At 38.0% G+C, this 57,671-nt stretch carries 53 protein-coding genes and 1 pseudogene (2 of these 54 only partly in view); 51 read left to right on the forward strand and 3 right to left on the reverse strand.

The window, feature by feature from the left end:
- The 27 genes and pseudogenes from ACESPQ_RS01090 to ACESPQ_RS01220 form a co-directional block, all read left to right on the forward strand.
- Nucleotides 1-355, forward strand: partial view of a glycosyltransferase gene (locus ACESPQ_RS01090; RefSeq protein ID WP_009269869.1) — the 3' portion only. The gene continues 599 nt to the left of window position 1, outside the view; only the last 355 of its 954 coding nucleotides appear in the window; the start codon falls outside the window, past its left edge; the stop codon is at nt 353-355.
- Between the two features lie 9 nt (nt 356-364).
- Entirely contained in the window at nt 365-1,465 is a 1,101-nt protein-coding gene (gene glf, locus ACESPQ_RS01095; protein ID WP_002606166.1) for a UDP-galactopyranose mutase, read from the forward strand.
- Entirely contained in the window at nt 1,458-2,915 is a 1,458-nt protein-coding gene (locus ACESPQ_RS01100) for a flippase (RefSeq protein ID WP_002606165.1), read from the forward strand. Before glf ends, ACESPQ_RS01100 begins: the two co-directional genes overlap by 8 nt.
- An 8-nt stretch (nt 2,916-2,923) precedes the next feature.
- The gene (locus ACESPQ_RS01105) at nt 2,924-4,633 is read left to right on the forward strand and encodes a hypothetical protein (protein WP_002606164.1); all 1,710 of its coding nucleotides are present in this window, start codon (nt 2,924-2,926) and stop codon (nt 4,631-4,633) included.
- 10 nt (nt 4,634-4,643) lie between these two features.
- Nucleotides 4,644-5,672, forward strand: a complete 1,029-nt coding sequence (rfbB, locus tag ACESPQ_RS01110) for a dTDP-glucose 4,6-dehydratase (protein ID WP_002606163.1) — start codon at nt 4,644-4,646, stop codon at nt 5,670-5,672.
- A 1-nt stretch (nt 5,673) separates the two neighbouring features.
- Nucleotides 5,674-6,567: a glucose-1-phosphate thymidylyltransferase RfbA gene (gene rfbA / locus ACESPQ_RS01115; RefSeq protein ID WP_109769851.1), complete on the forward strand. Its 894-nt coding sequence runs from the start codon at nt 5,674-5,676 to the stop codon at nt 6,565-6,567.
- A gap of 4 nt (nt 6,568-6,571) precedes the next feature.
- Nucleotides 6,572-7,966: an NDP-hexose 2,3-dehydratase family protein gene (locus tag ACESPQ_RS01120; RefSeq protein WP_109769850.1), complete on the forward strand. Its 1,395-nt coding sequence runs from the start codon at nt 6,572-6,574 to the stop codon at nt 7,964-7,966.
- 1 nt (nt 7,967) lies between these two features.
- The gene (locus tag ACESPQ_RS01125) at nt 7,968-9,002 is read left to right on the forward strand and encodes a Gfo/Idh/MocA family protein (protein WP_109769849.1); all 1,035 of its coding nucleotides are present in this window, start codon (nt 7,968-7,970) and stop codon (nt 9,000-9,002) included.
- A complete protein-coding gene (gene rffA / locus ACESPQ_RS01130) occupies nt 8,989-10,131 on the forward strand; it encodes a dTDP-4-amino-4,6-dideoxygalactose transaminase (protein ID WP_109769848.1) in 1,143 nt (380 codons plus the stop codon). The genes ACESPQ_RS01125 and rffA overlap by 14 nt, the downstream gene beginning before the upstream one ends.
- A gap of 1 nt (nt 10,132) precedes the next feature.
- Nucleotides 10,133-11,317 carry an ATP-grasp domain-containing protein gene (locus tag ACESPQ_RS01135; protein WP_109769847.1) on the forward strand — a complete coding sequence of 395 codons (1,185 nt, stop codon included), beginning with the start codon at nt 10,133-10,135 and terminating at the stop codon, nt 11,315-11,317.
- A gap of 8 nt (nt 11,318-11,325) precedes the next feature.
- Complete coding sequence (locus ACESPQ_RS01140; protein WP_109769846.1) at nt 11,326-12,327, forward strand: glycosyltransferase family 2 protein; 1,002 nt, start codon at nt 11,326-11,328, stop codon at nt 12,325-12,327.
- A gap of 131 nt (nt 12,328-12,458) precedes the next feature.
- Complete coding sequence (locus tag ACESPQ_RS01145) at nt 12,459-14,774, forward strand: NlpC/P60 family protein (RefSeq protein WP_373143787.1); 2,316 nt, start codon at nt 12,459-12,461, stop codon at nt 14,772-14,774.
- A 17-nt stretch (nt 14,775-14,791) separates the two neighbouring features.
- The gene (locus ACESPQ_RS01150) at nt 14,792-16,777 is read left to right on the forward strand and encodes a hypothetical protein (protein WP_109769844.1); all 1,986 of its coding nucleotides are present in this window, start codon (nt 14,792-14,794) and stop codon (nt 16,775-16,777) included.
- 20 nt (nt 16,778-16,797) lie between these two features.
- A complete protein-coding gene (locus ACESPQ_RS01155; RefSeq protein WP_109769843.1) occupies nt 16,798-17,154 on the forward strand; it encodes a hypothetical protein in 357 nt (118 codons plus the stop codon).
- Nucleotides 17,147-17,485 carry an EamA family transporter gene (locus ACESPQ_RS01160; protein ID WP_109769842.1) on the forward strand — a complete coding sequence of 113 codons (339 nt, stop codon included), beginning with the start codon at nt 17,147-17,149 and terminating at the stop codon, nt 17,483-17,485. The genes ACESPQ_RS01155 and ACESPQ_RS01160 overlap by 8 nt, the downstream gene beginning before the upstream one ends.
- Nucleotides 17,486-18,840: 1,355 nt before the next feature.
- A pseudogene (locus ACESPQ_RS01165) lies at nt 18,841-19,206 on the forward strand (transposase); the annotation flags it as partial.
- A gap of 537 nt (nt 19,207-19,743) precedes the next feature.
- Nucleotides 19,744-21,255, forward strand: a complete 1,512-nt coding sequence (locus ACESPQ_RS01170) for an LCP family protein (protein WP_109769841.1) — start codon at nt 19,744-19,746, stop codon at nt 21,253-21,255.
- Nucleotides 21,256-21,528: 273 nt separating this feature from the next.
- Nucleotides 21,529-22,401: a hypothetical protein gene (locus tag ACESPQ_RS01175; RefSeq protein ID WP_257270759.1), complete on the forward strand. Its 873-nt coding sequence runs from the start codon at nt 21,529-21,531 to the stop codon at nt 22,399-22,401.
- 194 nt (nt 22,402-22,595) lie between these two features.
- Nucleotides 22,596-23,366, forward strand: a complete 771-nt coding sequence (locus ACESPQ_RS01180) for an RCC1 domain-containing protein (protein ID WP_257334224.1) — start codon at nt 22,596-22,598, stop codon at nt 23,364-23,366.
- Between the two features lies 1 nt (nt 23,367).
- Entirely contained in the window at nt 23,368-23,955 is a 588-nt protein-coding gene (locus ACESPQ_RS01185; protein WP_109769840.1) for a hypothetical protein, read from the forward strand.
- Between the two features lie 15 nt (nt 23,956-23,970).
- Entirely contained in the window at nt 23,971-24,294 is a 324-nt protein-coding gene (locus ACESPQ_RS01190; RefSeq protein WP_008816504.1) for a hypothetical protein, read from the forward strand.
- Between the two features lie 495 nt (nt 24,295-24,789).
- Complete coding sequence (locus tag ACESPQ_RS01195; protein WP_257270757.1) at nt 24,790-25,089, forward strand: hypothetical protein; 300 nt, start codon at nt 24,790-24,792, stop codon at nt 25,087-25,089.
- Nucleotides 25,090-25,237: 148 nt separating this feature from the next.
- A complete protein-coding gene (locus ACESPQ_RS01200) occupies nt 25,238-25,549 on the forward strand; it encodes a hypothetical protein (protein ID WP_257270756.1) in 312 nt (103 codons plus the stop codon).
- Nucleotides 25,550-25,980: 431 nt separating this feature from the next.
- Nucleotides 25,981-27,633 (forward strand): hypothetical protein, encoded by a 1,653-nt coding sequence (locus ACESPQ_RS01205; protein ID WP_109769839.1) that lies wholly within the window; start codon nt 25,981-25,983, stop codon nt 27,631-27,633.
- A gap of 36 nt (nt 27,634-27,669) precedes the next feature.
- The gene (locus tag ACESPQ_RS01210; RefSeq protein ID WP_257327792.1) at nt 27,670-28,494 is read left to right on the forward strand and encodes a hypothetical protein; all 825 of its coding nucleotides are present in this window, start codon (nt 27,670-27,672) and stop codon (nt 28,492-28,494) included.
- Complete coding sequence (locus ACESPQ_RS01215) at nt 28,491-29,618, forward strand: hypothetical protein (protein WP_257270754.1); 1,128 nt, start codon at nt 28,491-28,493, stop codon at nt 29,616-29,618. The genes ACESPQ_RS01210 and ACESPQ_RS01215 overlap by 4 nt, the downstream gene beginning before the upstream one ends.
- Nucleotides 29,615-30,070 carry a hypothetical protein gene (locus ACESPQ_RS01220; protein ID WP_002606137.1) on the forward strand — a complete coding sequence of 152 codons (456 nt, stop codon included), beginning with the start codon at nt 29,615-29,617 and terminating at the stop codon, nt 30,068-30,070. Before ACESPQ_RS01215 ends, ACESPQ_RS01220 begins: the two co-directional genes overlap by 4 nt.
- Nucleotides 30,071-30,291: 221 nt before the next feature.
- Here the strand turns inward: ACESPQ_RS01220 and ACESPQ_RS01225 are convergent, their stop codons facing one another.
- Together ACESPQ_RS01225 and ACESPQ_RS01230 are read right to left on the reverse strand one after the other, a co-directional pair.
- On the reverse strand, nt 30,292-30,729 hold the full coding sequence (locus ACESPQ_RS01225; protein WP_373143788.1) for a LytTR family DNA-binding domain-containing protein: 438 nt from the start codon (nt 30,727-30,729) through the stop codon (nt 30,292-30,294).
- A 407-nt stretch (nt 30,730-31,136) separates the two neighbouring features.
- Nucleotides 31,137-32,120 carry a hypothetical protein gene (locus tag ACESPQ_RS01230; RefSeq protein ID WP_002606135.1) on the reverse strand — a complete coding sequence of 328 codons (984 nt, stop codon included), beginning with the start codon at nt 32,118-32,120 and terminating at the stop codon, nt 31,137-31,139.
- Between the two features lie 267 nt (nt 32,121-32,387).
- Between ACESPQ_RS01230 and ACESPQ_RS01235 the strand changes: the two genes are divergently transcribed.
- The 3 genes from ACESPQ_RS01235 to ACESPQ_RS01245 all read left to right on the forward strand — a co-directional run bounded on the left by ACESPQ_RS01235 (nt 32,388) and on the right by ACESPQ_RS01245 (nt 35,305).
- The gene (locus ACESPQ_RS01235; protein ID WP_002606134.1) at nt 32,388-33,137 is read left to right on the forward strand and encodes a LytR/AlgR family response regulator transcription factor; all 750 of its coding nucleotides are present in this window, start codon (nt 32,388-32,390) and stop codon (nt 33,135-33,137) included.
- Nucleotides 33,128-34,465, forward strand: coding sequence for a sensor histidine kinase (locus tag ACESPQ_RS01240; protein WP_002606133.1), 1,338 nt, complete (start codon nt 33,128-33,130; stop codon nt 34,463-34,465). The genes ACESPQ_RS01235 and ACESPQ_RS01240 overlap by 10 nt, the downstream gene beginning before the upstream one ends.
- Nucleotides 34,466-34,597: 132 nt before the next feature.
- Entirely contained in the window at nt 34,598-35,305 is a 708-nt protein-coding gene (locus ACESPQ_RS01245; RefSeq protein WP_002606132.1) for a LytTR family DNA-binding domain-containing protein, read from the forward strand.
- Between the two features lie 6 nt (nt 35,306-35,311).
- Here ACESPQ_RS01245 and ACESPQ_RS01250 read toward each other — a convergent pair whose 3' ends face one another.
- A complete protein-coding gene (locus ACESPQ_RS01250; protein ID WP_373143789.1) occupies nt 35,312-37,474 on the reverse strand; it encodes a DUF4135 domain-containing protein in 2,163 nt (720 codons plus the stop codon).
- Between the two features lie 222 nt (nt 37,475-37,696).
- On the opposite strand from ACESPQ_RS01250, the gene ACESPQ_RS01255 reads away from it, so the two are divergent.
- The 21 genes from ACESPQ_RS01255 to ACESPQ_RS01355 all read left to right on the forward strand — a co-directional run.
- Nucleotides 37,697-39,307 carry a hypothetical protein gene (locus ACESPQ_RS01255; protein ID WP_373143790.1) on the forward strand — a complete coding sequence of 537 codons (1,611 nt, stop codon included), beginning with the start codon at nt 37,697-37,699 and terminating at the stop codon, nt 39,305-39,307.
- The gene (locus tag ACESPQ_RS01260) at nt 39,300-40,085 is read left to right on the forward strand and encodes a hypothetical protein (protein WP_257270749.1); all 786 of its coding nucleotides are present in this window, start codon (nt 39,300-39,302) and stop codon (nt 40,083-40,085) included. Before ACESPQ_RS01255 ends, ACESPQ_RS01260 begins: the two co-directional genes overlap by 8 nt.
- A complete protein-coding gene (locus tag ACESPQ_RS01265; RefSeq protein ID WP_373143791.1) occupies nt 40,082-41,410 on the forward strand; it encodes a hypothetical protein in 1,329 nt (442 codons plus the stop codon). Before ACESPQ_RS01260 ends, ACESPQ_RS01265 begins: the two co-directional genes overlap by 4 nt.
- Nucleotides 41,407-41,955, forward strand: a complete 549-nt coding sequence (locus ACESPQ_RS01270) for a Pvc16 family protein (RefSeq protein WP_002606127.1) — start codon at nt 41,407-41,409, stop codon at nt 41,953-41,955. The genes ACESPQ_RS01265 and ACESPQ_RS01270 overlap by 4 nt, the downstream gene beginning before the upstream one ends.
- Nucleotide 41,956: 1 nt before the next feature.
- Nucleotides 41,957-42,340, forward strand: a complete 384-nt coding sequence (locus ACESPQ_RS01275; RefSeq protein ID WP_002606126.1) for a DUF4280 domain-containing protein — start codon at nt 41,957-41,959, stop codon at nt 42,338-42,340.
- 23 nt (nt 42,341-42,363) lie between these two features.
- The gene (locus tag ACESPQ_RS01280) at nt 42,364-43,218 is read left to right on the forward strand and encodes a DUF4157 domain-containing protein (RefSeq protein ID WP_257352193.1); all 855 of its coding nucleotides are present in this window, start codon (nt 42,364-42,366) and stop codon (nt 43,216-43,218) included.
- Nucleotides 43,219-43,316: 98 nt separating this feature from the next.
- On the forward strand, nt 43,317-45,035 hold the full coding sequence (locus tag ACESPQ_RS01285) for a phage tail sheath family protein (protein WP_002606124.1): 1,719 nt from the start codon (nt 43,317-43,319) through the stop codon (nt 45,033-45,035).
- 1 nt (nt 45,036) lies between these two features.
- Complete coding sequence (locus ACESPQ_RS01290) at nt 45,037-46,446, forward strand: ADP-ribosyltransferase (protein WP_373143793.1); 1,410 nt, start codon at nt 45,037-45,039, stop codon at nt 46,444-46,446.
- Between the two features lie 19 nt (nt 46,447-46,465).
- The gene (locus ACESPQ_RS01295; RefSeq protein WP_109769831.1) at nt 46,466-46,897 is read left to right on the forward strand and encodes a phage tail protein; all 432 of its coding nucleotides are present in this window, start codon (nt 46,466-46,468) and stop codon (nt 46,895-46,897) included.
- Nucleotides 46,898-46,907: 10 nt separating this feature from the next.
- Nucleotides 46,908-47,270 (forward strand): phage tail assembly protein, encoded by a 363-nt coding sequence (locus ACESPQ_RS01300; protein ID WP_373143794.1) that lies wholly within the window; start codon nt 46,908-46,910, stop codon nt 47,268-47,270.
- 2 nt (nt 47,271-47,272) lie between these two features.
- On the forward strand, nt 47,273-47,446 hold the full coding sequence (locus ACESPQ_RS01305; RefSeq protein ID WP_306461013.1) for a DUF6760 family protein: 174 nt from the start codon (nt 47,273-47,275) through the stop codon (nt 47,444-47,446).
- 63 nt (nt 47,447-47,509) lie between these two features.
- Nucleotides 47,510-47,923 carry a phage tail protein gene (locus ACESPQ_RS01310; RefSeq protein WP_008728147.1) on the forward strand — a complete coding sequence of 138 codons (414 nt, stop codon included), beginning with the start codon at nt 47,510-47,512 and terminating at the stop codon, nt 47,921-47,923.
- Entirely contained in the window at nt 47,910-48,686 is a 777-nt protein-coding gene (locus ACESPQ_RS01315) for a hypothetical protein (RefSeq protein ID WP_002606119.1), read from the forward strand. The genes ACESPQ_RS01310 and ACESPQ_RS01315 overlap by 14 nt, the downstream gene beginning before the upstream one ends.
- A 4-nt stretch (nt 48,687-48,690) precedes the next feature.
- Entirely contained in the window at nt 48,691-49,293 is a 603-nt protein-coding gene (locus ACESPQ_RS01320) for a hypothetical protein (protein WP_002606118.1), read from the forward strand.
- On the forward strand, nt 49,290-50,354 hold the full coding sequence (locus tag ACESPQ_RS01325) for a hypothetical protein (protein WP_002606117.1): 1,065 nt from the start codon (nt 49,290-49,292) through the stop codon (nt 50,352-50,354). Before ACESPQ_RS01320 ends, ACESPQ_RS01325 begins: the two co-directional genes overlap by 4 nt.
- A gap of 4 nt (nt 50,355-50,358) precedes the next feature.
- Nucleotides 50,359-51,120 carry a phage baseplate assembly protein V gene (locus tag ACESPQ_RS01330; protein WP_257379043.1) on the forward strand — a complete coding sequence of 254 codons (762 nt, stop codon included), beginning with the start codon at nt 50,359-50,361 and terminating at the stop codon, nt 51,118-51,120.
- The gene (locus ACESPQ_RS01335) at nt 51,113-51,496 is read left to right on the forward strand and encodes a GPW/gp25 family protein (protein ID WP_257379042.1); all 384 of its coding nucleotides are present in this window, start codon (nt 51,113-51,115) and stop codon (nt 51,494-51,496) included. Before ACESPQ_RS01330 ends, ACESPQ_RS01335 begins: the two co-directional genes overlap by 8 nt.
- 53 nt (nt 51,497-51,549) lie before the next feature.
- Nucleotides 51,550-54,267, forward strand: a complete 2,718-nt coding sequence (locus ACESPQ_RS01340; RefSeq protein WP_373143796.1) for a hypothetical protein — start codon at nt 51,550-51,552, stop codon at nt 54,265-54,267.
- Nucleotides 54,268-54,427: 160 nt separating this feature from the next.
- Entirely contained in the window at nt 54,428-56,347 is a 1,920-nt protein-coding gene (locus ACESPQ_RS01345; RefSeq protein WP_373143797.1) for a hypothetical protein, read from the forward strand.
- A 21-nt stretch (nt 56,348-56,368) separates the two neighbouring features.
- On the forward strand, nt 56,369-57,364 hold the full coding sequence (locus tag ACESPQ_RS01350) for a phage tail protein (RefSeq protein WP_257334234.1): 996 nt from the start codon (nt 56,369-56,371) through the stop codon (nt 57,362-57,364).
- Between the two features lie 12 nt (nt 57,365-57,376).
- A protein-coding gene (locus tag ACESPQ_RS01355; RefSeq protein WP_008728156.1) for an ATP-binding protein crosses the window boundary here: on the forward strand, nt 57,377-57,671 show its beginning. 1,559 nt of this gene lie beyond the right edge of the window; only the first 295 of its 1,854 coding nucleotides appear in the window; it begins with the start codon at nt 57,377-57,379; its stop codon lies off the right edge, out of view.

Below are 57,671 nucleotides of genomic sequence, written 5' to 3' on the forward strand. Positions count from 1 at the left end.
TTTTTTACTCTTTGATGATAGTGACTACGCATATCGCTGTACAAAGATAACAAAGATATATTTTATGGTTAATGCAAAATTAAATAGGCAACTACCATTGCCCAATATAAGTGAACCAATTTATTGGAAACAATACTATATGTTGAGGAATTCATTTGTATTTGATATGAAATATGGGAAGAATTTCATTTTTAAACGATTACGCCCAATGTATTTTTGTTTGTTTTCATATTTAAGAGCAATTTCAAAATGGTCTTTGCCTAGAATTAGATATACCAAAAAAGCATATCATGATGCTAGGCATAATTTATTAGGAAAACAGGTTGAACCTGGAGAAAAGTTCGATGGAAAGTGAGTGAATTGAATGTATGATTATTTGATAGTAGGTGCAGGTCTATTTGGTTCTATTTTTGCATATGAAGCAAAAAAAAGGGGAAAAAATTGTCTTGTAATTGACAAAAGACCTCATATCGGCGGAAATATTTACACTAAAGAAGTGGAAGGTATTAATGTTCATGAATATGGGGCGCATATATTCCATACATCTAATCACGAGGTCTGGAAATATATTCAGCAATTTGCTACTTTTAATAGATATACCAACTCTCCTATTGCAAGGTATAGAGATGAAATTTACAATATGCCTTTTAATATGAATACGTTTAATAAGCTTTGGGGAGTAATTACCCCAGAGCAAGCGAAGAAAAAAATCGAACAGCAAATCAAAGAATCAGGTATTATAGAGCCTAAAAATCTAGAGGAGCAGGCTATATCATTAGTAGGAAGAGACATATACGAAAAATTAGTAAAAGGATATACACAAAAACAATGGGGAAGAAGATGTGATGAGCTTCCTTCTTTCATTATTAAAAGATTACCCGTGAGATTTACATACGATAATAATTATTTTAATGATTTGTATCAGGGCATACCGATTGGTGGATATACACCGATTATTGAAAAAATGCTTGAAGGAATTGATATACGATTGAATTGTGATTATTTTTCTAAAAGAAAAGAACTAGAAACGATTGCTAATAAAATCGTTTTCACTGGCATGATTGATCAATACTATGATTATTGCTTTGGCGAATTAGAATATCGTAGTCTTAGATTTGAAACAGAAATATTAGAAAGCGAGAATTATCAAGGTAATGCTGTGGTAAATTATAATGAATATGAAATACCATATACTAGAATTATAGAACACAAGCATTTTGAATATGGGAAGCAAGAAAAAACAGTAATAACAAGAGAGTATCCAGCAACTTGGAAAAAAGGTGATGAACCATATTACCCGATGAATGATGAAAAAAATAATTGTCTGTATGAAAAATATAAAGCACTTGCAGATAAAGAAAATAAAGTTATTTTTGGCGGAAGATTGGGAATGTACAAGTATTATGATATGCATCATATCATAAGTGAAGCCTTAGAGATGGTAGGAAAAGAGTTTAATGAATAAAATACAAACTGTCAAAAAGAATTTTATAATGAATTTCATTTTGACTGCGGCAAATTTTATATTTCCTATTGTAACATTTCCCTATGTTTCTAGAATTCTATTAGCTGAGGGAACTGGAAAAGTAGCATTTGCAGCATCTATTGCGAGTTACTTTTCTATGATTGCTGCCTTAGGGATTCCAACTTATGGCATACGTGCATGCGCAAGAATACGCGATGATAAAGATAAACTAAATAAAACAGTACAAGAGCTTCTTATAATTCATATGAGTGCGACTAGTTTAGCATTAATGTTTTATTTTATTAGTGTCTTTATAGTGCCAGAATTATATAAAGAGAAGACCTTAATGCTAATAAATTCTTTATCTATTATTTTAAATGTTTTTGGAGTTAATTGGTTATATCAAGCACTAGAGCAATATAGCTATATAACTTACCGCTCTATATTTTTTAAAATTATATCCATAATACTAATGTTTTTCTTTATCCATCAAAAAAGTGATTATATTATTTATGGTGGAATTGCGATTTTTGCAAATGCAGGATCTAACATATTAAATTTTATTAGATTACGCAAGTTAATTAATTTTAAAAAAGTCGAAAGTTATAGTTTTCTAGTGCATATAAGACCGATTTTGGTTTTCTTTGCTCAATCTGTTGCAATTACAGTCTATACAAATCTCGATACTGTCATGCTTGGTTTTATGCAATCTGATATAGAGGTCGGGTACTATAATGCTGCAATAAAAATTAAGACAATATTGCTAAGTTTAGTCACATCTTTAGGAACGGTTTTATTACCTAGATTATCTTATTGTATTCAAAAAAATGATAAGATACAGTTTCAAACCTTAATTTCTAAGAGTATTAGATTTGTTTTTATAATAGCATTACCACTAACTATTTTCTTTATTTTATTTGCAAAAGAAACACTGATTGTTTTATCTGGAAGAGATTTTATAGGCGCAACGCTGGCAATGCAAATAATTACTCCTACTATTCTTTTAATAGGATTATCTAACATCACAGGTATCCAAATATTAACACCTTTAGGGAAAGAAAAAATTGTTGTATACTCCGTTACATTTGGTGCAATCCTTGACTTAATTGTCAATTATATATGTATTCCTAGATTAGGAGCCGCTGGTGCATCTTTAGGCACACTGATTGCTGAATTTTCTGTTTTGGCTGTACAAATTATGTATACTTCAAAACAATTACATGAAGTTAAGTGTGGATTCAAAATTTTTAAAATAATTATTTCATGTTTATTTGCTTCAATACTTGTACTTTTCATCAATCTGTTTACCGATTTTACAGTCTTCTTCAGTTTATTTGTATATGCAATTTTGTTTTTTGGAAGTTATGTTATTTGCTTGATTCTATTGAAAGAAGAGTTTGTGGTTGACTATATATATAAAGGTTATTCAGCTTTAAAAACTAGGAGGTGAACTTTGTGATGAAAGAGTTTTTAATTTCTAAAAAAGGGATTTTTTGTATAAACTTAGTTCTCCTAATATTATTTGCTTTCTCAGGATGTATGAAGTATGAGGTTTCTGATGACTTTATCATGGAAATGGTGGTTTCTGGAGCTTATACAGGCTCACCTTCCTCATTTATTATGTTTATGCATCCTATGATTGGGATTGTTCTCTCTATGTTATATACATTTATCGCAACAATCAACTGGTATTTTATTTTTCAAATTGCGGTAATATTTACTTCATTATGCATTATATCGTATACGTTTTTGAAATATAAAAAAGATAATCTAAGCATATTGCTTTTTATGATATTTCTTTTGTTTTTTTCCAATGATCTATACTTATTGGTGCAATTCACAAAAACTGCGACGATCTCTCTATGTACAGGATGCATTCTTATTTTAAGCAATATTTTAGATAGCAAAACGATAAATAAAAAAGAAGTCGCTTTGGGGGTTTTCCTTTTTTGTGTTGGCTATATGATAAGAAATAAATGCATCTATATTGTTTTATTTTTTTCTGGACTACCAGTCTTATTTTATGGAATAAAGAAGAGGCTCAAATACATAGATTTCGTGAATTTGGTTAAAAAAGCAGGGAAAGTAATATTCCCATGTTTTCTTATTTTGATTGGATTAAGTCTTTTCAGTATAGGATTTGTTCAACGATATCCTGCGTTTAAAGCATACAAAACATATAGTGCATATCGATCTGATATTGTAGATTATTCTTACTACTCATATGAAGATAACCGAATAGAATTTGAAAAAAATGGAATTAGTGAAAATGATTTTTATACATTAGTTCATTGGAATTTCGGAGATATAGAATATTACGATTTAGATAAATTAAAAACGGTTAGCACTATTTTAAATGCCTATCGAGATAGCCAATATACGAGTATAAAAGGAACGATTGTCAATTTAATAAATCGCCAGTATAAATATTACGTAAGTGTTTGGGCACTAATCCTCATTTCATTGATTGGAATTTTTGCAATAAGAAATGGAATCTTTCAAGTCTTGGCTGTGAATTTCTTTGCTTTCTGTTTATTGTTTTTAAACATGTATCTAGGAAGACTAAACTATCGTGTTGAGTATTCTATCTTTTTAGCAGCCACAGCATTTTTGCTCTTTAGCATTCAAATATCTGAAAGTCGAATCGAAAAATTTAGCGATAAATTTCTAATCGCAGTTTTGATCGTTCTATGTGTATGTAGAATACCAGTGTATATACCAAGTTATGGAAAAAGTAGTTATGATGCATTGTTTATTTCATGGAATAATGATTTAGCAAAATATAATGCTTCTTTTGAAAAAGAAAAGGATATGAGTGTTATAAACGAAATTAAGCAGAATCCAAATAATTTTTATTATTTAGGTTTTTATTCCAATATTCAAACGTTATATTTGAATTACAATCCATGGAAAGGGATTCAAAAGTCAGAATTTAAGAATGCTGCTTTTTTTGCGGGAATTGATACATTCCATCCGGATTGGATGAAGCAATTGGAAAAACATAGTATAAATAACCCTATGGAACATTTATTAAAGGAAAATGTTTATTTTATAGAGAACAGACCGATAAATGAAATCTTGACTTTTATACAAGAACATTATAAAGTAAATGTGGAAATGACTTTGTATAAAAAAATAGGGTCATATTATATTTGGAAAATAAGGTAGGAGAATGAAAATGAAAATTTTGGTAACTGGCGGCGCAGGCTTTATTGGCGGGAATTTTATTCACTATATGGTGGATAAATATCCGGACGATGTGATAGTAAATCTTGATTTACTTACATATGCGGGTAATTTAGAAACATGTAAACCTGTTGAGGATAAAACAAATTATAAATTCTATAAGGGTGATATAGCCGATAGAGCTTTTGTTTTTGATTTATTTGAAAAAGAGAAATTTGATGTGGTTGTAAATTTTGCGGCAGAATCGCATGTTGATAGAAGTATAGAGGATCCAGAAAGTTTTGTTAGAACGAATGTAATGGGAACTACGACTTTATTAGACGCTTGTAATAAATATGGGATTCAACGTTATCATCAGGTTTCAACGGATGAAGTATATGGAGATCTGCCATTAGATAAACCAGATTTATTTTTTACGGAGGAAACTCCTTTGCATACATCAAGTCCATATAGTTCATCAAAAGCAGCGGCGGATTTGTTTGTTTTAGCTTACCATAGAACATATGGTTTACCAGTGACCATTAGTAGATGTTCCAATAATTATGGACCATATCATTTTCCAGAAAAATTAATTCCATTAATGATTTCTAGAGCTTTAGCTGAGGAATCGCTTCCTGTATATGGTACTGGAGAAAATGTAAGAGATTGGTTACATGTATATGATCATTGTGTGGCAATTGATTTAATTATAAGAAAAGGAGAAGCAGGTGAAGTTTACAATGTCGGTGGACATAATGAGCGAACAAATCTAGAAGTAGTTAAAACAATTTTGAAAGCATTGAATAAGCCGGAGTCTTTAATAAAGTATGTTGAAGATAGAAAAGGACATGATTTAAGATATGCAATTGATCCATATAAGTTAGAAACAGAACTAGGATGGAAACCAAAATATAATTTTGACACTGGTATACAACAAACAATTCAATGGTATTTGGATTATAAAGAGTGGTGGCAAAATATTCTTTCTGGAGAGTATCAAAATTATTTTAATAAAATGTATAAAGAAAAAGGGAGAGTGTAACATGAAGGGGATTATTTTAGCCGGAGGATCGGGAACTAGACTTTATCCATTAACACAAGTCATATCAAAACAGATACTGCCTGTATATGATAAACCGATGATTTACTATCCATTATCTACATTAATGCTTGCTGGAATCAGAGAAATATTAATTATTTCAACACCGCGAGATGTAGTAGTATTTGAAGAATTATTAGGGGATGGAAGCCAATTGGGATTAAGTATTGAATATGCAATACAAGAACAACCAAGAGGATTAGCTGAAGCATTTATAATTGGTGAAAAATTTATAGGAAATGATCGTGTTGCATTGATTTTAGGAGATAATATTTTTTACGGTCGTCATTTTACAGCAACGTTAAGTGAAGCTTTATCAAAAAAAGGTGCAACAATTTTTGGGTACTATGTAGATAATCCTAAAGAATATGGTGTAGTCACTTTTGATAAGGATTATAAAGTGTTGACACTGGAAGAAAAACCTGAAAAGCCTAAATCTCATTATGCAGTTCCTGGTTTGTATTTTTATGATAATGATGTTGTAGAGATTGCGAAAACTATAAAACCTTCAGCTAGAGGAGAACTGGAGATTACTTCCGTAAATAATGAATATTTACATCGTGGAAAGCTAAATATCAAAGTTCTTGGAAGAGGCTTTGCATGGCTAGATACGGGAAATCCCAACGCCTTACTTGAAGCATCTGAGTATGTTGGAGCAGTTCAGAAAAGAAGTGGTTTATATGTTTCCTGCATAGAAGAAATTGCATACATAAAAGGATTTATCGATAAAGTTCAATTGTTAAAATTGGCAGAGAAATTTGCGAAAACGGATTATGGAAAATATTTATTGAGACTTGCAGAAGAAGATGTCAATGAAGTAAGCGTAGTAAGGGGGTAATCGTGTGAAAAATACAATTATCCTTCTCTACGAATCTTGGCTAAATAAAACAGGAAATATTACTGGAAATGATGAAATAGATGAGTGGATTGAGCAACGAAATAACGATCTTGAGGTTCAGATAGAAAAAATATCTTTGAACGAGTGTAGTCCATGGTACTATGACGAAAAAGAAGGACAAATTAGAAATCAGAATTTATCATTTTTCACGGTAAAAGGATTCCAAAGAAAAAGAGAAAATGATGTCATATTAGAACAACCCGTTATTTTACAAAACGAAATAGGTTATTTAGGAATTATTTGTAAGGAAATCGATGGTGTATTGAATTTTTTGATGCAGGCAAAAATTGAACCTGGGAATATTAATAAAATACAATTGTCGCCTACAATTCAAGCAACAAAAAGTAATTTTACTCAAAAACATGGTGGTAGAAAACCGAATTATTTGGAATATTTCCTAAATGCGGTTGATCACGAAATCATCGTAGATCAAATTCAATCAGAGCAATCTTCACGTTTTTATAAGAAACGAAATCGAAATATTATCATAAAAGTACAGGATGAGATTTTGTTAAAACCAAATTTTAAATGGATGACATTAGGACAAATAAAGCGTTTAATGAAAAAAGACAATATTGTGAATATGGATACACGAACCGTATTGTCTTGTATTCCATATTATAATCACAGTTTTTCAACTAATGAATTAAAGGCAATGGAAGCAAAAGCAAATGATAAAAGTTTATTTAAATCGATTTTTACAATGCATGATGAGTATATGATTCCTAGAATATATCAACAAATAAACAATTCAAAAATGTTTGATGATGAAGAAGATGCATTGGTTTCTCTAGATCATCTTTCAACGTGGAAAAATACAGAGAAAGAAATGAAATGTGTTCATGAACATGATTTTAAAGTCATATTTTGTGACATTATGATTGAGGGAAGAGAAGTAACGAGATGGTGCCAGCCATTATTTGAGGCAACAGGGATTGCTTTATTTGGACTATTTGTTTGTAATGATGATGGTGTAAAGAAATTTTTAGTAAGGATAAAGAAGGAAATCGGCTGCTTTGATTCTTTGGAATTAGGACCAACTGTTCAATTAGAGCCATCGAAAATACAGAATAATCAGGATCAGATAGTAGATTTATTTATGAATAAAATGAATCATAATGTAGATATTATACATGATGTACTACTTTCAGAAGAAGGAGGTAGATTTTATCATGAGCAAAACCGAAACGTTATTATAGAAATAAATAAAAATGAGATACATGCTGTGGAAGAGGAAGGATATTTCTGGGTAAGCTATAGAACTTTAAATCAATTAGTTCAGGTTAATAATTGTTTAAACATACAACTTAGAAATTTAATATCATTATTAGAGGTGTAAAATGAAAAAAATTAGAATCGGAATTATATGTCCATCAGAAATCGCATTTCGTAGATTTTTACCTTCATTAGAAAAAGAAGAGCATTTCACATATGTAGGTGTTGCAATTGCATCAAAAGAAGAGTGGGATGGAGATGTTGCAGACACTGTAATTGAAAATGAATGGAAAAAAGGAAAGACTTTTGTAGATAACTATGGCGGGAAGATCTTCGAGAGTTATTCTTCCTTAATTATGTCAAATGAAGTTGATGCAATCTATCTACCACTGCCTCCTGCATTACACTATAAATGGGCAAAGAAAGCATTAGAAAATGATAAGCATGTATTTGTTGAAAAACCTTCAACGACAAATTATCAAGATAGTTTAAACTTGGTCAAATTAGCAGAAGAAAGAAAACTTGTATTGCACGAAAATTATATGTTCCAATATCATTCACAAATTTCAGAAATAAAGAAAGAAATTGAAAATGGAAAAATTGGTAAAGTGCATTCATATCATGCTAGATTTGGTTTTCCTAGAAGGGATAAAAATGATTTTAGATACAATAAAGAATTAGGGGGAGGCGCTTTATTGGATGCTGGAGGATATGTAATAAAACTTGCAACAAAGTTACTCGGAGAAGATATTACATTGGAGTCATGTATCATGAATTCCTATGAGGATTTTGATGTAGATCTATATGGAAGTTATATGTTTAGAAATAGTAAAAATGAGGTATTTATTGGAGAATATGGAATGGACTGTGAATACCAATGTATGCTATCCATATGGGGAAGTAGAGGAATTATGCAAACGGATCGTATTTTTACAGCCCCTGACAATTTGAAACCAAGTTTGAAAATAATTCGAAGTGGAGAAGTTAAAACTATTGAATTAAGCTGTGACTCTCATTTTAAAAAGTCCATATGTCAATTTTATAATGCTATAAATGACACTGCTGTAAGAGAAAAAATCTATAATGAAATACTTTTACAAGCTCAATTAGTTCAAAAGGTTAGAGATATTTCAGGAGGGATAGGAAATGATAAAATTTAATAAACCATCAATTACGGAATTAGAAATTAATAAAGTAGTTGATTGCTTGAACGGGAATAGCATATTATCAGGAGATGGAAAGTATACAACAGAAGTATATGAACATTTTAAAAAGAGATTTCATATTGATAATATGCTGTTGACAACTTCAGGGACTACTGCATTAGAGATGGCTTCTATTTTAATTGATTTAGAACCAGGGGATGAAGTAATTACGCCTTCTTTTACTTTTTCTTCTACGGTAAATGCATTTCTATTAAGAGGGGCAAACCCTGTATTTTGTGATATTCGAGAAGATACATTTAATATTGATGAAAATTTAATTGAGGACCTAATAACATCAAAAACAAAAGCAATCTATGCTGTTGACTATGCAGGTTTTCCATGTGAGATGGATAAGATCAATGAAATTGCAAATCGCCATGGTCTTTTCGTGATTGAGGATGCTGCTCAGGCGGTAGGATCTACATACAAAGGTAGATATGCAGGAACATTAACCGAATTTGGATGTTTTAGTTTTCACGAAACCAAAAATTATGTCATGGGTGAAGGTGGCGCAATTGTTGTTAATGAAGATAAATATATGGAGCGTGCTGAAATCATCCGTGAAAAAGGTACAAATCGAAGAAATGTATTACGCGGATTAGTAGATAAATATACATGGCATGACATCGGTTCTTCTTTTTTACCAAGTGATTTATTAGCAGCTATTTTGTCAGCCCAAATGGAACGCTATGATGAAATTCTAGAAAAAAGAATGAATGTATGGAATACATATTATAACGGACTAGAATGCTTAGAAAAGGAAGGCTTATTGAGAAGACCAGTATTGCCAGAAGGTATCGAGCATAATGCGCATATGTTCTGCATTGTATTGCCAGATGAGGATACAAGAACAAAGCTAATCAATTCTTTAAAAGAAAAGGGTATTTCAAGTTATATTTGTTATGTACCTTTGCATTCTTCACCATATGGACAAAAATTAGGGTATACACCAGAAATGTTACCAGTTACTGAAGATTTAGGAAAGAGAATATTAAGATTACCTCTGTATGTAGACATGTCTATTGAAGAAGCACAATTTGTAGTAAATGTAATTAAGACAATTCTCAAGAAAGAAGGCATATAAAATGAAGAAAATTATTATTCTTGGTGCAGGAATATATCAAGTACCACTAATTAAATGTGCTAAAAGACTAGGTTATTATTCCATCGTATGTAGCATTGAAGGAGATTATCCTGGATTCGCTTATGCAGATAAAGTTTATTATATTAATACGACTGATAAAAAAGCGGTATTAAAGGTGGCGCAGGAAGAAAAAGTAGATGGAATAGTAACTGCTGGAACTGACGTTGCGGTTAATACTATCGGGTATGTATGCGATAAATTGGGGCTTAAAGGACTATCTTCTGCAAGTGCAGAAATGGTTACCGATAAAAGTTTGATGAAAAAAGCTTTTAATGAAGGGGGAGTAAGTACTGCAAAATATCTTGAAATAAAATCTAAAGATGATTTAATTACATCGTTCTCTGATTTGACTTTTCCATTGATTATAAAAGCAGTAGATCTTTCTGGAAGTAGAGGGATCGTTGTTGTTGAAACGAAAGAAAAAGCATTATCAGCTTTTGATGAAGTAATGGAAGCTACACATAAAGATTACTGTATTATAGAGGAGTTCATCGTTGGAGAGGAATTTGGTGCTCAGGCGTTTATGTACGATGGAAAAATGCAATTTGTATTACCACATGGGGACTATGTTTTTCAAGCAGATACAGGGATTCCTATTGGACATTATGCCCCATATAATATGGGGGATGATATAGTAAAACAAGCTATTGAAATCACTGAAAAGGCAGCACGAGCATTAAAGATTGATAATGCTGCAATGAACTGTGATTATATCTTAAAAGATGGTAAAGTATACGTTATTGAGATTGGAGCGCGATCAGGTGCTACGTGCTTAGCGGAGTTAGTAAGCATTTATTATGGACTTGATTATTATGAAATTATTTTAAAAGCAGCTATGGATGAAAAACCTGATTTTTCTAAAGTAAGAGTTTCAAGTGGTACACCAAATGCAAGTATGCTTCTTTATAAAGAGCAAGATGGAATCATAAAGAGCCAAGATAAAAATATTACCGATCAAAAGAATGTTGTAGATGTATCTTTTGATTATAAAATTGGAGATACTATTCATGCGTTTAAAAATGGTACACATAGAATTGGACAACTCATTGTAAAGGGAGATACCCTTGAAGAATGTGAAAAGTTATTACATACCTGTATGGATGAAATAACTATCGAAGTGGAGTAAACTTTAAGATGATAAATTCAAATAATTTTTATTCTATTGTAATACCTTGTTACAATTCAAGCAAAAGTATAAAGAAGGTTATATCATCAACAATCAACGAACTGGATAAAATTGGTATAAAAAAATATGAATTTGTGCTTGTAAATGATTGTTCCCCTGATGGTCGACAGACAATCAGCGTTTTGAAAGAATTGGCAAAGAAATATAAATTTATTAAAGTGATTGACTTAGCCAAAAATGCTGGGCAGCATAATGCGACCATGGAAGGATTGCGATATACTGTTGGGGATTTTGTAATTAGTATGGATGATGATTTGCAAACAGATCCATCGCAAATTGTACTGTTGCTAGAGACGATGGAAGAACAAGATTATGATATTATATATGGATTTTATCCTAAAAAGAAGCATAATGTATTTCGTAATTTACTAAGTAAATTAAACTATATATCTGTACGGTTTTTAATTGGAAAACCAAAAGGTCTGGAGACAAGTAGTTTTTGGGTAATAAAAAAATTTGTACGAAATTATGTAATCCAGTATCATAACGCATTTCCTTATTTACAAGGGTTGTTTTTAAGAACAACGGACAACATCGGTTGCATACCAATCCAACATAAAAAACGTGAATTTGGAGAGTCAAATTATACGTTTAAAAAGCTTTTTAAACTTTGGGGAAATATATTAGGGTTTTCTATAAAACCATTAAGACTTGCTATGTATATTGGATCTACAATTGCATGTCTAAGTGTTTTGGCAATTATTTGTATAATTATTTCTAAAGTTTTAAATCCACAAATTACTGCTGGTTGGCCATCTATGATGGTGGTACTTTGTTTTTTTTCTGGATTAATTCTATTTTTCTTAGGTTTGATTGGTGAGTATATTGGAAGAATTTATTTAGCAATCAATGCCGATCCACCATGTATTGTGCGAAATGTATATAATGCGGAAAGCTTAGACATAAAAAGTGAAAGTTTTAGATATAAAGACTCTGAATTACTTAGATAATAAAATATATCTGTTATACAAGTAAATTAATTATTTTGCATCTAATCAGCGCATTAAACGATATAAAAATAGATTTTTGAAATACGAAAAAGTATACTCAAGGTTGTTAATTGAAAGGAGAGGTGAAATATATGAAAGTAAAAGAAAAGCAAAACTTGATGAAAAAGTTATTCATCTTTATTTTTATCAGCGTCTCTTTTTATATATGTCTTTTTAACAAACCAGAATATAGCATTGTTGCAAAAGAAAATAATGGATTTGTAACAATAGAATCAAATACATATTATTATCAGAATGGTATAAAGAAAAAAGGATTGGTTCAAATAAACGGTTCGAAATATTATTTTGATAAAAAGACTGGAATCATGAAAAAAGGCTATCATGTGATCGATGGAAAAAAATATTTATTTGATGAAAAAACTGGTAAAATGCTCACAGGTATTAGAACTGTAAATAAAGGAACAGTCAATGAGACAAAATATAAGTTTATGCCAGAAGGAGATGTGTTTAAAAAAGGTCTGTATAAAGAACCAAAAAGTGGTAGCTATTATTTCTTTAATAAAACAACAGGTGCAGCACATAAAGGGAATTTAGTTGATGAATACGGAAGAAGATTTGTATTTGATAGTAAAACAGGTGTGATGCTTACCGGAATGAGGTCTTTAAATGGTAATACTTATTATTATTTAGAGACAGGTGGAGTTTATAAAGGCGGAATTAAAACAGTAAATGGCAGCAAATATTATTTTGATAAAAAGACTGGAATTATGAAAAAAGGCTATCATGTGATCGATGGAAAAAAATATTTATTTGATGAAAAAACTGGTAAAATGCTTACAGGTATTAGAACTGTAAATAAAGGAACAGTCAATGAGACAAAATATAAGTTTATGCCAGAAGGAGACGTGTTTAAAAAAGGTCTGTATAAAGAACCAACAAGTGGTAGCTATTATTTCTTTAATAAAACAACAGGTGCAGCACATAAAGGAAATTTAGTTGATGAATACGGAAGAAGATTTGTATTTGATAGTAAAACAGGTGTGATGCTTACCGGAATGAGGTCTTTAAATGGTAATACTTATTATTATTTAGAGACAGGTGGAGTTTATAAAGGCGGAATTAAAACAGTAAATGGCAGCAAATATTATTTTGATAAAAAGACTGGAATTATGAAAAAAGGCTATCATGTGATCGATGGAAAAAAATATTTATTAGATGAAAAAACTGGTAAAATGCTTACAGGATTCCATGTTGTAAATAAGGGGACAGTGAATGAGACCAAGTATTATTTTCTTCAAAATGGAGATGTATTCCGTGGAGGTGTCATCAATGTAAATGGAAACCGCTATTATTTTGATGATACGACAGGTGCAGCGAGAAAAGGATATGTTAAAACAAAGAACAATAAACATTACTATGCGGATAAGAGTACAGCAGTCTTGTCAAATGGAATTATAAAAATTAATGATAGCACTGTTTATTATTTTACTGCAAGCGGAGTTTTAAAAACAGGGATTGTAACAGCGAATGGAGATCAATATTATTTTAATCCTAAGACTGGAAATATGTGTACTGGAATGTATACGATTGAAATAAATGGAATCGATAAGAAATATTGGTTTGATCGATCAACTGGAAAGGCAAAAACAGGAGTTGAGTACGTAGATTCTATAAATCGCAATTATTATTTTGATGTAAATACCCCTACTGGAGTACGTACAGGTCTTCAAGAATATAACAATCAAACGTATTACTTTGATGAATATGGAATAGGAAAAACAAAATTTCAAAGCCATAAAGACAATTTATATTATTTTGATGAAGAAACTTATATCATGAAAAAAAATCATGATATTAGAATTGAAGACTATGTAGGTACTGATGGCGAACTATCAGGAATTGTATTTCATGCGGGTTCTGATGGGAAGATTACTTTTCAGGCTACGGACGCATTAAATATGAGATCACAAATCATCTTTAACGGCCTTGAAAAATTAGGTGAACCTTATGCATATGTGGATGCTGACCCAGGATATAACTGTTCTAGTTTTGTTTATCATGTATATCAAGCAACAGGATTAGATAGATTTGGTACAGGTACTGCGAATTCGAATGATTGGAAGACATATTCCATGTCACCATATGTATATGATAACTATAAAATCTACGTGGATAGGAAACAGTTAAAACCAGGAGATTTAATTTTCTGGTCAAAAGAGAATTGCGGAGATGTAAAAGTAGATGAAGAGGGAAATTGCATTCATCGATGGAGTCGAAATGGAAAAAATTTCCATATACACCATGTGGGAATTTATTTAGGAAATGGGCAAGTAATTGAATCTTATGAGCCTTTTGGTACAGTGGTTATTCAGGATTTGAACATGATAACAGCTGAAGATAATCCTAATTATTATTTTAGCTATTTTGCAAATATTATTGATAAATAATGAATGGAGGCAGAATAATGAGTTTTATAAGATTTAAAAAATTCATTAGTGATTTAATAAGAGAAGATATTTTCTGGATATTTATTATAAATCTTATATTACTTATTCAATGTTTAATCTTAAATACTCCTTATAATGAAACTAATGATGATACAGGAATGAGAGCATTGGCTTCAGGTGCTTATGGAGATAGCGGAGGATATCTTGTTTTTATAAATATAATTATTGGAAAGGGATTGACGTTTCTATACAACGTATTTCCGAGTATAAACTGGTATACTTTGTTTGAAATTGCAGTAGTCATAACAAGCTTTATTCTTTTAGGGTTTCTACTAATTGATAAAATTGGAAAAAAATATGGTCTACCAGCTTATGTATTACTAATTGGGATGTTTTATTCTGAGTTTTTGTCAATTTTGCAGTTTACTCGTATTTCAATTTTAATTGGCATCATAGGATATCTGTATATATTTCATTATTTGTTATATAAAAAGAAAAAATGGTACATGTACATTGGATTTATTTGCGTTTGGATGTGTTTATTGATAAGACAAAGTTCTTTCAATATCGTAACATTGTACGCAGCTATGATTGGATTTTGCATTCTTATACTAAATAAGGATTTAAATTTTAGTAAGTTTAAAAATTATGTATTCTGTTTCACAGTGTTGTTTACTGTATCAATTGCATTTATCGCGATTGATACAGCAGCATACGCTTTTGATTCTGAGTGGAAAGACTATAAAGAGTTCACGAAATTACGATCGAAACTTGCGGACTATGGATTTCCATCTTATGAAGAAAATAAAGAAATATATGAAAGAATGGGAATTACTAGAAATGATTTTCAGCTATATGATTCAGGAATATTATTGTACGATGATACATTAAGTGTTGATTGTATGAAAGAACTTGCAAGAGTAAAAGATAAAGAACAGGTAATTATAGGAAAACGAGATCTTTTTATAACAATGCTCAATACCATAATTGTCGATTCGTATTTTGTTATATATCTAGGTGGTGCTATTCTTTTTTTCTTGATAAACAAAAGAAGTTCGTTTTGGATTTTATTTATTGGAAATTTTATAGCATACATATCTTTATTTATTTATTTTTATTACATAGGAAGAATTGTTACTAGAGTAATGGTTCCTACAACCTTTATGTTTATAGTGACTTCAATATTTTGTTATGATAAGAAATATATTAAGAATATACATATACCTAAGGTTGTGTGTATAACGAGTATTTTAGTTTTCTTTATAGGTTTTCATGCATATTTTGAAAAGAGTTTAACTTTAGCTAAATATAATGAAATAGAGGCAAATCAATTGTTTAACACAATGAAAGATAAGAGTAAGATATACTTTGCTGACTTTTCTTCTTATCGGTTTAACTATAAATATTTTGACGCTTATCACGAGTTTGGGAAGGATTATTTTTCCAATCAAATAAATACAGGTGGATGGTTATCAAGAACTCCTACTATAAATAGAGGCATGGACAAATTAGGGATTACGAATTTATCAGCTCTTTTAACAAAAAAGAATACATATCTTTATACTGGTTATAATGAGGATTTGTATAGAAACTTTTTAGAAACACATTATACGAATGAGCGAGTTTCATATTCTATAATCAATTTATTGGATTCATTTAAAATCGTAAAATATACAACACCATTGAATAGTATAAAAACTGTTGATTTCTTTACTTCAGAATTAATTAACTATGAAAGTTTTAATGATGAATATGATTATATAACGATACGCATTAAAACAAATACGGATTTAACTGGAAAAAGAGGATACCTTCATTATATAGATCAAGAAAATGAAAGAAGCTTTGTTATAGAAGGTGAATACATTGAAAACGGAAAAGAAGAATTTGAAATGAAAGCAATAATACCTAATATAGATGTAAATAGGGAAGGTAATTTTTATCCTGTGATTGAAATGAATGATGAAGAATTTGTTACCAGCAATAAAGAAGTTTTTAACTAAGTAGAAGGAAGTGGAAATAGATGAAAAAAATTAGGCTTTCAAACATTTTGAAAATTCAATCATTAATATTGCTTTATTCTTTAGTAAGCGTTCTTTCAAAATTAGCATCTATGCAATTAAAAGTTTATGGCTTATTTTCATATCAACTCATTTTTTTAATATTTATTATGGGAAGTTTATTAGTAATATATGCATTCTTCTGGCAAAAGATATTAAAAAATTTTGACTTGTCAATTGCATATGTGAACAAAGGGATGTTATTGTTTTGGTCATTACTTTGGTCCATACTTTTGTTCAGTGAAGAAATAACATTGTGGAATATTTTAGGAACGATTATTATTATTTTAGGAATATTGGTGGTATCGAAAGATGAGTAATTATTATGCATGGATTATGGTTGGATCGTCATTTTTAGCTGCATTTTCTCAAATTTTATTAAAAAAAAGTACTAAAAAAAGTTATAAGCATCCAATTTATGAATATTTAAACATATATGTTTTTTCAGGTTACGCGATTTTACTATCAACAATGATTATTAATATATACGCATATACTGGAATTGATTACAAGCTTGGACCTATTTTAACTTCTACAAGTTATATTTTTGTATTATTGCTAAGTAAATTGATGTTGAAAGAAAAGATAACAATTAGAAAATTAATTGGTATTAGTTCAATTATTTTGGGGATTATATTATTTAACCTTTAGCAAAATTGTTATTATCTCAATTATCGTGAATGTGAAATGAAATTATAGCTATGCTAAATGAAAAATCATTGATTAAGGTATTAGAATGTTGATTTAACATTTGATATAAGAACAACATCACCAATAGGAAGTCAATAAGAATAAAAGAAAAGGACCGTCTCTTATGAGATCATAATGCCATGGGAGACGGATATTTTACAGATGTCTTTTAGCAGTCGAAATACCATACACTACCTGAAGCAAAAAAATAGCAATAATATGCATGATAAGAGGTGGTGAAAAATGGAAAAAGAACAAAATTGAGAGACTCTCATAAAACAGTTGATCGATTTACATTGAATGATCAATTATTTCATAACATTAGCACTAATGGTAGATAGTTGTAGCATCACTGGAAGTGGTGCCTTTGTATGACAGGCAGTTACACACACAGAATTCATAATACTGATGCAAATTGAATAAGTATCTAATAGGAAGAATTGTTCTAAAATCATGAAGTGAAAATTATTCTACATGAGTTGAAGACTTATGGTGTTAAGGGTGCAGCCAAACGCAAATAGAAGCCCAGTGCGAATTTGTGAGGGAACGTGCGGAAGTGGTAGGAAGGCATGAATCTATCAGGGTGCAGTGGCGCTTACAAGTGGAAACCATGCGGAAAGAATAGGAAATCCTATGTGACTCGGAAAATACTGCAAGAACCGAAAAGACCTGTAAGTGTGAAAGCACATGGCATGTATACAAAGGAGGGGGTGGTGCCTCTGTGAAATCTGTATATTTTAATGGCTCTTTACCTATAAGGAAAAAGCGAAATGATAAAACAGATATACAGAATTCAGAAAGCGTAGTTTACGGTTTGATGCATGGTGAAAGCGATGAATATGGGAGGGCGCTCACTTCACGAACTTACAAGTATTATAATGATGGTGAAAATAGTAAAAACATAGTCCATAGGAGTAGGCTGTGCAGGAAGCAGCATTATAGAAAAAGGAGATAGTAAACGCAAATGAACGAATCATTAAAGTAAAAATTACTTAGCGTATATGGGTAAATTCTTAGTTATAGAAGGCTAGAAGAAGCTTAGTAAAGTGTCAAGAAGAATAAAGGAGCTGGAGGAATCGATAAGATAAGTATTCAAAAATTTGAAAAACATCAAGACCAGTATCTGAATGTGATTCTGTAAGAAAGAAAGGCGAAGACTTACAAACCAATATCTGCAAAAAGGGTATATATCAAAAAGAAGAATGGAAAGCTCGACCGTTGGGCATTCCGATAATAAAAGATAGAGAGGTACAACAAGCACTAATAATAATCCATTAAATTACGTACATACTTTATCACACACAACATGGAATTACAAATACCATATAGTATTTGCACCCAAATATAGAAGATTGGCGATATACGGGAAATATAAAAAAGAAATTGGAAAGACTTTAAGAACGATATGCGAAAGAAAGGCGGTAACGATAATAGAGGCAGATCTCATATCCATATGTTAGTGGAAAAATATAGCGTATCAGCGTTCATGGAAAACTAAAAGGATAAGTAGTCTAATGATATTCGACCGATTTGCAAATTTGAAATATAAATATGGAAATAGGCATTTTTGGACAAGAGTATTTTTCGCAGATACAGTAAAAGATAAACTCGCACATCAAATGAGTATGAAAGAATTCATTGACCCGTTTATGGGTGAAGAAGTAGTAAGAGAAGGCAAATAAAAGGCTCTTTAGAGCCAGCCAGAAAAGAGGGGGCGTTTGGGAGCCCTTCAGAGCGTGAATAGCGTCACTGGTAACAAGCCCTTATAGGGCTTACTCAAACCACTAGTTCAACTAGTGGTTATGATTTTGGACATGTGCTGATTTTAAACCGCTTGCAAATTATTCCTGCTTTTTTCTTCAAACAATTTGACAACAAAGAGGTGAAAATTTTAACGTTTTTTAAAGAAGTATTGATTTCAATCATTTTTAATTAGAATTTTTTTCCCTTAAATCATACGGCAAACAATAAATAGGGGAGGCTTCGCCTATCAAACTTCTTTTTTAGTTTGCCTTTATAACATCTATGACCAATCATTTGTGATGAAAGTAACATAGCAATGATCCATCCTTCAGCATCCTTTTTCAACCTTGGTAATTGTCTATTATCCAAGATTGAATGAAATTTGTGTAATATTAAGGAAATGTAATACAAATCGTATGGTCAAATAGTTGAAAAACCTTTATAATAGAACTGTTGATTAAAAAAGGAGGCTGTTTATGGCTAAGAGAATACATAAGACAAAGAAAACGCCTTTATTTAAAAATGTAGGTTTTTATTTTGTCCTTCTTTATGCATTACTAACTTTAGGTATGATTGTTCAGGTATTCACGGTAAATGTGATCCCTATGAAATATGCAATGATTGTATGTGTCATATTATTATTTCTGCTTTTAGGAATGTATTATCTCCAGTTTGGGAAAAAAGTAAATAAAGTAAATAAGGTATTGGGAAAAATATTGATTGTTATATTAGCGGTGTTCTTAGGCGTTGGTAACTGGTATTTATTTAAAACAGGATCAGCATTCTCCAGAATGACTGGGGATGATACGCAGACATCTATTGTATCTGTAGTAGTGATGAAAGAGAATAAAGCTGAAAGTATTGAAGATTTAAAAAATAGTAAATTTGGCTTAACAAAAACAGGAACTCAGGATATCATGAAAAAGGGACTTGCGGACATAAAGAAAGACGCAGGACAGGATATATCAACGGTTGATTATAAATCTTATAAGACTATTGCTGATGATCTATATGATGGGAAAATTGATGCTATCATTATGGATGAAGCCACAAGAAGCCTGTTTGAGGATAATCATTCTAAATTTGATTCAGAAACAAAGATTGTAAAAAGCTACAAATATAAGACTACAACTAAAGATATTAGTAAAAACGTAAATGTGACTTCTGAACCATTTAATGTTTACATTACTGGCATTGATACTTATGGGACAATATCAACAGTATCCAGATCTGACGTTAATATGATTGCAACAGTGAATCCTAAAACACATCAGATTTTGTTAACTAGCATTCCTCGTGACTATTATGTTCCTCAGCCATGTCAGGGAGGTCAGACAGATAAACTGACACATACTGGTATTTTTGGAGTTGACTGCACCATAGAAACAGTGGAAAATTATTTTGGTATCGATATTAACTATTATGTACGTGTAAATTTCTCAAGCGTTGAGAATATTGTTAATGCTTTAGGTGGTATCACGGTTAATAATCCAGTAGCATTTACAGCAAGTGATGGAACTTATTCTTATGAAGCAGGAGAAGTTTATATGGATGGTGCAAAAGCATTACGCTTTGCCCGCGAACGTTATAATTTAGGGGGCGGTGACCGCGATCGTGGTAAGAATCAGATGAGAGTTATTACCGGAATCATAAACAAAGCAATTTCACCATCAATTATTACAAATTATACGAGTATTTTGGATGCAGTCAGTGGTAGCTTCCAGACAAATATGAGTAACAGCGAAATGACATCTTTGATCAAAATGCAGATAAACGATATGAGTGGCTGGGATATTGAACAAATTTCCGTTAATGGAACCGGTAATGGCAGTGCATGGTCACCGGCAAACGGATTTAATTCCTGGGTGATGGAACCAAATGTCAATACAGTGAAACGTGCTGTTGAAGTTATAAAGAAAGTTGAGAACGGAGAAGATGTAAAAGCTCTTGCTCAACAGGTTATGGAAGAAAACACAGCCGATGAATAATATTTAAATAAAAAGTCAGGTTATTTTGCAGATTTTATTGCATCATAGACTGACTTTTTTTGCATACGGATACTTATAATCTAAATTTTTAAATATGATTTATTTTACGTGCTCTATAATTGCATGGATAAAGACGGTATACGTAATCGATTAGGATTAGATTCAGTATATTGGCTTTATAGCATCGAAAATATTATTGTAAAGCGTAATGACATATACAGAAGATTTCTAAAGGTATAATCGATTTTTCAATGAACAAATGATTTAATGCAAATGAAATTTAATTTTCATGGACAGGAATTTACAATTAAACGATTTGAATACGTTTCAGAATATCAAAATCAAAATTTGCTAGGTTTTGTATATGAAATAGAGCTATCTGACGCATCTACAGATTTATCTTTAATTAGCTATATTGTTGACGGAGAAGAGTATGTTGTGAATGGTCATATAGTTTCGAATATCAAGTTAAACTATGATCGTCAGCAATTGAATTTATTAAATGATTATACTTCAGGATTAACGGTTCATACCCTATCCTTAATAAATAATGTGTTTTGGGTCTGTACCTGCGGATTTTGTAATGCAGCAGAATCAGATATCTGTGAATCGTGCGGTTCCGAAAAACAAAAATTGATTGAATTAATGAATGAAGACTTGAAAAATAGGGCTTATAAGCAGCCAGATAAATTTCTAATAATGAATGAGCAACAGACGCTTGACGATATCCTTGAAAATTATGCAATAAAAATGGAAGATACTTACGGTTTAGATAAAAAGAAATTATTATCATGCATGGATGAGGATTTGTTAAAAATAAAGCATGAAAAGTTGATAACTGATAAAATTAATAAATTTCTGGAAGATGAAAAACTTACCTTATCTGTTGATTTAAGCTTTGAAGAGAATATAAGAAGGTATTGTGAAAAGATAATCGGCCCGCTGATAACGACAGAAATGGTTATACAGAAAGGAAATCTGAAAGAATGTGAGGCAGAGTATCGACAACTATGTGAATCCCAGATGCTTGCTGAAAGAGACAGGAAAAGGAAATTAGCCATCATGGCTGGAGCAGGCGTTCATATTCTGAGTGCTCTTCTTATCATACAGCAATGCAGCAAACATCACATGGCAATGAAAATATAACTGACACTGTTTCCGCTAAAAAAGAACAGAAAGCTAAAAAAGAACAGAAAAATGAAAAAGGGATAGTGAATACTAAAGAACACAATTCACCTCAAATCGACGCCGGTGTATACAGTACGATAGCTTAAAAAAAAGACGGTACCGTATTATCTACAGAGATTCACAAAGCTGAAGATAATCGTGGACAAAATAATGTGAAAGATTGGGAAAATATAATACAAATATCTTCCAACGAATATCATACAGTGGGTTTGAAAGATGACGGTTCTGTTGTTTCAACCTCAGTAAATACTTCTAACGATACAGGACAAGCAGAAGTAGATAGCTGGTCTGATATTGTTCAGGTATCAGCAGGGATGTGGCGTACCGTTGGGTTACGCAAAGACGGTACAGTAATTTCTACATTCATTGATGACATGTATGATTTTGGGCAAGGAGATGTAGATGATTGGACAGATATCATTCAGGTTTGTGCAGCATGGGATCATACTATAGGATTGAAATCGGATGGAACGGTTGTATCTACAAAAATCAATAATGAAAAATACGATTTTGGTGAAACGGATGTGGATGGTTGGACAGATATAATACAAATAGCGTCAGGCTCGAATCATACACTGGGGCTGAAAAAAGATGGCACTGTTGTTTCTGCAGGATATGAGAAAGATGGGCGTTGTTCCGTATCAGACTGGCGTGATATTATTGCAATATCAGCAGGTAGATTTCACAGTATAGGGCTCCGTAAGGATGGAACTGTAATAGCTACGGAGATTCTTGATAAAAAAGAGAATTTTGGTCAGACAGAAGTGCAGGAATGGAGCAATGTTGTACAGATTTCTGCCGGATGGCTTCACACTGTCGCTTTAACACAAGATGGACATATCTTATATACTGAAATTAATAAAAAAGCAGATGACAATGGTCAAACTGAAGTAGCTGAATGGAATTTAAATGGAGGGGATTAGAATGAATTATCAGGCTGATGTAAATGTACTTTCTTCACCAATATTAAAAATTGAGAAGAACATAATAGAAATGGATGATGCAATTATTCAAATTAAGAATGTTGCCAGTGTATCTCTGCGTTATCCGCCTAAGTATGGATATTCACCTTATGCAATAGGTATTTTCATAATTAGCTTTTATATTTTTTTCTATACAGTGACTGCTGCTGAAATAAAGTTTACCAGCTTTATGTTTTTGATTAGTGCGGCAATTTCAGGATATATGCTTTATCGCACTTGGGAAAAAAATAAGAATCTTGGGAAAAATATTATTATTTCTACGGGAAGTGGAATTAGTTTCTGGATCAATAGCAAAGATGATGAGTTCTCCTTAAAGGTTATCGATGTGATTAGAAATATCATGAATGGACATGCAATTGAAAATGAAATCATTATTAACCTTGAAAAGCTGGATATCACAAATCATGGGATTATAGTATATGCGGATCAATCTAAGACCTCATATTCCGATATCAGTGATTCGATCATAGGCAGCGATAATAAAGTGAGTATTTCGGATGCTGATGAATATCCGGAATTGAAAATATAAAGCGAGGAGTAACTTATGGGAAATTATACGAATTATTCGAATATATCGAATACAGTTATAGGGAATAATAACCAAATCAATATTCAGACCAATGAAATTAGTCCAGAGGCTTGGAATCTTTTAAAAAAGGAATTATGGGAATCTATTTCAAAAACGGAGAATTCACAAAATAAAGAAATACTGGAACATATATATGCATATGCTATACAAAAAGATAAAGCTGGCATAGTTCAGTATATTAAAAAGCATAGTTATACGATTGAAAAGGATATTCTTGTAGGAATTACATGTTCAGCATTGTATGAGTTTATAAAATGGTGTCTGGGAATTTATATGTAGTATTGAAGCACTTTGTTTGGCTATAACGGTAGAACAGGGAAATATAGAATCAATTATTCTTATTTCGGAGTGTTGTGAATCAGTAAAGGACAGTTTGCAAGTGTCTATAATTCAATGAAAAAAGCAGTTATAATACGCTGATTTTATAATTTTTCTTTCTTATGAAAAGTAAATACCATACTCGATATAATTATAGTGAGGTTAATAAGAGTAATGTCATCTAATCAGGATGAATTACTCTTTTTCCTTTTTTATTTACCAAACCACTTTGTAGAACAGAATCTCTAATTTGTATAAATAATAAAATTTGCCCTCATCATATTGGTGTTCTGATATCCTGAGGATGGAAGGAGGGGGTAGAATGGCGATTACAAAGGACCAATCCGGAACGTATGCTGCTGTTGATATTCATTATAATCGGACTGCCTATGAACCGCATCAGAATGTTATCAATTATCTCAATCATCTGCATTCATGGTGATTCACAAAAGCTTAATGGCTTATCTAGGCTGTGGTTATTCACGTGTTCTTGTTGGACCATTGGGAAATGATGAGTTGTCAGATTTCCTCAGTGTCACTCCACAGAACAAGTATGAAATTGCATATACTATGTATTTGAAAAAAACAAATACAACAGCTGATGCAAATTCCGTTATACTGGATGATATGTATTGCATGGGTACATATCAGGGATCAGAGAAAATGAGCAACTATCTTGTTTTCTGTGATGAGTGGCCTCAGGATGCTGATGTTCGTGAGACACTTTTGAGTTTTAAAATTCCGGAAGAAATGTAAGCTTAAGCATGATCCTGTTCAATATATTTTCGGATAGGATTATTTTGCACATGCGGGAATAATGCACACATGTAAAGAAACTGATTACGAAAAGCAGAGCTTTCTTCAATAAAAATCAGTATGTATGTAACATAAAGGAGAAGATAAAATGCAAGCACATCAAAAAAGCATGAAAGACGGAATACAGAATATTCTGTTTCCTGTGGAGCACATGAATATCACGCAGGGTAATAATGGATCATACTCACATCAGGGAGTTAATGCGCTTGATTTAGCAGGCTATAAAGGTGGATGCAGTCCTTTATATGCTCCCTTTGATGTAGTCTGTGTCGGCGTTGATGGACCGGATTTGGGAAATGCAGTATTCTGGCAGTCTCAGAATAAGGTTCGCTTTGCGGATGGAACAATGGACTATGCTACGATTATGATTATACACGACAACAATCTTGACGGTATCTAGTTGGTGTAAAATATAGCCAGGGCACACAGATAGCGAATGCGGGAACTGCAGGCAGAGCTACAGGAAATCATAATCATTTTGAAATTGCAAAGGGAAAATTTACACACAAATATGACCTGAATCAAAAAACCAAGGTGTATCATTTGCCGAATTCCATCAGTGCGGATAAATGCTGTTTCGTAGATAAAACAGATATAATAAATGGCAATAATATGAAGTGAAAACATCTTTAGTTCACAACCAAAAAGAGGAGCCGATTCTATCTTGGAACCGGTTCTTTTATAATAAGCAAATTGCAGTATTTGTTATTATATTCGCATGACACGTAGATCCGAAGTACCAAGATGCAGAAATATATTACAGTATGTACAGGATGAATCAGTTATGCGCATACTTATGATTCCTTATAAAGAAAAGGAGTGTAAAACACAATGGCAAATGATTTAATTTTAAAGGTTGAAAAGGATCATACAATTTCTATGGACAGTGGTGGTATTAGAGAGACATACAGCCTGAAAGAAGCCCCGGATGCATCCTCTACACTAGTGGTGACAGAGAAAAAGAATATACTTCACAAAATGGATTTGGACACCGTACTCAAGAATCTTGATAATTCTGTAGATTTGCTAAATGTTGCATATCATGCGGTGTATGGCTTTGATGTACAAACGCAGATATGGGATCTGCAGAAAACATTGATGGATTTAAACGATAAGGGAATCAATGTGATTGACGATTTCGCAAGACAGTCCTCTGCTGTTATTCATGATTTGATTGGTTTCTTTGACTGGCTGACTAAGGGTGCGGAAAAGGTTGCAATCAAGAAATTGGAACGCTTTTCTGTAATTGCAGGTACAATGAGCAGACAGGCGGAGCAGCTGGCAAAGGACTATCAGAAAATGGCGGGGGATACTTCAGAAACCTTAAAAAACACTATTGACGAAAACAATCGCCAGTATGCACATCAGGATCAGATACAGAAGGAGATGGCGGATTTTCAAAGTGAGCAGGAAGCGGCGGATATTGCCCAACAGGAAATTAAGAAACGTCTGACCAGGCTGCAGACCGAATATGAGAAGCTTAGCAAGGCAGAGCTGGATGCTGAAAAGCATCAGCGTACAATGGACATCATGGGCGCTGTATTCTCATTTCTTGGCAGTGCTGCTTCTGTAGCAGCTGATGTGGCAGGGAAATCAGGTTCTACAGAAAGCTCAACTGAGGATAAGGAAAAGCTTGACACTGCACAAAAAGAAGCAAATGCCGCAAAGGATAGACTCGAAAGTCTGAAGAAAGAGAAAGAGGAACTTGTTAAAGCTCTTGAAACAGCGGATAATGATGAAAAAAGGGAAAGCATCAGGTCTGACATCCGTGCTAAGGATATTGAAATTACGGAAGCAGAAAAGCAGGTTAACAAAAAATCAAGTGCGCTTAAGAGCATTAGTGCAGCTTTACATGGTGTTTCTTCACAAATTGCCGAGCAGTCACAGAAGGAAAGCAGCGTACAGGAAAACCGCAGCAAGAGATTAACGGAAATCAATGCTGAGCTGATCCGTTTGGAAGAGGAACAGACAAAGCAATTAGCCAATCTTGCCAAATATACAAATCGACTGAAGACGATGGTAATTGAAAAAAACAGTGTGGAAGCAGCTGTTCGTTCCCTGATAGTTGCTGTATCCTGTTTAAAAAATGTTGTTGTTGCTGTTATGGACATCGCTTTATTCTGGACATCTATGGAAAAATGCTGCAAGGCTCTTGCCACATCTGATTTAAAGGATACAATTCAAGATCTTCAGGAAATTGACAAAGAAGAACGCATTGAATTTTATTACACAGACAGTGTTATGATCCCGTTACTGACGTATATGGTACAGTGGGCAGCTGTAAAAAGCATTTCCACAGACTTTATCAATGGTGCTGAAAATACAAGATTCCGTTTAAACGAGACAATTACAAAAGCAGATAAGGCTGAAATGAGCAGAGAACAGCACTGGGATATGGCTTCTAAAACAGCTGGTAATGTTGCAAATAACCTGAATCGGCAGGTTGCAGAAAGCAATAAAAAAATCAGCACACTGAAAGGCTAGCTTATGGAAAATAAAGATAATAGCGCAGATAAAAACATGAAAAAGACGGATTCAGCTAATCTGCAGCTGACAAAAATCATGGAACAGATTTTACAAATGCTGCAAAAAAACTCCATTCATATGGATCTTAGTGATGAGGATATAGCCAGGCTGGAACGGCAGGAACAGAGCATTTTGGATTCTCTTGAGCAGATCAGAATCCAGGCCGATGAAAACCGAAATAGGGTCCATCGGTTATTCGATGAAAAAAAAGTGCTATGTGACCAATTGAACGCAAATCTATCTGCCCTGTATGTACATATGGAAATATTGAAACAGAAAAATCATGAGCAGGAGAGTATATATGAAGGCAGAAAGAATTTATATGATGCATATAATGCTTCCTATATAAGCAAACAAGAAGCATACAGCAAAGCACAGGAAAAACTCGAAAGTGCCAGAAGAAAAGCAGAGAAACAAAATGAGCTGTTAAAAAGATGGTTCTGGGTACCCGGATATGGAGCTTATCTGGCTTTTAACAAGCTGCTGAATGACCAGGAAGCAGACACAGATGCAGCCTATCGGGAATATTGTGCCTCCAAAGAAAGACTGGCAGCAATCAGTCGTGATTTGGAATCCGCAAAGTATGATTATCAATGTAGTCAAACAGAAAAAAATAATGTACAAAAGTCATATGATGATAAGGTAGATGAAATTAAAAAAGTACAGGGACAGCTTCACCAGATGAAAGAAGAAATGGTACACTGGGAGCTGATTCTCAGTGAAGTGAATGCATTGTATAACAAAATAAAAAATGCAAGTCTGGGACCTGATGAAATCATCGCAATGCAAGCCGAACTTATACAGCTTCAGCAATTATGAAGAAATTCATTCTATTCATTCTGATCATAGGCTGCTTTGGCTGTGAGAGTGCTTCGCAGAAAACATCCTGTGACTATGAGCTTGTTTTTGATCAGGCACTCGGATATGGTATCAATGAACACGATGGCACACCTGCTGCGATTTCAACACATGTGGCAAAGCGTAACAGCATCCTGCTCGCAAAATCTAAGGACTCCTGTTTCGATCAAAGCTTGCAAAAGGCTGCCAGAGCCACTCTGGACAATTCAGATACAAAGCATGATTATCATCCGGAGGAAACAAACAAAGATGAAATCCTGTTTTATATTCCATATACAGATATTCAACAGGGGGATATGCAGTTTGAGGTACAGATAGGGGATGCCTGCAAAAAAGAGAGTGTTAATACAACCGTTATACCAGTGAAGAAATTTCTGATTGTACCGCTTCTGACATCTAAGAAAAAAAAGGAGCATTCCGTCATGAATACCCAAATGCAAACCTGGCATAATGAGATATTAAAAAGGTTACCCTTATCCCGGAACGGATTGCAGCTGATACTGCATGATTCTTTGGATATAAGAGGGGATGTGTATGATCTGGACACATGGTTTGGCAGACTTCGTACCTGGAATCTGTTAAAGCATTTAAAGAATGAATTTGAATGCGACGGTGTTATCGGTCTGTCTCCGGCAAAAATGGATTTGAATGATCAAAAGGACGCTTTAAGCGGCTTTACGTTTGGTGCAGATACGACTGTTATACTTGAAAACGGTGATGAAACAGCAATAACGATGGTACATGAAATTTCACACTTTTATCAAGTTGGTGATGAGTATGCTGGCGGTCAGTTAAATCCGGAGGTAAACATTCCGCCATATGGAATGAAGGGTACGGATATGCTTCATCCGGGTACTGCAGCAAGCGGGTTAAATCCATATATTCATGGTGGGAAAAATGATGAAAAGCAGGGGAGTGGTACACTGATAACATCAAGTCAGATACCCTATGATAGTGTTGAACATAAACTGATCCGGCACGATATGACAAGCTATATGGGGAAAGACGGCTATGCTATGCAGGTATACTGGACAACCGGAATGATTTGGAAGCATTTGATACAGGAATGGAGAATTACAGAATGACAGAAAAAAGTAAAAGACTAAAGCAGCTGTTGAAGGTTATTGAAGATAAAGAAAAGAACTTAACGGATACTGAAAGAATGAATTATCAAAATCTAAAAATTCTGCATATTGGTATGCAAAGCAAACTCTATAAAATTATGCTGACATGGGACTTTGGATGGAATGCATTGCAGAAGAATCAGTATACAGATCTCCAAGAGTCTTTAGATGATGATGCTGATTTTTATAAACAGGCATTGAAATCTTGGATGAGTCTAAAGCCGGTTCCGGAAATCCCGCAGATAGAGGAATTTGTTGATATTTATGAGCAGTGGCTAATTGAAATGCTGCATCATGATATACAGGATGCTTTTCATAATATGATAAATGATCCGGATAAGGAAAGCCTACGCAGACTGATAACAGATTATCGGGATAAGCTTCAGCATATCTATATAGATGAAGAAAGCTGAATAATAAACAACAGGATGCTTGTGTCCTATGCTAGGGCCTTACTCACTCATATTCAATCATCAGGCTAACCGATTGTGCATAAATACAGATAAGGAGAATTCAACACTATTGTAGAAAAGCAATAGAATTTGAATTCTCCTTTTTACAAACACTCTAACGTAAGAAAAAACCGTATGGTACTATTATCATTTTTTATTCAAATAAATAAGGCAGCAATCTGTTAAACCTGATCTTTTAAAAAAGAGCGATATCTGCGATTGACGATTAGACATTCCTCATTATCCAGAGTTATGCTCCGGTGGCAGTCTTTTTCAATACGAACAGATTTTATATGAATTGAATTAACCAGAGTGCTCTGATTTATTTGACAGAAGCCACAATTATGCAGTTGCTTTTTTAATTCTGAAAATCGAAGGTAACAGCGATAGACATCTTTTTCTGTATAGATATATACTTTATGATCTATATTCTCTATATAATATATCTCGTGACAGGTGACAAGGTAAAGATTATGCAGTTCATCATATACTTTAATTCGTGAACTGTTTTTCTGTAGATAAAGGATTACATTATAAGTATAATTCTTGTTTCTACTGCACGCCCGCAGTATAATTGTGTCTTCTGTTATGGTATTATCAATCTGTATTATAAAATTCATTTGAAATCCCCTCCCATATGTAATCTATCGTAATGATTTTAAACGCGAAATTTCAGAAACAGACAGGATGTTACCAATCGATCACCATAAGTTACAATATCATGAGGGCTGCATAAATAGTAAACCACTAAATCTAATAACAAACCAATTGAAGCAGATCGTTTTTATTAATTTCAGTTCATATATATGATCGGAACTAAATTATGTAATTTCAGTTGATAATCCTCCATAAAGAAATACATAAAAGGTGAGTTACATAAAGGATTGATCCAATGAAAATTCTTATTATAGTGTAACCATACAATGGATGAAAGCTCTTTATCATGTAAGGGATATCGGCTTTATAAAATAACTAAATAATCATGAAAGAAAAAACTGACAGATGCTGTCAGTCTTTCTATTTTCAGTTAATCATCAATTGCAAAAGGAGGACGTGTCGGATCGAAGTAATCACTATTTGCACGTTCAAATGCCTGCCTGTTTGCTTTATAGCTGGCTGCCCCTAATTTTGCAATCAGTAACTCTGCAGCCGCTTTCATATCATCAATGCCGCGCCCGGACTCTGTGATAGCTTCCCCATGAACACCAACCTCTGCCATACCGATTGGGTAATTAAACACAGGGTGCCAGTGAATAGCGACGGATGGATTGATCTTCTGCATGAGTGGCAGCTCCTGGCGTAATAATACACTGGCGTTGTCAAGCACGCGGAAATATACATGAACCGGAAGCCGGCCGTATTGAGAAACAAAGGTTCTGGAAATAATATTCCATAGTGGTGCTTCCAGATTCCATAAAGTAGTAATTGGCATCGTGTTTAACAGCTTACCGAGAACTGTCTGTTCCAGAGGACAGCGGCTTTTTTCATAAGAGAAAATGCTCAGATCAATACCGCCTGACCATAAAGCAAGCTCACGACCTCCCGGTATTATCAATAAAGCTCGAAGCTGATTGGCGAATTGCTCAAACTCAGGATTGGTGGAGCGAACGACACCACGTAGGAAACTCATGTAATTTTCATTCGCCCGTTTCTGTTTATCAGAACTGGAAGCTTTGGCAATTTTTTCAGAAAAGTAAATGTAATTCTCCTGATAAATTGATTTCAGAGGCTCTGGAATTTTGTACTTCATCAACAGGGCATTGAACTGGACAGCATCTTTGATAATTTCGGCTTCTTTTTGAGCATCCTTGTTCAGTTCTCTTTGGTGACGAAAGCCATCGATCAGTAGCTTCCACAATGCTTCTGCTTCCGCAGCTGTTTTCCTTTCCTTTTTCATTACTTCTAAAAATGCCTCGTACGACGGATGTGACAGAGGATCCCGGTTCATAGTGATAATAGGATCCATGTTGGCCATAGCCAAACTTTTTAATATTGTATCTTTTATGTACATAATATGTACCTCCTAATGACTATTATTGTAATGATTTTCAGATGAATGGAATCTGAATGTGTGAAAATGTCCAAATTTACTGCAGGATAATGCAATTCTGAGTTATTAATACAACGTAAGCAGAAAGAAAAGGTTAAAACATTTGCTGACGGATTACCAGAAAGTATCCGTATATTGATACATACGATCATATTTTTATGCTTCATAAACTCCACTATACCGTAATAATTTATTCATGATATAATATTGTCCAAAAGGGGGAGTAATATGGCTTTGAATGTCGTTATTTGTGAAGATGATCATCTGGATGCCGTCGTGCTTCATGAAGCAATTCATAAAGCAGAAAAAAGGTTCTCCTTTGAATGTCGATTAACCCTTTATACATCTGGAGAAGAGCTTCTGCATTCCCTGCGCCTGAATATTCCATGTGATCTCATCATTATGGATATCTATCTGAAAGAGGAGAATGGTGTGCAAATCATTCAACAAGCCCGGCAGCTACAGGAATCCCTTGAAGTTGCGTTTCTCACAACCAGTAAAGAATATGCACCGGAAGCATTTCAGTTAAATGCAATTCATTATATTGTGAAACCCTTGACAGACTTTCAGATACAGGAAATGTTTCGTCGTTATTTTGAACGCATGCGCCTGCCTTTGCACACATTGAAGCTGCAAACAGAACGAACTATATGCGAGCTGCCAATTCATCGGATACAAAAAATAGAAAGCAGAAACAAAGGGGTTGAAATATATCTTTCCAGAATGGAAAGTCCGTTCTTCCTTAATATGCCATTTGTCCGACTGGAAGAAGAAATACAGGAAGAAGAGCTGATTACCGTAAGTCGTGGCTTAATTGTAAACCTGTCCTTTATCAAGCAAATTTACCGTGACGGAAATTGTCTGTTAAGAGACGGTACAACGATTATCATAAGCCGCCGGAGAAGAAGTCAGGTATTACAGAAATATCACGATTATCTTTTTCAAAGATCAGAAGCTGGTACACTGTTATGTCAGTAAATCTATTATTCTTGCACTTTGCCGGCTTTTTACTGCAGACTCTGCCGTTTGCTTTCCTTGCCTGCCTGCCGTTTCTCAATCATCTGATTTATGGCGGGAAAAAGCAAATTCTATGCTTTTGCTCAGCTGGTCTCACTTTTGCAGCCCTGGTGTTCACCCTCCTTATGAATTATCTATATACCAGGGATGGAAGCGGCTTTGCGAATATGAGAGGCGCAGCTGATATGTATTTTCTGGTAGTTTTGCTGATAACAGCCGGATATATCTATCGTCACACACAGGAGCTATTTATAAAAAAACTACTGGTTTATATGACAGTCATACATTACGGTGCCGTCATCTTTACGTTCGTAACACCATTCGTTAACATAAGCTCTTCCATATTTTATGACCCTACGTATACAATTTATAATAAAAATGTAGGTGTGAATCTGCTGTTACTCATCGTAAGCTATCCTCTGGTTGCACTGTTTATGAGGAATACCATGGCTCGTATACTCCCTGCGATGGATCGTGCTGCAGCGCAAAGAGGCTGTCTGTATCTTGTCTCTGTCATGTTTCTTTATTGTCTTTGTATTTTTACGATGACGAATCGTACGGCCGGATTCCTCGATGACAGGGATATGCTGCTTTTTCTCACATCAGTGCTGGCTACGGATGCAATCGTATATTATATGTATTTTTCCGAGCTTAAGGTCTCACTAACAAATCAGGAGCTAAATCAGCAGCTGGAATCCTTTCAGACGCAATATGAAAAAATTACCAGCAGTATCGAGGATGCGAGAAAAATCCGCCACGATCTGCAGCATCATCTGAATGTAATCCGCTCAATGCTGCAGGAAAACAGGCTGGAGGATCTGGATTGCTACCTCACACAATATACCCGATCAATTGATGAAGTCAGTCAACAGAAATATACAGCCTGTCCTTTGCTTGATAGTATTCTGAATTACTATATGCAACGCTGCGCAAGTGCGTGTATACCCATAGAGATAGATGCTGTTGTTGTGAAGGCGCCGCCAATCGAAGCGATTGACCTAACTGTTCTGCTGGGGAATGCACTGGAAAATGCGATACAGGAAAGTGAGCTGACAGAACTGGCAGATATTCAAATCTATATTCGTTATGTGGATGAGTATCTATTGATTCGTGTGGAAAATGAATGTAATTACAAAGCCGATTCAGGGATGATAGTGCCTAAAAAGCATTCACAGAAGCATAGCTATGGCATGATCAACATGAGAACGGTATGCGAAAAGTATGGTGGAAATGCAGCTTTCTATAAAGCAGACACAAAATTTATCGCAAGCTTTATCCTTTATCCCTGATTTCGAAAAGCAAACTGCCTTACTGGCAGTTTTTTCTACCGAGTGGTAATGTATGATGTTTAGATTTGTCATATAATTAACACATGAAAGTGTGCATATGATCTTGGGGGATATTAACAGGGGTGATGTTTCATGAACCATACAGGCATACTTACGTTCCTTTTCATTGATGTAGAAGCGAAACAGCGTCAGATAATCACAGATGCCTGTGTTGCTGGCAGCGGATATTCACTTCACAGCGTACAAATGAATTTTTTGCAGAAAAAACCGGTTTTTCCTTCTGAAAAAAATTTTGATTACATCGTTCTGCATGCGGATACTCTTCAGGAAATAAATCATAAGATTATGGCACTGTTCTCCTGTTTTAAAAAGGCAAAAATGATCTTTCTCTGTAACGATAGTGAGGATTTCTTCACGATGCAGCTTTTTCCCTGGTTCTTTGTCCTTCGCTGCTCCCACATTGCACAGGATTGTGTTGCTCTGAAAGAAAAACTGCAGTATCTGTATGAAAAGGAAGAATGCTATTATTTCCAACACCCGGATACACAGCGAAAACTACATATACAGGATATTTACTTTATCGAATGCAATAAGAACTATCTTTATATTAATGGGCGGGAAAACTGTTGGAAGGATCGCGCGACGATAAAATATGCACAGGATACACTATCCTGCCATGGCTGTCTTCTGATCAATCGCGGCGTAATTGTTAATCCAGCTTACATCGAACAAATTCATGGGAATCAGATCACGATGCGGAATCAAAGAGTTCTTTATATCAGTCGTGGTAGAAAAAAGGAAGTCTATCAAAAATGCAGGCTGCATATCGCAGGTGTTTAATATTGATTAAAGAGAGTCAATCATCTGTGCCACCTTTTCTAGAATAAAGGATACGATTGTACCGTTTCTACGATAATGAAGCGCACATATTTCCTGAGAATCCATATATATTTTAGATGTGGACCATTGAAATTCCAAAGCCGGAATGGTGTGGTTTTCGAAGGCATCGTATAGCACATTGTGCATTACATCAAACTGAAAGACAGGCTTTGGATGTCCTGCCATATATGCGTAGCTGTCATTCATTAGATCAGTTGTTATCCTTTCGATGGTATTCATCAGAAGATCTTCTTTATTGTTTGAAAAGGCATAACGATACATCAATTCACCAAAGTCACCTGTCCCGATAGGAACAATCCGGGAGCTAAGTATATTGACAAGGTGTTTAGATAGTATTTGAAGAAAGGTAGCCTTCTCTGCTTTGATTTTTATTAATGTGTAGTTCTTTCCTTTATAGAACATCTCCATAAGCAGTGGAGATTTGGTTGTAGAAAGTACAACCTGGTCGTCAGGCATTTTGATTGAAAAGACTGAATTTGTGTAGCTTAACATGGACGGGGAGTAAAGCATTATGAAAGGGCTTGTTCTGTCATGCTCTATTAACGTATCAGTAAAAGATAGAAATGAACATTCTGCATCAATAATGTGAAGTCCAACTGCAGAAAATATAATGTTGTCTGCGTGGAGATCAACTATTCCGGTAACGCTTGCAATCGCCTGCAAAGCACCAAGCTGAAAATAGTTTCTTTTAGCGGTATCTAAATCAAGTGGTTCTGTTTTTGGAGCGCCTAAAGGAGAAATGACTTCCTCCATGTGTGATACAGGATCAATGCACATTCCTTGAAATTGCATCTCAGGATCTGTTATTAAAAGCTCTCCTGCTTCCTCTAAAAAGCCATTTTTGCCAGCGAGCTCATTATCTACCTCTAGTGGACGATTTTTATAGACAAAAATACCGCCCGAAGCATTCATAAGAAATACGACCTGGCGTCCCTGCAAATGTGGATCGCTGCCAGTAGGCTTTATCAAATACTTTCCATGGAATTTGTTGTAAATACTCTGAACATAATCAGTGGTTAATTGAAGCCTGCGTAAAAACATTTTCATATCTATTTCTGTAGCTGCAGCGTCAGCAGTATAAACCTGTCCATCTATGACAGTTAGAATATATTCTGTAACATTCAGATTACATCCAAGCAAAACATCACTAATACTGGCTGGTATACAGCAGTGTACAAGCTTTGATATACAATCATTAAATAAAGTAAAAGACTTTTCACCTAATATATTATAGATGGAATCTCCGAGGTTTGCCATCGTAATATTTTCAGAGACCATAATATCTGACGCGCACATAGGTATCTGCTCTTGAAAAAGAGTAGAAAATGCAGCAATATTATCTTGTTGCATAACCAGTAAATCAAAGGTATCTATAACAAGGGCAGGGATTTTTGAAAATGCACTTATGAGATAATCAGAAGCAGAAATACCGAGTATATTAGTAAAATTTAAAAGTGATGGACCTAATTCAGGGTAACGATTTATAAACTGTATAAAATCCATATATATTGGTATGTTAGCTTTAAATGGGAATGTCTGAAAGAGATTGTGCAGGTATGAAACAGAAGCAGTATCGGTTCGATAAACAAATTCAATAATGGCATGAAGTGTTTCTGTAGTTATATCATCAGAGTCTGCATCCTTAAAGAAGGCTATGAGTTCAGGATACAGGGGATTGATGTATATAACGCCAGCCTTTAGTATCTGGTCTATAATTTCCTGATCGGTAATGGGGGCCATCTGTATAATATTTTGCTGCTTATGCATCGGTGGCTTACGCTTTATAACGGCATTGTCTGCCCCCTTTTCCAAAACACTACTGCTATTGATATAATGATTTCCTCGCTTTTCCGTGACATCTACGAGCCCTTGCTTTTGTTGGATAATGTGAGTAAGCTCATGTCGCAGCAGGTGTTCTTTTCCGGAAGCGATATCTATCTGATTATTATGTGCAATGGCGTCAGCCATGTATTGCTTAGGCAAGGAAGAGTTATAATGAATCTGTACATCACTGAGATCAATGCTGCTTTTTTGTTCGAATTCTGTTTGCAAGACAGCACTCATATCTTTATTCCGACTGCTTTTCTTGAAAGATTTATATACCATCATAATCAGCTCCTTGTCTTTATTATACACAAGAAATATCCGATTTTTATATGTGTGGGATGAACGGCATACAAACTGGGATAAATGGTTCAGTGTTTATGCAGTTTGCGTAGCTACTGTTCGTCCCAGCATATTACCATTCGTCCCAGATGTAGGAATTTAATCGGCATTTCTGATAAAATAAAACCAAGGATATATGTTATTGCAACAGGGGGGTGATACAGCATGCAGAAACAGAAAAATCGTTATTATCATGGAAAGATGCTGCGCAGCGACGACTTCATATGCGAACAGGCGTATATGCTCGACCAGATGAAAGCACGTACACATGCAGCGCTGGGAGACGGGATTCTATATGGTCTTCATCTAAGCAGGCAATCTGACGAGCGTTTACATATCAGTTCAGGCAGTGCATTGGACAGCACCGGCAATTTTATCCAACTGGAAGAAGATATCACGATCACCTTGGAAGAACTGGAGGGCTTTTCACAGATCAATACAGATGCTGGCTGGATAACACTTCATCACAGGGAGAAAGCAGTCGGAAAAGAATTTTGTGAGCTTCCAAGCACGGATCAGCATGAGGAATATGGAAAATGGGAGGATCGATGGGAACTGCACATACAGGAACAGCAGCCTCCGGATTATTTGGATGAACAGATATTCAAGCAGCAGGTGATTTACGAAGATACGAAGTATAAGCTGTATCTGCACATTCCCTGCATGCTGCCGCAAAACGGTGATGTAGAGCTGCTTCTGCAGCTGGAACAGAAGCAGGAAGCGCCCTTACATCTGGCACTGACTTTACGATCAACGCTATATCATATACAGACAGTGGAACTGCATACAAAAGATAAAAAGAAAGAGCACAGCATACCGGTTTTGTTAAAGCGAAATCACACAGCCGGTGCACATTATGCGGTATTCCATATCGATCAGCTGCAGCTGGAGCAGCATAGTGTTACCATACCTGAACAAACCTTTGAAATTGAAATGGTGGAGGATATGAAAGCTTCTCTGGTAAAACGGCTGATGGAAAAACCCTTTGTATTTCAGAATGAGCTTATTCTCGGATATGTGGAATTTAAGTGCGAACACGATCGTCTTCATATTCAAAAGGTGAACGAAACAGGAAGGATTGAATGCCAGAGACCACAGCTGGATATGGTTGTGGAGGAACTGAAACGAAGGCTTCGCTGGACAGATAAACAGGAATCTCATATACCCGCTGATCACCAAAACGTGAAGGAGGCCTGTGGCATTCTGCATTTTCAGTGTGACAGACTGCATCCGGTTTTCTACAGTGATGAAATCAGTCATGGTCTTGGTCCCGGAGAAATTCAGATGCAGATTTCAATCGAAATTCAGAGTCCGCAGGATGCACCGGGATATCAGAAGCAGCTGATCAGCGGTGACTGCTCTCTGTTTCAAACGGAAGAAACGCTGCGCTGGGCAGTGCGTTGTTATCCATGGACCGGCAGCTTTCAGGCGGCTGTATCTGTTTCCGAATCCTATTATGAACAAAAGCTGATTGCACACTGGTATGCCAGAGCATGGGATATGCAGACTCAGAATGTAACGGAAACCCGTCTGCTTCGTCTGGAGCCTTCCACGATAGCATGCAGACCGCAGGATGTCTGTCACTTCACAGCGGTGTTTGACAGGGAGGAGGATATAAGAGAATTGCGATTTTCCCTTGATGATGCCAGTGCAGGAGAACTGCAGGAGGATGGAACCTTTACTGCCGGACAGAAAAGCGGTATGTATCAGATTCGTGCTCATTACCATGATCAGCAGGTTGCCGCCTACGTAAAGGTGATGGAAGCACATGAGTGAATTTCATCTGGAAACATGGAAGCATGCCGGCATCCTGTATAAGAATCCGTCCTGTACCGCACACCTGTATGAACAGGAAAATAAAAAATACCGGGTGTTCTGTATTGCGCAGGAACAGCTTCAAAGACCCCTGATTTATCTATGCATGGAATACGAATTGCTTTACGGCTTTTATAAGGGCAGCTTCTGTCTGATTGAGCCGTATCAAGAGGCATGCTCCTTAGCCGATTGGCTGAAGGAGTTCCATACCATACAGGAGCGTATTATCATATGCCGCAGCCTCGTATTTGAAATCATGCGCAGAAAGCTGCCGGAGCGTCTATGTGACCTTACGCTGGATATCTACAGTATCGGTATTACACCGGAAAAGGATGTTGTTTTATTCCTGAATCCAAACTTCTCGCATCTGCAGCATCCGCTTCACACAACCTGTGTATACAGAACCTCACGGCTTTTGGCAGATATCCTGTCGCAGGCAAAAGAAACCCGTCGGCTGCACCGATATCAGAATCCAAAACAATATCAGGATTTTGTAAAGAAGGTGGCACAAAGAGACTATCACGACTATGCACAGCTGATGAACGATCTAGTGCATCTGGAGGATGCATTTATCCTGAAGAAGCGAAATTGGAGCTTCCTAATCCGTGTCTGCTGTATCATCATGGCAGGAATTGGAATTCTGGCACTCTGTGGCATTGGGATATATAAATATATGGAATGGAGCGAGCGGACCTATGACGGTTTGCAGCGCATCGGAGAAGAGCGTATGGATCCATGAAACGAAAGCGGAGAAATGAAGACTATATTCGCATATTCCATCTGTATGTTGATCGAAAGATATTCATGCTGCTGTTGCTTCTCATCCTCAGTACTCTGATTTTTCTCTTTCACAAGGATTTGCAGCAGCTCTGGAATCGGATTACCAATCAGAATATGGAGGCAACCACCTTTTCCTATCATGATTTGAATCTGGCAAGCTATCAGGGAAATGTCAAAATACTGAACAAAGAAGGCAGGCTCACCTATGAGGGCATGTTTTCAAAAGGTGCCTGTAATGGCAAGGGTACCTTATATGATGAGCACGGACATAAAATCTACACCGGAGAATTTATCGATAATGTCATGGAGGATAAAAGCGGAACCCTGTATTTTGACAAAGGCGAAATGCGGAAATATATCGGTGAGGTACATAACAACCGTGCAGATGGAGATGGCAGAGCCTATCGTAAAACTGATGATACCTACAAGCTGCTATATGAAGGAAGCTTTGTCGATGGGGAATTTGAAGGCAGGGGCATCTATTATGATAAAAACGGCAATATTGATTATGAAGGAGAGTTTCTTGATAATATGCGACATGGGCAGGGAATTTTATATGAGGAAGGTGCCTATACCCGTAAGGTCTATCAGGGGGAATTTGCGTTTGGCAGACCGCAGGGAACCGGTACGCTGTTTAATACCTTCGGAAAAGCCTATTATACAGGTGCTATGCATGAAGGGCATATTAATTTTACATCCTTTCTCCCCTCCACCCTCGAAGATATACAAAACAGCTTCCTGCTGCCGTATCAGATTTATGTATATGAAAACACGACAGCAATCGTCTATAAGACAGACCTGCTCTCACTGGCCTTTTTCACAAAATATCCGTTAAAGCTGGAAAAGAGTGAAAAGGAGTGGAAGCTGAAGGATAAGCAGGAGGCAAAGGACATCGTGATATCCTCTGTCATGATGGTGGATAACAATATTGATGACCCCAACACCGGGACAGATCCGGATAAGATTGAGGCGTCCTGGCAGAAAAAATACAGGCCGCATACGGTGACTGGTCTGATGGATGCCTATGATGTGATTGCCCTACGGCTAACGGAAAACAAGACATTCAGGGAGTATCGCAAATGCACCAGTCTTGTAGACCATAAGAATAACATACAGGAATTGCAGTATCATCTGCAATTAGATTTGACGAAGCGTGTGTTGTATCCTGTCACAGAACTATCCATCGGCTATGGCTATCCAATTTATGAGGATAAGCTGCTTTATACAATCATGCTGGAAGAGGATGCGGCAGCGAAAGAAGAAAGTGAGAAATTCGTAAAATGATCCATGAAGTATCCAGAACAATCTGCCGGCATTTAGTGGAACAGCTGTATCCGGACTATCTGCTTGACCGCGACGGCGTGCAGCTCTGTATTCCAAGGCACGAGCATCAGGATGTACAGATTGGTATCTATCTTTATGATATCAGCGAATACTCCATCACCGCACAGCGCTATGCCAGTGTGGATGGAGATTCCCGTGTATTTCCTCCGAAACTGATGGAGCTGAGCTATCTGATCTTTGTCAATGAAGATGCACGCTTTGGCGGCTACAACAAGGAACAGGAAGAGATTCTGTATGAGAAAATGATACAGACCTTTCATGACTTATGCATGCTGGATGTGAATGCCGCGCAGATACCGATACAGTTTGTCAATATGGAGCTTGATTCTAAAATCCATGTATGGGAGAGTCTTCATCAGCCTCTGCAGCCGGCTTTATATCTGCGGGTGGCTCCGGTGGAGATTGCTTCTCTGCAATCTGAAAAGGTCAATATCGTACGGCATGTCGATGTTGTGACAGAAAGCAGAAACAAAGGAGGAGATTGATATGGGTGCGATGGTGACAAGTGGTGCGGTGATGAAATGCTCCTTTGGTATCGCGCCTTGTCCGTTTCAGGCGATGGCGAATGCCACGGTTCTAAGCGGGATGCCCGCAGGGACCATGCTGGATATCAGTCCCGCAAGTATTGCCACGTTTGGCATGTGCCAGAGTATGGCAAATCCCACGGTGGCGAGTGCGACGGCGGCTGCACTGGGTGTACTGACGCCGATGCCCTGCCTGCCGATGATTGCGGGACCTTGGATGATCAGCAGTCCCACGGTACTGGTTAAGGGAAGTCCCGTGCTTACAACCGATGCAAGAGCTATGTGTGCATATGGCGGCATGCTTCAGTTTATATCCAGTCCGGCACAAAAGGTAATGGTAAAGTAAGTATGATATATTTAAAGAAGGAAATGCCTGAAAAAATAACAGCTATTCCAGCATATTTGAAATCTCAAGCTGAAAGAAAATCAGGCTGTGATCTCTCAAACGTGAAGGTACACTATAACAGTACCAAGCCTGCAGACTATCAGGCTGTTGGAATTGCACAGAAGAATACCATTCATCTGGCGCCTTTTCACGAGAATAAAATCAAGCATGAGGTTGTACATATCGTTCAACAAAAGCAGAATACATTTCCTGTTTGTCAACAGCGAGGCAGTGTAGTTTCAGATAGCAGATTGGAGCAGGAAGCAAATCAATTCATTATCCACAATACTTCCGATACTGTACAAAAGGATGTGGTCCAGCGGTTTGTAGTAATCCACGGGAAGACATATAATGATTATACAATGCTGGATGAGATTCATCAGGCATTGATCGGATATACATATCGAAATGGGTTACCACCGGCAACAAAGAGAATGTGTGATTATTTCAAGAGCAGAGTGTACTCTACGTTTGATTATGGGTCCTTTCCCTCTATGCGTGCATTCTTTGCCAATATGTTTATCCCAAGTTACACACCCCTGTTGATAGCACCTGTAAACTGCTATCAGGGCAATACGGCAGGGGTTATCATCAATATGAGCGGGTATCGTGCAACCGATAATACCAGTGCAGATACTGCTGGTGTAGCAGCAGGATATACAAAAGCAATGGCAAACGCAGCTGTACCTGGAGTCACCTATGAGTGGCACCATGGTCTATATAACATGGCTGCAAATCAGTGTCAGATGATCCTGGTAGAAAAAAACTATCACAGTACAACAAATCATATCGGTGCTTGTTTTTACTGGTCGCAGCATAACGGCTGTGATTACAGATAAAAAAGCTTTACGAAACAGAACGAAGGAGTTTCAAAGCAGAACATAGGAATTGAACATATACGTAAGCGTATAGTTTAAGGTTAAAAGGAGGAGTCACAATGGCAGAATATTTATCACCGGGCGTATACGTAGAGGAATTTGACAGCGGTCCGAAAGCGATGGAGGGTGTCAGTACATCCACGGCAGGCTTTATCGGTCTGGCAAGGCGGGGACCTGTCACAGGAAAACCGGTGTTGATTACAGGAATTTCGCAGTTTCGCAGCGTGTTTGGAGGGTATCTGGATGCTGCTGTGAAATATCGGCATCTGGCATATGGAATTGACCAGTTCTTTACAAACGGAGGAAGCTGCTGTTATGTTATGCGTGTCGCAAGTGCTTCAGATACAACTGCGTCCATGGAATTGGAACAGGACGGCGTTGCACTGCATTTAAAAGCCGGCAGCGTTGGTGCGTGGGGAAATGAAGTACGTGTTACCATGCAGAAGCAAAGACTGATTAAGACCAATATTCTTGAAGAAGCGAGGGATGAGCAAAAGCGCATCGTTCGTGTGAAAAGCATCAGCGGATATGAGGCCGGTGATCTTGTGGAGCTGGTATCGGGGGATGGAAAAGAATATAACCGTATCGTCAGTGTGCGTGAGGGCGAGCTGGAACTGGAGCGCAGCTTTACGCTTCCTTATGTGGATAACAATCTGCTGCCATCGATATTCCTGCACAGAATCGGCTTTATTCTGCAGGCGGAATGTGATGGTATGGTGGAAACATATAATGTGACATGGAATACGGCTGCAGCAGATTTCGTCAACCGCGTTATGACAAAGGGTATCCTGTTACAGGGGACTTTCACAATCGAGGAAGAAACGGTGGAAAAGCTGGAAGCATGGCTGTCGCAGTTCCAGTTGAATGATGCGCTGTATACCGGCTTTTTGAAGGATGGAAAAACCGTTGTGGAAGAAGGTGCCGAGCTGTTTCTGGGAGAAGATAAGGGACCTGGAAAACGCAGCGGGCTGGAGGCCTTCAAGGAAGTGGATGATGTCAGTATTATGGCGATACCGGGTGTAACGATTCCAGCGGTACAAAGTGCACTTGTGGCACACTGTGAAGCTCTTGCAAACCGTTTTGCGATACTGGATATGCCGTACGATACACGCAGTGTGGATGATATGCAGACGCATCGATCTTATTTCGATTCTAATTACGGGGCGATTTATCATCCATGGCTTCAGATATATGATCCACTTCTCAGAACAAGCGGTTTCTTCCCGCCAAGTGCAGCCATGGCAGGAATCTATGCCCGCACAGATAATACACGCGGGGTGTTTAAGGCACCGGCAAATGAGGTTGTACGCGGCTGTACCGGTCTGAGTGTAAATTACAATGAAGCAGAACAGGGAAAGGTGAATCCGAAGGGCATCAACTTGATTCGTTCATTACCTGGTCAGGGAATTCGTGTATGGGGTGCCAGAACCATGTCCAGCGATGCATCATGGAAATATATCAACGTACGCCGTCTCTTTATATATGTGGAGGAAAGTATTCGCACCAATACAAGCTGGGCGGTGTTTGAGCCGAATGATGCTAATCTGTGGATGCGTGTGGAGGGAACGATTCATATGTTCCTGAATACGCTTTGGAGAAGCGGAGCGCTGGTCGGTTCCAGTGAGGATGAGGCATTCTTTATCAACATCGGTCCGTCAACCATGACACAGGATGATATTCTGAATGGTCGGCTAATCTGTGTGATTGGTATTGCACCGGTACGTCCGGCAGAGTTCGTTATCTTCCGTATTACACAGAAGATGCAGGAACTGTCATAAAATGAAACAACGGGGCTTTCTTAATCGAGAGGAGGCCATGCAGGAAGCCTCAAATGCTTACCATGGCGCAGATTCCATCCTTTCAGTTCATCGTGCTTCCAGTTTGCCCGGGAATATTCATGCACAGGCGTTTACGCGGTTCCCTGAAATTCACATGGCATCAACTGCTGAATCATGCTTCACACATGAGCTTGGTCACGCAGTACAACAGATGATGTCACCAATTACAGCAAATAAGCATATAAAGGGGAATGCAATACAAGATCATGCATTCCTGGAGAAAGAAGCAGATACGATTGGTGACTGTCTGAAGCGGATCCCTGTAAAGCAGCATGCAATCGCCCATACAAGTCCGTCCGTACCTGCATCTGCAGTATTACAGCCAGCATGGATTCTTGAAGAAAATGGGGATTGCAGCTATCGATTGGAGGATTTAAAACTGACATGGTATCAAAATAAACAACAGCCAGATAAGCTTTATTATATAACAGATGATGTATCCAGTCCTTATGCCCCTTTAAGCGGAAAAAGTAATGCAGCAACCTGGATTACGTGGTATCAGCGTAAGCCGGATTCCAGTCTGCTCAGAGCCGAAATTGTTGAACGCTGGGATTCAAATACAAAAGGAACGCTGCTATTCTATATTGATAAAAAATTTGAGAAGGGCTATCATCACGAATTAGATGATACACCCCGTATGGAAAGAGCTGCTACTTTGATAGCTATCGGATTACAGTGGAACACTGCTTTCTCTTCAAAACAAATACAAGATAAAGTTCTTCCTATCCTTTCTGCTGATCCTATTTTTACAGGTATAACCACTTATGAAATCAAAACTGTATTTGAATTAAGCGGGGAAATTAAAGGTGCTCCGGAACTGTATATGACGAATACATATAGGGAAATCAATACGGCGCTAATGCTAATGCTGGGAACGCAGGGAGATGAAGTTGATACTGATGAAAATCATTTAAAATCAGCAAATCTGTTGGCACTTAACTGGAAAATGAATTTGTTGACACCATATCAGGGGAACTGGGTAGGTAGGGGGGAAGATTTGATTGCTTATAAATCAAACTACAAAATGCTATACAAAATAACGAATGAAAACCCGGGAATTTACAAAACAAATGAAATTGTGGTTATGAATAAAATAGTGTCAACCTTTTATGACAAGAATAGTAAATACTCAAAAAAATCACTGCAATGGTCTATCAAACTATTAGGAAAGCATGGGGCATATCTACCTAAGAACGAACAGAAATATGCTGAGGAATATGAGGTTATGCTTCCGCCTGGTACAAGACTTCAGGTGGATGAAATTCATTATACAACAGATAAAATCATGCTGTACGCACATACTCTGGATTATCAGGGAGTGTCTTTAAAATATAAAACAAAAGCAAAATAACAATTAAGGAGGAAGCACTATGGCTGTCGTATATCCATTTAAAAAATATAACTATAAGGTCACCGTGGGAAGTCTTGGAGATATGGGCTTTTCTGAGATATCCGGAGGGGACATCTCCTACGAACCGATTGAATATCGGGAAGGAAATTATGAATCCAGTTCACCAATCAAGCAGCAGGGAATCGTCAAATATGGCAATGTCACACTGAAATACGGTCTGACCGCCAGCAAGGCACTTTATGACTGGCTGAACAGCGCACAAACTGCTACGGTAAAGCAGGAGGATGTAAAAATAGAACTGCTGGGGGATGATCACAAATCCGTGCTTACTTCCTGGACGCTGCAGAAGGCGATTCCTATCAAGCTGGCGCTTTCCGATTTCAGTGCAACCGGAAATGAACTGGCTGTGGAATCCGTGGATATCGCGTGTGAAGCGATTATCAGAGGGTAGGTGAAACCATATGCAGACAGAATATCAATTCAAGCTGCCAAAGGGCTATCGATCAGAGGATGGCGGTATCCATAAGGAAGGCTTCATGAGACTGGCGACCGCGAAGGATGAAATTGAGGCCTCCCGTCATCCGAAAGCAAAGGCAGCTCCGGAATATGCGACCATCATTCTACTTAGCAAAGTCATTGTGAAGCTGGATGGCTGTGATTTCGTGACACCGGAAATGATCGAAGATATGTATACAGCTGATGTGAATTTTTTACAGAACATGTACGAAACGATCAACATTAATGAAGATTTGATGGTACGTGTTATCTGCCCGCACTGCGGTAAGGAGTTTACGGAACCGATAAATTTTTATCAGCAGGACTGAGTCTGTACAGCCGCGATACACTGTATGAACAGATATCATTCCTGGCCTATTATTTTCACTGGTCCTATGACGAGCTTCTTCTTTTACCGCATATTGAGCGCAACCGGTTCTGTGATGAGGCTGGCAGAATCAACCGCAGAGCGAATGGAGAAGCAGAAAGTATATTTGATATATAATCTAACGGAGGTGCGTATGAAAGCAAAAAGGAGAGGATACCATCACCCGGTATCTGTATATTTATGACAATGGAATTGCTGCATGCCTACCGTTTTGGTGTGACCATACAGAATACGATGATGGGATTTCAGGAGCTGAGCGGAATCGCCAGAGAAATCGAAGTTGAAACATACCAGGAGGGAGGACGGAATGATGCTGTTCTCCTTTTCCCTAAACGTACTGCTGCACAGGGGACGATTACCCTGAAAAAAGGTGTTTACAGCGGACAATCTCATCCGTTTTATCTGGTAGGAGAGCAGCTTGATTCTATGAAGATCGAGGTCTATGGACATGATGGAAGAACCGTTATGAAAACCTATATGCTGAAAAACCTGCTGGTATCCAAATGGGAGGTATCTTCCCTGCAGGCACAGGGGAATGAAGCACTGATTGACACCTTTACACTGGCATACGGAGAACTGCATGTTCTTTCATAGCTGGCGCAGGAAACGAAAGCTGAAGAGGTTTCGTCCGATTATGACACTGCACCTGAATCGGACCCTGCATCATGAATTTCATCCGACATTCTTAAAAGCGAAGACCGTTTTAAGAGAAGTCAGAAGCAGTGTCATACGAAAGGAAGAGCATACCCATCATATTCACCATATGATGACGTTGCATGTACACCAGGCGCAGACTTTTCTGATGCTGAATCATCAAAATGATGAAAGAAGCCTTATCATTCAGTCAAAAAAAGTTATAAACAGGAAGTACCCTTCCAGAATACTGCAGCTACACCTTGCTAAGCAATCTATCGAACGGCTGGCAGAGCAGCGTCTGCTGGAGGAAAAGAGCTATTATAAGTACCATCCTGCGAAAGCAAAAGAGCTGGCTGTAAGCTACTTACATAACAGAGAGATAAAAAACTGCCTGAACACGCATATGAACCGCCTTTCACAGTACTCCTATGCCGGTAGCCTGTTCAGATCTTCCTTGTTTACGACACTGTCTTCACAGTCATGGAAGCAGGTGCTTATTCCTGTGATATACCAGCAGAGCAGGGCACTGATCCATCGTGAGAAAATACAGCTGCAGCGAGAGGTCATTTCAGAAAAAAGCAGAGATGAGATGCATGTAGAACGTGAACCAGAGCATCGTGCAGCTGTACAGCGTAACGATATGAATACACTGGTAAACACGGTGATACGCGAAGTGGAGCGCAGAACAAAGCGGGAGCGTCTGCGTGAGGGAAGGAGGTAGCGACATGCTGACGAAGGCAAAACTGTCCAATGTAGATGATAGCGGAAAACCCGGATCAAATTCATTTCATGTACAGTTTAATCCGAACGAGATTGCAATCAGTGAGGCTGTTGCATCTTTATATGATATGGAAAAGGGAACAGGCGATCCTCATGTCAATCCGGTGGAAACAAAAAAGGATAAACAGGTTCTGCATCTTTCCACAACACTTTTTTACAACACCTTTACCTCTCTTTCACAAAAAAGCTATGAGGATGTACGCTCCTATATCCGTAAGCTGTATCCCTATACAAATGTCGGTGTGGAGACGAAAGAAAACCTGAAAAAAATATGTTTTACCTGGAGTTCGATTTGTGTGATTGGGATTCTGGAAAAAATTGATGTCCGCTATACGATGTTTTCACCATCCGGAGTTCCTGTGCGTGCGGAGGTTTCCATATCCATTGCCGGAGAATATTACGGAGAACAGATAGCGGAAGCAGAGCCGAAAGAAAACGGTGAACTTATGGAGCATACCTCTTTCCTGGAATCCATGCGCAGCTTCAAGGAAAGCGACGACTGGAAACAAATCGCCCGCAAACAAAATGTCAAAAAGGCCAGATTATGAAGCTGAGTGAATTAAAAGCATCCAATTCCGGATTTGAAAAGCTGACCTGTACCGTAAAGGTTGATGGCAGACAGCTGTATCCGGGGGCGCTGAGTCTGAGCCGTATGCACATTGATACAACATGCGAGCTGAAAACGAATACAGCCGAGGTTTTATTTTGTGATATAACGGATGCCGGTGAGGTTTTGAGCAATCTGCAAAGCGGGGCATGTCTTAGCGTTTTTGGAGGATATCAGAAGAAGGAAAAGCTTATTTTTCAGGGATATGTTCACACGATGACCCTGCGTGAAAGTGGACATGCGCAGCTGCAGGAGCTGGAAATCTATGCACAGGATGTGAAGGGACTGATGATGCTGCACAAGCGATCAGCTGTGGAAAGCGGAAAAATGAAGAATGCATTGCTGCAGGATATTTTGGAAACACCGCTGTATGCGGAATATTACGCATCCCTTGCGATGACACCCTTGCCTCACTCCATGGATTCCATATGGCCGGTGATGGGCTGCAGTGATTTCGATATTCTGGAGAAGCTGTGCATGCAGGCTTTGTATACCTGCTATATGCGGGGAGATACGCTGCATTTTGAACCGCGTTATACAGCGTCCAAAGAAATGATGGAGCTGGATGCTGCGCAGGAAGTGCAGCAGGTGGAGCTGCTATATACGATACAGGATCTGATTGGTACGCTTACAGTCGCAACCTGCGATGGCTATGAGGAGAAGAAAGTCGTACAGGAGAGCGTTACCCTATCGTCCCTGCCTTATACAAAAAAACTGTCCGGCATTTTGAAGCATACCTCCACAAGTGTGGTGGATGACGGCTTTCATGATATAGAAGAACTGAACTGCATGGTTGCCGGTATGAAAAAGGAAGTAGAAAACAGCTATGCAAAGGTAAATGGACAGTGTGTGTTTCTGCCGTGGCTGCAATGCGGTGATGAACTGGTACTTCCAAAAAGCGGAGATGGTGAACAAAAGAAAGGCTATGTAACGCACATGCTGCACCACATTGACGATACAAGTGCCTACAGTGAATGGGAAGCTGTCATAGAGAAAGGATGAAATTATGGATCTGATGCATATGGATGAACAAAACAGTTTCCGCAATATGGTAATTGCGACAGTATGCGGATATGGAACGGATGAGAAAAAAGCAACCCTGCATGTACAACTTCCGTACATGAAAAAGGGAGAGGATATACTGGAGGATGTGGAGCTGCTGCTGCCATATGGCGGTAAGAGCTACGGTTTTCTGTGCCGTCCCGAAATCGGAGATCAGGTGATGGTCATGTTTAGCGGAGAGCATATGCGAAGAGCGGTTGCCATCGGCTGTATTGCCCCCGGTGATGCTTCCATCTGGGAGGGCTGCAGTGAGAAGAATGAACAGAAGCAGTGGCTTATGAAAAACGGAATGAAGCTTTCGCTCTGGGATGAGGAGAATGCCGCAAAAGCAGAAATCACCTGCCAGGATACCGCTATGCAACTGGATGAAAAGGAACAGCAGCTGCAGCTGCAGCTGAAGGACAGCTCGTTGCTGCTGGATGGCAAAAACGGCTGTGTGAAGCTGGATGCGGAAAAAGAATTAAAGCTGGTCTGCGGTGAGGGCAGTATCACCATGAAGAAGGATGGAACTATCTGCATCGAAGGTAATAAGCTGCAGATCAAAGGACAGGCGCTGACAAGTGATACCACCATGGATACAAAACTCAGTGCTCAGAAGGTGAATCTGGAGGCAAAGCTGGAGGTCGGAATCAAGGGAAATTCCAGCGTGAAAATCTCTGCAAGCGGAATCACCGAAGTACAGGGAGGCATCGTTAAACTTGGATAAAACGCAGGATACGACGCTTTCCTTTCCCTTTCAAATTGATCCATGGACACACCATTCATCTTTGTGTGATGAAAGACAGCTCATTCAAAACAGCGTGTTTCTGATTCTATCGACCCATGTTCAGGAGAGATGGATGCTGCCTTCTTTCGGCAGCCGTCTTAAGGACTATGTCTTTGAGAATCAAAGCGTTGAAACGGAAGAAATGATCCGCCGGGAAATTATCGCATCCCTGCATACATGGGAACCGCGCATTACAGATATTGAGGTCGACTTTCAAAGAGAGGATGCAGTATTGCTGATTACGATTTCCTACCTCTGTACTGAGCATAGCAAGCGAGATGCGTTACAGTATCCCCTGGCTTTGGAAAGCGGATAACTGTTTTGCGCATACTGTCAACCATTTAGGAGAACGTTAAAGGAGGGAAAGCTGTGACCGATTTAAAAGCACTGCAGAAAGCGCGGCAAATGGCATATCTTGAACAGTGGCAGGCTGATGAAACGGATCCTGCGACGATTATTCAGGATATCGGAATTCAAATGCTACTGAATACACAAAAGGCTTTGCAGCAAATGATGGATGTTCATCACCGTCTGTATGTGAACCGCATGCCTTATCAGCGCCTGTATGCCTCCCCCTTTATGACCTGCCTGCAACTTCATCCCTCTTTAGCGTATCAGGGTGTGCTGGTAAAGAAAGATACCCACTTCTATATTCAGGGAAGCGCTTTGCTGCCGGTAAAGGTAAAGGAGGATATCTGCCTGCAGCATACATCCATACAGGAGGTGTTTTTTGCCGATCCTGAGCATCGCTCGATCACGCACATTCCTGTGTGTAAAGATATACCGTTGGTTCAACAGACAGAAGAAAGCATACAGCGGTATGCGCTGCAGTTTTGTGTTGGAAATATCTTTAAACGCAGGAAGCATCCGGTTTGCGAGGTATATTTTGAAACAGCGCAAGCGCAGAAAAAATCCTTTCTGACATGGCTGACCTCTGCCAGTGTACGATGGAGCATCTGCTGGGAAGACGAGGTGCGCGATGACTGGACGCTTATGCAGGATGAAGATCATCTGTGCTTTCACTTTCATGAAGCCTTTCCGATTTCCGAGGGAACTCTCGTGTTTACCATGGAGGTATGTGATGTCATGACACTGCCTTCTCTATATATCGACAGCATTTTTCTGCGGATTCCACCTGCATCCTCTTATCCGGATAGTATCAGTGTACAGGATATGGAAGAAAATCCCGGACATTTTCCTCTCGCAGATGCTCCAATTTCCATATTTCAAACATGCTATATGCGCTGTGATGAGGTATTCACACGCCTTAATGCAGCGCTGACATGGAAGTTTTCCACAGAGGAAGCGGTATATACGGCAGGAAAAGAGCTCATCGAAGAAACAGATTATCACCTTTTCATGCGCAGGCTGCCCAGACAGCAGATCGTGTACGATGTCTTTGTGGATGGCGTGCGTCTGGAATATTTCAACGGGGAGTGGGTAAAGCTGAATGAAGTCCGTTTTTCAAAGGATTTTTTTCACCAGCCCAGGGAATCCTGCAGTGTTCAGTTTACCTGTCCCAGGGATATGTGTCCCTTTGTTTATGACGGGATAGAAAGCTACTGGTTCCGTCTGATGATTACGAAGGCTGAAAATTGCTATCAGCTTCCCGCTTATCATCATATACCTGTGATTTCGCGTTCACGCTGGCAGTTTGATTATGGAAATCAACGCATCACTCCAGATAAAATTCTACTGTGGGCAAATGGGCAGCAGGAGGATATCGGCATCGGGCAGACATTTCTCTTGTTTCCGTCCTTCCCTGTGAAGCTGGATACGATGTTCCTTCTGCTGAATCAAAAGCCCGGCATTGGTCCCTGCCGTATGTTTGTGGAGCTGCTGCAGTCCTTTGACAGCAGCCAGGATGTACAGTTTCTGATAGATGGAGAGGATGGAGAGATAAAGCTTTCCGTAGAGGATGAAACCGGCGGATTTTCGCACAGCGGGCTACTCAGCATGTTTTTTCCTTCCACGGTGAAGGCAAAGGAACGCTTTGGAAAAAGCGGATACTGGATACAGGTGCGAAAGGAAAAGGGGCATTGGGATAACCGTATCTGCCGCATATATGAAAACTGCGTATACGTTGCGGGAAACGATGAATTCACAATAGAAAAAACACTTCATTTCCATGAGCTTCCCGTATCTGTCCATTGCCAAGGCGATGTACAGGAAGTGCAATTCCGTGTACAGGAGTGCTGGGAGAGCTGTACATTTGTGGCTGAAGCTGAGCAACTTGCAGAACGCAGGGTGCTATATGATGAGGAACAGCATATTGTAACCTTTTATCGTAAGACATTTCCTGGCTGTCTGCAGAATGAGCATATTGAAATAAGGCTCCTCTGCCGTAAGGAGTCTGCCGCAGAAGCTTTGCCACAGGGGACTGTCGTATTTCCGGCGCAAAGCATGCAGCGGATTTCCTCTATCCGTACACTGAGCGACTCCGTATGGCAGAGAAAAAAGGAGACGGATGCACATCTGATGAAGCGCCTTGCGCAATCTAAAAACCACATGCATATACAGACACTGCGCGATATGGAGGAATTTCTGATGGAGTGCTTCTGCGATCTGCAGGACGTCAGCTGCTTAGTGGAACAGCACATCGTTCATGTGGCGGTGTTATGGGAAACGGAAGTATTTTCTATACAAACTAGTGAACGGAAAAAGCAGGTGGAGGAGGTACTTGTACAACAGCTTCCGGATACCTTTCCGTTTAAAATTAACATATGTTCTCCTATCGAAATCCTTTTGAATATCCAGCTGACGATAGAGCATGAGGATATGGATATCGACCGTCAGGTGGAGGCAGTGATCAGGGAGTACCTGCATCCTGTACATGGCAGAAACGGGGATGGGTGGAGAATCGGAATGTATTGTGAAGAGCAGGTAATTGTGCATGTTGTACGAAATGCTCTGCCGGGTCTGCACATTGTCTGCTGTGAAATCAGAGGCCGTGTACATTCCTCACCATCCACGAGGGTACAGCCGCTGCATGCTTTGCGGCATATCAAGCAGGGAATCATGCGGGTTTCCAATGTGCGGGTAGTGCGAAGGGCAGATGAAAAAGAACACAGCATAAGTAGAATGTAAGAGGGCGAAATGGTTCTTTCTCAATGTAAGGTACAGGAAGGGGAATGAGATACAAAATAATCGGTCAATATCGGTTATGCAGAGCTGTACGATTTCTCACATACCCGGAATCAAGAAAGAGCAGGCTGAATTATTGTGCTTGCATAAAATGGAGGCAGATATGAATGTACAGAAGCTAGATACGCATACCTATAAGGAATTGTTCGCAGATGCGCTAAAGGAATGGAAGCAGCGGACAAAGCAAGAAGAGATATATCCCAGTGATGTATCCTATACGCTGCTGGAAATGCAGGCGATGCTGGTGGATATGCTGAATTATTACAGTGAGCAGGTGCAGGAATCGCATAAAAAGAAGTATGAATTGCTTCAGCAGGAGCCGCTGCCGGAAACTCGCTGCAGATCACTGCCGTTTCGTATGCAACCGAATCACCCTGTCGATTTACAAAAGGGTACGCCGTTTTCCATAGCATTGGGTGAGGATTATCTGACACTGGAAGCAGAGCATGCCTATCACCTGGTTCCTAATGAAATATGCTCCATCTATGTACAGAACGGGTACCATTTAGAACAGATTACAGAGCTGCTTCGATCGCTGGAGGGAACCTATACACTGCCTTTGAGTGAGGATGCCTGTATGCTCTACCTTCGTCTGAAGAATCCGCTGCCACGCGATGCTGTTTCCTCCTTTTACATCTGTGTGGAAAATTCCTGTGAGCAAGTATACGGACTGGAATGGCCGAAGCTGGCGGATATGCAGGTGGACTATTTCAGTATTCACGGCTGGCAGAACGCCTGTGATGTTCAGGATGATACCCATGCGCTGCTAAACAGTGGTGAGCTACGGTTTCGTCCGGGTAAGGATATGGCGGAAACCACCTGCTTTGAGGAAAACGGATTCTGGCTGCGTCTGCGAATAAAAGAAACGTGCTATGATCATCCAATCGGTTTACAGGCTGTCTGGATGAATGTGATTCTGCTGCAGGCTGTCAGTACATTAGCAAAAACATGGATGCTGTCAAGTCTGGAGGAAACAGAACTGCGGATTGCAGAGGATATCGCAAAGGAGAACTACATACTGCAGATACAGAAGTTGGATGGACGATGGGTTCAGCATCCCTGCCGAAGAGTGCAGACAAGAACTGCCAGTCACTTTTACTGGGAGAAGCTTCCATCTGATGCGATTTTCGCAAGGCTGGTTGCACAGCGAGAGAAGCTGAAAGAGCTGGTATCCACCTTTACGATAAACGGAATCAGCTCACAGCGTATTGATATTGCCCCTGCATCAACATATCGTCTTGCTTTTCAGGTTGCACAGGGTATATGGCAGGATGGCGTAGTCATTGATCGTTATGAGAAGGCCAATGGTGCAATGGGCTGCTATCGCGACGAAACAGGCATCATCATGGGAAACGGCCGAGATTTTCAGCTTCCTAAAGCCATGGAGAACGGCTTGTTCTTCACCGCTTTTGAACAGCTGTCAAAGCCGGTTACCCTGCATAGGGAAACGGTTCGGATTTATCATCCGCATATGAATGGATGCAATGCCCTGTCTGCATCTCTGTATGAGCAAGCCATGATATACGGCGGTATCTTCTTTCATAAGGAGAAGCTTAAGGAATTTCTTCTGCAATATCCGCTGCTATCCCTGATGGAGGTTCGCATACAGAGCATGCCTGGAAAATGGATGCTCTATATTCTGGATAGCTGTGATCATGCCTGCCATATGCCAAGCTATCAGACTTATGTACAGCACCTTGTGGAACAGCATCTTCCCTTTACAGATGATGTGAGTGTACAGGATATTAAGCTGAAAAGGACAGTGATTCAGCTGCAGGCTGCGAACTCAGTTTCTTGGCAGATACAGAAACAGGCGGAGGCGCTTTGTAAAACATATATGAAGCGCTGCCAGCAGGAAGAAGTGGATGCTGCTGCGGATGAGCTTCGACAGGAATTGAGAGATCAATGTTCACTGGATTGTATCCGCTGCTGTTTTCAGACAGATAGAGAAAGTGAAGTATTGCGCTATGAGGCTGCTGTATCCTACGTGCTTGCGGATGTTGTGATTACGCATTGCTTATAATAAATTAAATGAGGTGATGATGTGCGGGAAGCGTTGAGCTACCAATCGAATAAGGATATGAGCCTGCAGGGGGCATGGATCGGTTTTACACCGCTCACGAACGGTGCCTTATGCATGGGCATACAAAACGATGAGGCTGTTTATGTCAGTGACGTCTTTGACTGTGGTGAAGTGAAGGGGACCTGGGATGAACTACACCTGCATTTTGTCCAGCTGTGGGAACTGCAGGTATCCGTCTGGATGTTTGATTCTGCTTCCACAAGAGAGCAGCTGCTTGATTTCTCTGTATTGGATCGTTTTCATGTCATCCGGCAGAATGGATTTACAAAAAGCAAACAGGACCTGCTGCTGTATGGCAGGGAGGAAGCAAGTGAGGGCCGCTATCTTATCTTCTGCTTTCAGGTCCGCAAGCCGAAAGGCAATACACTCCAATTCATCGGCTATGAATTAAGCTATCCGGCCGTTTTGTTTAGTGAATATCTGCCATATGTATACCGAAACAACCCTACGCTGGATGCGTATCTGTCTATATTCAAGGATGTGTATCTCTCTCTGGAACAGGAAATTGATCAATTTTATGAGCAGCTGGATCCGCTTTGTGCGGATGAGGAGCATCTTCGTGAACTGCTTACATGGCTGGGACTGGAGCACTTTCAGGAGTATGCAGAGCTGTCTGCACTGCGCGGGCTTCCGGCTTTATGGAATCAAATTTATCAGGAAAAGGGCAGTCTGCGTTATCTTTTTGAGCTGGTGAAGTTCTTGTTTCACATTAACATATGTATGCAGATAAAGAAGCGTACTCTGCATGTGTTTGTACCTTGCTTACCTGTGAGGCAAAAGCGGAAGCTGTTGTCGTTTTTTCAACAGGAGGTACCAGCGAATGCAGTGGCTCATGTGCATTTTACAAGGCAGTCCTATATGGATGAGAATGCCTTCCTTGGTGTTACAGCAGCGTTGTGGGAAGCAGACCGAGTGATGGACACTGCTGAATTGGATTGTGTGGATATTATGAGATGAGGTGATTACGGTATGCAGGTGAGTAATCAGGAATACCTAAAGAAATGTCTGGAATTATCTGAACTGCTTCAGGCTGAGGAAAAACCAAAAGAGCTTGCTGTATTATTTCAGGAGCTTCAGAAGCCTTCTGATTATCCAAAACCGAATTTTCTTTATGTGAAGGAACAGTTTCAGCTGGAAGATATGTTGTACTTTCTGCTTCTGTGTGCCTTTCTTTATGAGACAGACACAGCTTTATCCTCTTATGTATATAAACAAACAAAGGCATCCTTTCTTCCTCTAGGCGTCATTCTATCATGGTATTCTG

The organism is Clostridium sp. HGF2, assembly GCF_964240115.1.
GTDB classification, from domain to species: domain Bacteria; phylum Bacillota_I; class Bacilli_A; order Erysipelotrichales; family Erysipelotrichaceae; genus Clostridium_AQ; species Clostridium_AQ innocuum.

What these genes read in the sequence shown, in the direction of transcription:
- glf (WP_002606166.1), top strand. Translation starts at nt 365, where the DNA reads ATGTATGATTATTTGATAGTAGGTGCAGGTCTATTTGGTTCTATTTTT.
- ACESPQ_RS01100 (WP_002606165.1), top strand. Translation starts at nt 1,458, where the DNA reads ATGAATAAAATACAAACTGTCAAAAAGAATTTTATAATGAATTTCATT.
- ACESPQ_RS01105 (WP_002606164.1), top strand. Translation starts at nt 2,924, where the DNA reads ATGAAAGAGTTTTTAATTTCTAAAAAAGGGATTTTTTGTATAAACTTA.
- rfbB (WP_002606163.1), top strand. Translation starts at nt 4,644, where the DNA reads ATGAAAATTTTGGTAACTGGCGGCGCAGGCTTTATTGGCGGGAATTTT.
- rfbA (WP_109769851.1), top strand. Translation starts at nt 5,674, where the DNA reads ATGAAGGGGATTATTTTAGCCGGAGGATCGGGAACTAGACTTTATCCA.
- ACESPQ_RS01125 (WP_109769849.1), top strand. Translation starts at nt 7,968, where the DNA reads ATGAAAAAAATTAGAATCGGAATTATATGTCCATCAGAAATCGCATTT.
- rffA (WP_109769848.1), top strand. Translation starts at nt 8,989, where the DNA reads ATGATAAAATTTAATAAACCATCAATTACGGAATTAGAAATTAATAAA.
- ACESPQ_RS01135 (WP_109769847.1), top strand. Translation starts at nt 10,133, where the DNA reads ATGAAGAAAATTATTATTCTTGGTGCAGGAATATATCAAGTACCACTA.
- ACESPQ_RS01140 (WP_109769846.1), top strand. Translation starts at nt 11,326, where the DNA reads ATGATAAATTCAAATAATTTTTATTCTATTGTAATACCTTGTTACAAT.
- ACESPQ_RS01145 (WP_373143787.1), top strand. Translation starts at nt 12,459, where the DNA reads ATGAAAGTAAAAGAAAAGCAAAACTTGATGAAAAAGTTATTCATCTTT.
- ACESPQ_RS01150 (WP_109769844.1), top strand. Translation starts at nt 14,792, where the DNA reads ATGAGTTTTATAAGATTTAAAAAATTCATTAGTGATTTAATAAGAGAA.
- ACESPQ_RS01155 (WP_109769843.1), top strand. Translation starts at nt 16,798, where the DNA reads ATGAAAAAAATTAGGCTTTCAAACATTTTGAAAATTCAATCATTAATA.
- ACESPQ_RS01160 (WP_109769842.1), top strand. Translation starts at nt 17,147, where the DNA reads ATGAGTAATTATTATGCATGGATTATGGTTGGATCGTCATTTTTAGCT.
- ACESPQ_RS01170 (WP_109769841.1), top strand. Translation starts at nt 19,744, where the DNA reads ATGGCTAAGAGAATACATAAGACAAAGAAAACGCCTTTATTTAAAAAT.
- ACESPQ_RS01175 (WP_257270759.1), top strand. Translation starts at nt 21,529, where the DNA reads ATGAAATTTAATTTTCATGGACAGGAATTTACAATTAAACGATTTGAA.
- ACESPQ_RS01185 (WP_109769840.1), top strand. Translation starts at nt 23,368, where the DNA reads ATGAATTATCAGGCTGATGTAAATGTACTTTCTTCACCAATATTAAAA.
- ACESPQ_RS01190 (WP_008816504.1), top strand. Translation starts at nt 23,971, where the DNA reads ATGGGAAATTATACGAATTATTCGAATATATCGAATACAGTTATAGGG.
- ACESPQ_RS01195 (WP_257270757.1), top strand. Translation starts at nt 24,790, where the DNA reads ATGGCTTATCTAGGCTGTGGTTATTCACGTGTTCTTGTTGGACCATTG.
- ACESPQ_RS01200 (WP_257270756.1), top strand. Translation starts at nt 25,238, where the DNA reads ATGCAAGCACATCAAAAAAGCATGAAAGACGGAATACAGAATATTCTG.
- ACESPQ_RS01205 (WP_109769839.1), top strand. Translation starts at nt 25,981, where the DNA reads ATGGCAAATGATTTAATTTTAAAGGTTGAAAAGGATCATACAATTTCT.
- ACESPQ_RS01210 (WP_257327792.1), top strand. Translation starts at nt 27,670, where the DNA reads ATGAAAAAGACGGATTCAGCTAATCTGCAGCTGACAAAAATCATGGAA.
- ACESPQ_RS01215 (WP_257270754.1), top strand. Translation starts at nt 28,491, where the DNA reads ATGAAGAAATTCATTCTATTCATTCTGATCATAGGCTGCTTTGGCTGT.
- ACESPQ_RS01220 (WP_002606137.1), top strand. Translation starts at nt 29,615, where the DNA reads ATGACAGAAAAAAGTAAAAGACTAAAGCAGCTGTTGAAGGTTATTGAA.
- ACESPQ_RS01225 (WP_373143788.1), bottom strand. Translation starts at nt 30,729, where the DNA reads ATGAATTTTATAATACAGATTGATAATACCATAACAGAAGACACAATT.
- ACESPQ_RS01230 (WP_002606135.1), bottom strand. Translation starts at nt 32,120, where the DNA reads ATGTACATAAAAGATACAATATTAAAAAGTTTGGCTATGGCCAACATG.
- ACESPQ_RS01235 (WP_002606134.1), top strand. Translation starts at nt 32,388, where the DNA reads ATGGCTTTGAATGTCGTTATTTGTGAAGATGATCATCTGGATGCCGTC.
- ACESPQ_RS01240 (WP_002606133.1), top strand. Translation starts at nt 33,128, where the DNA reads ATGTCAGTAAATCTATTATTCTTGCACTTTGCCGGCTTTTTACTGCAG.
- ACESPQ_RS01245 (WP_002606132.1), top strand. Translation starts at nt 34,598, where the DNA reads ATGAACCATACAGGCATACTTACGTTCCTTTTCATTGATGTAGAAGCG.
- ACESPQ_RS01250 (WP_373143789.1), bottom strand. Translation starts at nt 37,474, where the DNA reads ATGATGGTATATAAATCTTTCAAGAAAAGCAGTCGGAATAAAGATATG.
- ACESPQ_RS01255 (WP_373143790.1), top strand. Translation starts at nt 37,697, where the DNA reads ATGCAGAAACAGAAAAATCGTTATTATCATGGAAAGATGCTGCGCAGC.
- ACESPQ_RS01260 (WP_257270749.1), top strand. Translation starts at nt 39,300, where the DNA reads ATGAGTGAATTTCATCTGGAAACATGGAAGCATGCCGGCATCCTGTAT.
- ACESPQ_RS01265 (WP_373143791.1), top strand. Translation starts at nt 40,082, where the DNA reads ATGAAACGAAAGCGGAGAAATGAAGACTATATTCGCATATTCCATCTG.
- ACESPQ_RS01270 (WP_002606127.1), top strand. Translation starts at nt 41,407, where the DNA reads ATGATCCATGAAGTATCCAGAACAATCTGCCGGCATTTAGTGGAACAG.
- ACESPQ_RS01275 (WP_002606126.1), top strand. Translation starts at nt 41,957, where the DNA reads ATGGGTGCGATGGTGACAAGTGGTGCGGTGATGAAATGCTCCTTTGGT.
- ACESPQ_RS01280 (WP_257352193.1), top strand. Translation starts at nt 42,364, where the DNA reads ATGCCTGAAAAAATAACAGCTATTCCAGCATATTTGAAATCTCAAGCT.
- ACESPQ_RS01285 (WP_002606124.1), top strand. Translation starts at nt 43,317, where the DNA reads ATGGCAGAATATTTATCACCGGGCGTATACGTAGAGGAATTTGACAGC.
- ACESPQ_RS01290 (WP_373143793.1), top strand. Translation starts at nt 45,037, where the DNA reads ATGAAACAACGGGGCTTTCTTAATCGAGAGGAGGCCATGCAGGAAGCC.
- ACESPQ_RS01295 (WP_109769831.1), top strand. Translation starts at nt 46,466, where the DNA reads ATGGCTGTCGTATATCCATTTAAAAAATATAACTATAAGGTCACCGTG.
- ACESPQ_RS01300 (WP_373143794.1), top strand. Translation starts at nt 46,908, where the DNA reads ATGCAGACAGAATATCAATTCAAGCTGCCAAAGGGCTATCGATCAGAG.
- ACESPQ_RS01310 (WP_008728147.1), top strand. Translation starts at nt 47,510, where the DNA reads ATGACAATGGAATTGCTGCATGCCTACCGTTTTGGTGTGACCATACAG.
- ACESPQ_RS01315 (WP_002606119.1), top strand. Translation starts at nt 47,910, where the DNA reads ATGTTCTTTCATAGCTGGCGCAGGAAACGAAAGCTGAAGAGGTTTCGT.
- ACESPQ_RS01320 (WP_002606118.1), top strand. Translation starts at nt 48,691, where the DNA reads ATGCTGACGAAGGCAAAACTGTCCAATGTAGATGATAGCGGAAAACCC.
- ACESPQ_RS01325 (WP_002606117.1), top strand. Translation starts at nt 49,290, where the DNA reads ATGAAGCTGAGTGAATTAAAAGCATCCAATTCCGGATTTGAAAAGCTG.
- ACESPQ_RS01330 (WP_257379043.1), top strand. Translation starts at nt 50,359, where the DNA reads ATGGATCTGATGCATATGGATGAACAAAACAGTTTCCGCAATATGGTA.
- ACESPQ_RS01345 (WP_373143797.1), top strand. Translation starts at nt 54,428, where the DNA reads ATGAATGTACAGAAGCTAGATACGCATACCTATAAGGAATTGTTCGCA.